The 57,671-nt window shown below is 58.2% G+C and carries 51 protein-coding genes (2 of these 51 running past the window's edge); 29 read left to right on the top strand and 22 right to left on the bottom strand.

The window, feature by feature from the left end:
- The 3 genes from acnB to yacL all read left to right on the top strand — a co-directional run.
- Nucleotides 1-833, top strand: the end of a protein-coding gene (acnB, locus tag GKQ23_RS19740; protein WP_072166361.1) for a bifunctional aconitate hydratase 2/2-methylisocitrate dehydratase. It extends 1,765 nt beyond the left edge of the window; 833 of the gene's 2,598 nt are visible here — the last part of the coding sequence; the start codon falls outside the window, past its left edge; its stop codon occupies nt 831-833.
- 612 nt (nt 834-1,445) lie between these two features.
- On the top strand, nt 1,446-3,389 hold the full coding sequence (locus GKQ23_RS19735) for a serine protease (protein WP_212409220.1): 1,944 nt from the start codon (nt 1,446-1,448) through the stop codon (nt 3,387-3,389).
- 181 nt (nt 3,390-3,570) lie between these two features.
- Complete coding sequence (yacL, locus tag GKQ23_RS19730) at nt 3,571-3,933, top strand: protein YacL (protein WP_212409219.1); 363 nt, start codon at nt 3,571-3,573, stop codon at nt 3,931-3,933.
- A 279-nt stretch (nt 3,934-4,212) separates the two neighbouring features.
- Here yacL and GKQ23_RS19725 read toward each other — a convergent pair whose 3' ends face one another.
- The 4 genes from GKQ23_RS19725 to GKQ23_RS19710 all read right to left on the bottom strand — a co-directional run bounded on the left by GKQ23_RS19725 (nt 4,213) and on the right by GKQ23_RS19710 (nt 6,963).
- Nucleotides 4,213-4,659, bottom strand: coding sequence for a hypothetical protein (locus tag GKQ23_RS19725; RefSeq protein ID WP_212409218.1), 447 nt, complete (start codon nt 4,657-4,659; stop codon nt 4,213-4,215).
- 175 nt (nt 4,660-4,834) lie between these two features.
- Nucleotides 4,835-5,644, bottom strand: a complete 810-nt coding sequence (speD, locus tag GKQ23_RS19720) for an adenosylmethionine decarboxylase (protein WP_212409217.1) — start codon at nt 5,642-5,644, stop codon at nt 4,835-4,837.
- On the bottom strand, nt 5,645-6,514 hold the full coding sequence (gene speE, locus GKQ23_RS19715) for a polyamine aminopropyltransferase (protein ID WP_056236193.1): 870 nt from the start codon (nt 6,512-6,514) through the stop codon (nt 5,645-5,647).
- Between the two features lie 101 nt (nt 6,515-6,615).
- Nucleotides 6,616-6,963, bottom strand: a complete 348-nt coding sequence (locus GKQ23_RS19710; RefSeq protein ID WP_056236195.1) for a YacC family pilotin-like protein — start codon at nt 6,961-6,963, stop codon at nt 6,616-6,618.
- A 180-nt stretch (nt 6,964-7,143) separates the two neighbouring features.
- Between GKQ23_RS19710 and cueO the strand changes: the two genes are divergently transcribed.
- On the top strand, nt 7,144-8,754 hold the full coding sequence (gene cueO, locus GKQ23_RS19705) for a multicopper oxidase CueO (RefSeq protein WP_212411900.1): 1,611 nt from the start codon (nt 7,144-7,146) through the stop codon (nt 8,752-8,754).
- A 147-nt stretch (nt 8,755-8,901) separates the two neighbouring features.
- Here the strand turns inward: cueO and GKQ23_RS19700 are convergent, their stop codons facing one another.
- Nucleotides 8,902-10,185 (bottom strand): cystathionine gamma-synthase family protein, encoded by a 1,284-nt coding sequence (locus tag GKQ23_RS19700; protein ID WP_212409216.1) that lies wholly within the window; start codon nt 10,183-10,185, stop codon nt 8,902-8,904.
- 249 nt (nt 10,186-10,434) lie between these two features.
- Between GKQ23_RS19700 and hpt the strand changes: the two genes are divergently transcribed.
- Nucleotides 10,435-10,971, top strand: a complete 537-nt coding sequence (gene hpt, locus GKQ23_RS19695; protein ID WP_056236204.1) for a hypoxanthine phosphoribosyltransferase — start codon at nt 10,435-10,437, stop codon at nt 10,969-10,971.
- A 95-nt stretch (nt 10,972-11,066) separates the two neighbouring features.
- Here hpt and can read toward each other — a convergent pair whose 3' ends face one another.
- On the bottom strand, nt 11,067-11,729 hold the full coding sequence (can, locus tag GKQ23_RS19690; RefSeq protein WP_056236206.1) for a carbonate dehydratase: 663 nt from the start codon (nt 11,727-11,729) through the stop codon (nt 11,067-11,069).
- Between the two features lie 107 nt (nt 11,730-11,836).
- Here can and GKQ23_RS19685 point away from each other — a divergent pair, with 107 nt between their 5' ends.
- Complete coding sequence (locus GKQ23_RS19685) at nt 11,837-12,763, top strand: ABC transporter ATP-binding protein (protein WP_056236208.1); 927 nt, start codon at nt 11,837-11,839, stop codon at nt 12,761-12,763.
- Complete coding sequence (locus GKQ23_RS19680) at nt 12,760-13,530, top strand: ABC transporter permease (RefSeq protein WP_056236212.1); 771 nt, start codon at nt 12,760-12,762, stop codon at nt 13,528-13,530. The genes GKQ23_RS19685 and GKQ23_RS19680 overlap by 4 nt, the downstream gene beginning before the upstream one ends.
- 454 nt (nt 13,531-13,984) lie before the next feature.
- Here GKQ23_RS19680 and panD read toward each other — a convergent pair whose 3' ends face one another.
- From panD to thpR, 9 genes are all read right to left on the bottom strand, one after another.
- Complete coding sequence (gene panD / locus GKQ23_RS19675) at nt 13,985-14,365, bottom strand: aspartate 1-decarboxylase (protein WP_056236215.1); 381 nt, start codon at nt 14,363-14,365, stop codon at nt 13,985-13,987.
- Nucleotides 14,366-14,471: 106 nt separating this feature from the next.
- On the bottom strand, nt 14,472-15,326 hold the full coding sequence (panC, locus tag GKQ23_RS19670) for a pantoate--beta-alanine ligase (RefSeq protein WP_056236219.1): 855 nt from the start codon (nt 15,324-15,326) through the stop codon (nt 14,472-14,474).
- Nucleotides 15,327-15,340: 14 nt separating this feature from the next.
- On the bottom strand, nt 15,341-16,135 hold the full coding sequence (panB, locus tag GKQ23_RS19665; RefSeq protein WP_056236226.1) for a 3-methyl-2-oxobutanoate hydroxymethyltransferase: 795 nt from the start codon (nt 16,133-16,135) through the stop codon (nt 15,341-15,343).
- A gap of 120 nt (nt 16,136-16,255) precedes the next feature.
- Nucleotides 16,256-16,735: a 2-amino-4-hydroxy-6-hydroxymethyldihydropteridine diphosphokinase gene (gene folK, locus GKQ23_RS19660; protein ID WP_212409215.1), complete on the bottom strand. Its 480-nt coding sequence runs from the start codon at nt 16,733-16,735 to the stop codon at nt 16,256-16,258.
- Nucleotides 16,732-18,147 (bottom strand): polynucleotide adenylyltransferase PcnB, encoded by a 1,416-nt coding sequence (pcnB, locus tag GKQ23_RS19655; RefSeq protein WP_212411898.1) that lies wholly within the window; start codon nt 18,145-18,147, stop codon nt 16,732-16,734. The genes folK and pcnB overlap by 4 nt, the downstream gene beginning before the upstream one ends.
- 58 nt (nt 18,148-18,205) lie before the next feature.
- Nucleotides 18,206-19,114, bottom strand: coding sequence for a tRNA glutamyl-Q(34) synthetase GluQRS (gene gluQRS / locus GKQ23_RS19650; RefSeq protein WP_212409214.1), 909 nt, complete (start codon nt 19,112-19,114; stop codon nt 18,206-18,208).
- A 68-nt stretch (nt 19,115-19,182) separates the two neighbouring features.
- Nucleotides 19,183-19,638 (bottom strand): RNA polymerase-binding protein DksA, encoded by a 456-nt coding sequence (gene dksA, locus GKQ23_RS19645; protein ID WP_056236238.1) that lies wholly within the window; start codon nt 19,636-19,638, stop codon nt 19,183-19,185.
- A gap of 217 nt (nt 19,639-19,855) precedes the next feature.
- Entirely contained in the window at nt 19,856-20,560 is a 705-nt protein-coding gene (gene sfsA, locus GKQ23_RS19640; RefSeq protein ID WP_056236240.1) for a DNA/RNA nuclease SfsA, read from the bottom strand.
- A 9-nt stretch (nt 20,561-20,569) separates the two neighbouring features.
- Nucleotides 20,570-21,097 (bottom strand): RNA 2',3'-cyclic phosphodiesterase, encoded by a 528-nt coding sequence (thpR, locus tag GKQ23_RS19635; RefSeq protein ID WP_212409213.1) that lies wholly within the window; start codon nt 21,095-21,097, stop codon nt 20,570-20,572.
- Nucleotides 21,098-21,173: 76 nt separating this feature from the next.
- On the opposite strand from thpR, the gene hrpB reads away from it, so the two are divergent.
- The 8 genes from hrpB (at nt 21,174) to fhuB (ending at nt 35,767) form a co-directional block, all read left to right on the top strand.
- The gene (gene hrpB / locus GKQ23_RS19630; protein WP_212409212.1) at nt 21,174-23,615 is read left to right on the top strand and encodes an ATP-dependent helicase HrpB; all 2,442 of its coding nucleotides are present in this window, start codon (nt 21,174-21,176) and stop codon (nt 23,613-23,615) included.
- A gap of 94 nt (nt 23,616-23,709) precedes the next feature.
- Nucleotides 23,710-26,253 carry a bifunctional glycosyl transferase/transpeptidase gene (mrcB, locus tag GKQ23_RS19625; RefSeq protein ID WP_212409211.1) on the top strand — a complete coding sequence of 848 codons (2,544 nt, stop codon included), beginning with the start codon at nt 23,710-23,712 and terminating at the stop codon, nt 26,251-26,253.
- A 271-nt stretch (nt 26,254-26,524) separates the two neighbouring features.
- Complete coding sequence (locus GKQ23_RS19620; RefSeq protein ID WP_305827331.1) at nt 26,525-27,256, top strand: phosphatase PAP2 family protein; 732 nt, start codon at nt 26,525-26,527, stop codon at nt 27,254-27,256.
- Nucleotides 27,257-27,408: 152 nt separating this feature from the next.
- Nucleotides 27,409-29,640, top strand: a complete 2,232-nt coding sequence (gene fhuA, locus GKQ23_RS19615; protein ID WP_212409210.1) for a ferrichrome porin FhuA — start codon at nt 27,409-27,411, stop codon at nt 29,638-29,640.
- Between the two features lie 186 nt (nt 29,641-29,826).
- Complete coding sequence (fhuA, locus tag GKQ23_RS19610; protein WP_212409209.1) at nt 29,827-32,049, top strand: ferrichrome porin FhuA; 2,223 nt, start codon at nt 29,827-29,829, stop codon at nt 32,047-32,049.
- 51 nt (nt 32,050-32,100) lie between these two features.
- Nucleotides 32,101-32,895: a Fe3+-hydroxamate ABC transporter ATP-binding protein FhuC gene (fhuC, locus tag GKQ23_RS19605; RefSeq protein ID WP_212409208.1), complete on the top strand. Its 795-nt coding sequence runs from the start codon at nt 32,101-32,103 to the stop codon at nt 32,893-32,895.
- A 71-nt stretch (nt 32,896-32,966) separates the two neighbouring features.
- Complete coding sequence (gene fhuD / locus GKQ23_RS19600) at nt 32,967-33,791, top strand: Fe(3+)-hydroxamate ABC transporter substrate-binding protein FhuD (RefSeq protein WP_235514990.1); 825 nt, start codon at nt 32,967-32,969, stop codon at nt 33,789-33,791.
- On the top strand, nt 33,791-35,767 hold the full coding sequence (gene fhuB, locus GKQ23_RS19595) for a Fe(3+)-hydroxamate ABC transporter permease FhuB (protein WP_212411894.1): 1,977 nt from the start codon (nt 33,791-33,793) through the stop codon (nt 35,765-35,767). The genes fhuD and fhuB overlap by 1 nt, the downstream gene beginning before the upstream one ends.
- 777 nt (nt 35,768-36,544) lie before the next feature.
- Here the strand turns inward: fhuB and hemL are convergent.
- Nucleotides 36,545-37,825, bottom strand: a complete 1,281-nt coding sequence (gene hemL / locus GKQ23_RS19590) for a glutamate-1-semialdehyde 2,1-aminomutase (RefSeq protein WP_212409207.1) — start codon at nt 37,823-37,825, stop codon at nt 36,545-36,547.
- 277 nt (nt 37,826-38,102) lie between these two features.
- Between hemL and erpA the strand changes: the two genes are divergently transcribed.
- Nucleotides 38,103-38,447, top strand: coding sequence for an iron-sulfur cluster insertion protein ErpA (gene erpA, locus GKQ23_RS19585; protein ID WP_056236265.1), 345 nt, complete (start codon nt 38,103-38,105; stop codon nt 38,445-38,447).
- A gap of 39 nt (nt 38,448-38,486) precedes the next feature.
- Here the strand turns inward: erpA and GKQ23_RS19580 are convergent, their stop codons facing one another.
- From GKQ23_RS19580 to mtnN, 3 genes are all read right to left on the bottom strand, one after another.
- Entirely contained in the window at nt 38,487-38,741 is a 255-nt protein-coding gene (locus GKQ23_RS19580; protein ID WP_212409206.1) for a hypothetical protein, read from the bottom strand.
- A 119-nt stretch (nt 38,742-38,860) separates the two neighbouring features.
- On the bottom strand, nt 38,861-39,673 hold the full coding sequence (gene btuF / locus GKQ23_RS19575; RefSeq protein WP_212409205.1) for a vitamin B12 ABC transporter substrate-binding protein BtuF: 813 nt from the start codon (nt 39,671-39,673) through the stop codon (nt 38,861-38,863).
- On the bottom strand, nt 39,666-40,361 hold the full coding sequence (mtnN, locus tag GKQ23_RS19570; RefSeq protein WP_056236274.1) for a 5'-methylthioadenosine/S-adenosylhomocysteine nucleosidase: 696 nt from the start codon (nt 40,359-40,361) through the stop codon (nt 39,666-39,668). Before mtnN ends, btuF begins: the two co-directional genes overlap by 8 nt.
- Before the next feature lie 566 nt (nt 40,362-40,927).
- On the opposite strand from mtnN, the gene GKQ23_RS19565 reads away from it, so the two are divergent.
- The 13 genes from GKQ23_RS19565 to degP all read left to right on the top strand — a co-directional run bounded on the left by GKQ23_RS19565 (nt 40,928) and on the right by degP (nt 54,450).
- Nucleotides 40,928-41,527, top strand: coding sequence for a fimbrial protein (locus tag GKQ23_RS19565; protein WP_212409204.1), 600 nt, complete (start codon nt 40,928-40,930; stop codon nt 41,525-41,527).
- A gap of 82 nt (nt 41,528-41,609) precedes the next feature.
- Complete coding sequence (locus tag GKQ23_RS19560) at nt 41,610-42,305, top strand: fimbria/pilus periplasmic chaperone (protein ID WP_212409203.1); 696 nt, start codon at nt 41,610-41,612, stop codon at nt 42,303-42,305.
- 43 nt (nt 42,306-42,348) lie between these two features.
- Nucleotides 42,349-44,982, top strand: a complete 2,634-nt coding sequence (locus GKQ23_RS19555; protein WP_212409202.1) for a fimbrial biogenesis usher protein — start codon at nt 42,349-42,351, stop codon at nt 44,980-44,982.
- 60 nt (nt 44,983-45,042) lie between these two features.
- Nucleotides 45,043-45,579, top strand: a complete 537-nt coding sequence (locus GKQ23_RS19550) for a fimbrial protein (RefSeq protein WP_212409201.1) — start codon at nt 45,043-45,045, stop codon at nt 45,577-45,579.
- Nucleotides 45,580-45,589: 10 nt separating this feature from the next.
- A complete protein-coding gene (locus GKQ23_RS19545; protein ID WP_212409200.1) occupies nt 45,590-46,480 on the top strand; it encodes a hypothetical protein in 891 nt (296 codons plus the stop codon).
- A 30-nt stretch (nt 46,481-46,510) separates the two neighbouring features.
- Nucleotides 46,511-47,026 carry a fimbrial protein gene (locus GKQ23_RS19540; RefSeq protein ID WP_212409199.1) on the top strand — a complete coding sequence of 172 codons (516 nt, stop codon included), beginning with the start codon at nt 46,511-46,513 and terminating at the stop codon, nt 47,024-47,026.
- 21 nt (nt 47,027-47,047) lie between these two features.
- The gene (locus GKQ23_RS19535; RefSeq protein ID WP_212409198.1) at nt 47,048-47,911 is read left to right on the top strand and encodes a hypothetical protein; all 864 of its coding nucleotides are present in this window, start codon (nt 47,048-47,050) and stop codon (nt 47,909-47,911) included.
- A 30-nt stretch (nt 47,912-47,941) separates the two neighbouring features.
- Nucleotides 47,942-48,460, top strand: a complete 519-nt coding sequence (locus GKQ23_RS19530) for a fimbrial protein (RefSeq protein ID WP_212409197.1) — start codon at nt 47,942-47,944, stop codon at nt 48,458-48,460.
- A 181-nt stretch (nt 48,461-48,641) separates the two neighbouring features.
- Complete coding sequence (locus GKQ23_RS19525) at nt 48,642-49,490, top strand: hypothetical protein (protein WP_212409196.1); 849 nt, start codon at nt 48,642-48,644, stop codon at nt 49,488-49,490.
- Between the two features lie 30 nt (nt 49,491-49,520).
- Nucleotides 49,521-50,039: a fimbrial protein gene (locus GKQ23_RS19520; RefSeq protein ID WP_212409195.1), complete on the top strand. Its 519-nt coding sequence runs from the start codon at nt 49,521-49,523 to the stop codon at nt 50,037-50,039.
- A 158-nt stretch (nt 50,040-50,197) separates the two neighbouring features.
- Nucleotides 50,198-51,100 carry a hypothetical protein gene (locus tag GKQ23_RS19515; protein WP_212409194.1) on the top strand — a complete coding sequence of 301 codons (903 nt, stop codon included), beginning with the start codon at nt 50,198-50,200 and terminating at the stop codon, nt 51,098-51,100.
- 261 nt (nt 51,101-51,361) lie between these two features.
- Complete coding sequence (gene dgt / locus GKQ23_RS19510) at nt 51,362-52,867, top strand: dGTPase (RefSeq protein ID WP_056236278.1); 1,506 nt, start codon at nt 51,362-51,364, stop codon at nt 52,865-52,867.
- 149 nt (nt 52,868-53,016) lie between these two features.
- Nucleotides 53,017-54,450 carry a serine endoprotease DegP gene (degP, locus tag GKQ23_RS19505; protein ID WP_212409193.1) on the top strand — a complete coding sequence of 478 codons (1,434 nt, stop codon included), beginning with the start codon at nt 53,017-53,019 and terminating at the stop codon, nt 54,448-54,450.
- A 380-nt stretch (nt 54,451-54,830) separates the two neighbouring features.
- Here the strand turns inward: degP and GKQ23_RS19500 are convergent, their stop codons facing one another.
- The 3 genes from GKQ23_RS19500 to glnD all read right to left on the bottom strand — a co-directional run.
- The gene (locus tag GKQ23_RS19500; RefSeq protein WP_056236283.1) at nt 54,831-55,223 is read right to left on the bottom strand and encodes a DUF3461 family protein; all 393 of its coding nucleotides are present in this window, start codon (nt 55,221-55,223) and stop codon (nt 54,831-54,833) included.
- 324 nt (nt 55,224-55,547) lie between these two features.
- Complete coding sequence (gene dapD, locus GKQ23_RS19495; RefSeq protein ID WP_056236285.1) at nt 55,548-56,372, bottom strand: 2,3,4,5-tetrahydropyridine-2,6-dicarboxylate N-succinyltransferase; 825 nt, start codon at nt 56,370-56,372, stop codon at nt 55,548-55,550.
- Between the two features lie 87 nt (nt 56,373-56,459).
- Nucleotides 56,460-57,671, bottom strand: partial view of a bifunctional uridylyltransferase/uridylyl-removing protein GlnD gene (glnD, locus tag GKQ23_RS19490; RefSeq protein WP_056236288.1) — the final stretch only. The gene runs 1,446 nt beyond the window's last position; only the last 1,212 of its 2,658 coding nucleotides appear in the window; the start codon falls outside the window, past its right edge; it ends in the stop codon at nt 56,460-56,462.

The raw sequence follows: 57,671 nt of genomic DNA, 5'->3' as shown, positions 1-57,671 counted from the left end.
TGGAGCAGGCGTTTGAACTGACCGACGCCTCCGCCGAACGTTCTGCCGCCGGTTGTACCATCAAGCTGGATAAAGAGCCGATTATCGAGTATCTCAGCTCCAATATCGTGCTGCTGAAGTGGATGATCTCCGAAGGCTACGGCGATCGCCGTACGCTGGAGCGCCGTATTCAGGGTATGGAGAAGTGGCTGGCCAATCCTGAACTGCTGGAAGGCGACGCCGATGCCGAGTACGCCGCGGTGATCGAAATCGACCTGGCAGAGATCAAAGAGCCGATCCTCTGCGCACCAAACGACCCGGACGACGCCCGTCTGCTGTCTGACGTGCAGGGTGAGAAGATCGACGAAGTGTTTATTGGTTCGTGCATGACCAACATCGGCCACTTCCGTGCCGCCGGTAAACTGCTGGATGCGCACAAAGGCCAGCTGCCAACCCGCCTGTGGGTGGCTCCGCCAACCAAGATGGATGCGGCGCAGCTGACCGAAGAGGGCTACTACAGCGTGTTCGGTAAGAGCGGCGCGCGCATTGAGATCCCGGGCTGTTCACTGTGTATGGGTAACCAGGCACGTGTTAAGGATGGCGCGACGGTGGTCTCCACCTCCACGCGTAACTTCCCGAACCGTCTGGGTACCGGCGCGAACGTGTTCCTCGCCTCGGCAGAGCTGGCGGCGGTGGCGTCCCTGCTGGGCAAACTGCCAACGCCGGATGAGTATCAGCAGTTTATGGTTCAGGTGGATAAAACCGCGGCGGATACCTACCGTTATCTGAACTTTGATCGGCTGAGCCAGTACACCGACAAAGCTGACGGCGTGATTTTCCAGACCGCGGTCTGATTAATCAGCGTAATAAAAAAGAGCCGACTATCGGCTCTTTTTTTTTGGTGCAAGTTAATGTCTTATTTTTAATTAAACTCGCATCTTGTTTAATTTCCGTCTTGTTTTTTCTCATTTCCTGTCATTTATCTCCTTAATTATTCATTAATACTGCCTGTTAAGCCGTTATTGAATTGCCTGGCTGAGGCCACCGTTGCAGAATTCCGGGCTGAAAAGGTCGCTGTTAATGCCACAGGAAATGATGTCATGTTTACGCCTCAACAAAATGGAAAAAGAACATTCCGCCGCCAGATATTGTCAGTACTGATACCCTGTCTGATGGGCTCAGTGCCCCTGTCTACGCTGGCCGGTGCGCCGACTGCGCCACAGTTGCAGTATGACACCCGCAGTGAAGTGCCCCTGACGCCGCTGCCGGCACCGATCAGTCTGCTTGAACGCATGGCGGAAAATCATTCTGCACTGGCAGATATTACGGCAGAAAAAAATACCCGGTCGCTGACGGTAGTATTTGGGAAAATTAAATTATCACCCGGATCCTGGCTTCAGGTCTTTTCAGAAGATAATCGCCAGAGTTATATTTATAACGATGCGGATTTTTATTCTGAGCAGGGCGTGACGGGTTTCGAAAGCGACACGCTTCTCGGCGGTAAGGTCACTGTGCGGGTGGTTTACCCCGACGGTAAACCGGCAGCAGAGGATGGTGTGCAGATCCTTGGCTACCGCGCTCAGGGTATGGCAAAAGCGCGCGTCATCATTGGCAGCAGCCAGATAAAGCAGGCGGCCTGTTATAAACTGAATGAGGAGATCTATGGTCACAGCCGGGCGGTGGTTAAGGCCAATGGTGCCTCCGGCTGGAACATTGCGGGCGGGCCCTGGGTAATGACCAACCATCACGTAGCCGGCGATATTGGCGAAAAGAAACACTCGCTGATTTATCACTATCGTTCGTCCGACTGTGACAGTGAGAATGCCGACGTGGACAATTTCCTGACCATTAAAAGCCAGCGTGTGGTGGCATCAGGCCAGGGCCCCGGCGCACCGGCACCGGGTAATCATGACTGGTCGCTGTACCAGGCGGATGAACTGGCCTGGCAGGAAGCCGGCATCGTACCGTTCTTTGGTGCGCTGTGGCTGGATACGGAAAGCGAGCCAGGACAGCTGAGCGGGCATCCGCTCTACGTTCCGCAGCATCCTGGCGGCAGGCCACGCCAGATCAGCTCATTAGCAGATAATGGTCAGGCGTGTGGCGTCATTAGCGCCAGCGCTGACAAAGTGAAGTACAACTGCGATACCTACGGTGGTTCATCCGGTTCCCCGGTTCTCTCACAGCGCAGCAACGGTGTGCTGGCCCTGCATTATGGTGGCAGCAGCAATCACAATACCGGGGTTAACAGCCGCGTCGTGTATAACGGTATTAAGCATCTTCTGCCCGCCGCTAATCTCCCGGTTTCGGCCAGCCAGGGTAAAGGTAAGGTTAAGGTGGTCCCGGTCAGCTTTGCTCCCGGCCTGCCGGCGACGGTGGACAGCGGCGTTACTGATGCGGTTGATATTGCGGCGCTGGATGCCAGCCGGATGAAGCGCGACGGTAACGACTATCTGTTTACTGCCAAAGGGCGATCGGCTGCAGGTAAGGTGAGCGATATCACGGTGCGTCTGCATCCACTGGCGGGACCTGACGGCACGCTGTCCGGAAAGCTGAACCTGTCGGCCAGCTCACGGGACAATCCGGGAATGGATGACGGACTCCTGACCGGCTGGATGGCCTTTTCACTGAATCGCCAGGCTGACGGCAGGAACGTTAAAAACCTGATCCTGCCGTTCAGCTCGGAGTATTACGACCCGTTCAGCTCACCGTTCTCGCCGGATGCGCAGGTGATGAAAATGCGTCTGACCGAAAGCCAGCCTGCGCTGAGTGAACCGGTGAAGCACACCACCAACATTGGATTCCTGGCGGTCAGGTCCGGACAGGGACCGATGACCCTGCTGAGTGGTGGCACCGGCTATTCACCGCTGACTGTGCAGGTAAAAAATGAAGCAGGCCAGTTGCAGGTGGTGAAGCTGCGCGGTCAGCGCAAAACCCGCTGCAGCCCGGCCCTGCGCCCGATGAACAGCATGACCGGCTGCGGTGTGGGCGCTCCGCCTGCCAGCCTGCAGCTTTCCTATGTCGCGGAGGATAATGCAGATTTACCAGGGGGCCACTACCAGGGGATGGTTCCGGTCATCGCCAGCCGTGATGCGTTTACCCAGCCGCTGCTGGTTGAGGTTGATCTCACTGTGCCGCCAAAAGAGTGGGAAAAACCAGAGCCGGAACCAGAGCCGGAGCCAGAACCGGAGCCAGAACCAGAACCTCAGCCGGAGGATTACGATCACATCTTCCCTGCCGGATTAAAGGGGTATCAGGCCGGCACCACGGTGTTGCAGCCTGCCACGGGCAAAGTCTATCAGTGCAAGCCCTGGCCTTACAGCGGCTACTGCTCGCAGTGGACCTCCGCCAGCAATCATTTTGAGCCGGGTATCGGTAGCGCCTGGCAGCAGGCCTGGACTCTGATCCACTAACCTCTGCATGACCACGCCGCCCGTCGGGCGGCGTGGTCATCTCCCCCGTATTTTCTGCAATCCGCTCCCCTCGCGTGGTTTTAAGCTGTTTTTCCTGTCCATTACGGTAATATTGCGCGCCATAGCGCATTAATCTTTTGCTGAAGTGCCAGAATGCAGCAACAATCCCGAGGAACATACGATGGAATATGAATTTTTACGCGATATCACCGGGGGGGTGAAGGTGCGCATGTCGATGGGCCATGAAGCCATCGGCCACTGGTTCAACGATGAGGCGAATGAAAACCTGACGCTGCTTGACGAGGTGGAAGCCGCCGTGGCGGAGGTGAAAGGCAGCATTCGCCAGTGGCAGAACGTCGGCCGCGAATATACGCTGCTGCTCGATGAAGAAGAGGTGATGATCCGCGCCAATCAGCTGAGCATTGAAGGCGATGAGATGGAAGAGGGCATGAGCTACTATGATGAAGAGAGCCTGTCGTTCTGCGGCGTGGAGGATTTTCTCGCTGTGATCGCGGCTTACCGCCGGTTTTTGCAGGGGCGCTGAGGCTGGTCGCCAGCAGGACCCAGGCAGCAGCGGAGTCGCGGGCGGCAAGTGAGCCGCATAAGACCTGTCAGGCTGCACCACTCTGCTCAGCCTGCTTGCTGCGGTTAGCGCCGCTCAGACGGCATCGTTAGCGACAGGAAACGCGTGCCGTCCGCCGTCACGGTCTCTTTCAGCGTGCCGTCTTTTCTCGCCTGTTCCACGGCTTCCCTGGCACGCGTGACCCATTCTGTCTTGTGGGCACGGACGCGGGCATAGTGCTCCTCTGAGGCTAACAGGGGTTCAGAGGCTGAACGGTGTTCTGATAACATAGTCTTTATCTCCTGCTGCACGTTGTACGATAAATCCGGGATGTTTCCTTATCAGTATACTTAAAATAGACTGATAAAAAACCTCCAGTTTTTCATCTTCAGCACGGAAGCAATAAAATCCAGGTTGATGCTCTTCGTAATGCTCAAAAATTAAATCGATAACCCGGCGGAAAACTTTTATTGCAGAATAACCGATATTTTCTCTCGCATAGTGAGTATGGTTGCGTTGATTTTCATAGCTGTCAAAGGCCACTTCATAGATGCTGCTGTTCATTGGTGTAACGTCTTCAGGTAATAAAATGTTAGTTGTACGGATGTCATTAATCTGCAAAAAATAGATTTCATACTTCTTTCCCTCCACGATAAACTCACCTATATGTAACGCACTCTCGTAATTCAGTGTTTTAAACGTATTCATTGCACGCATCCTTATGCTGGTCCGATAAGCATGCGCCGGGGCTGACGGCTAGGCAATCTCTGCGCGAACGATTAATTGCGTAACGCTACGCAAAACTGAAAAGAGAGTGGCTTTTTATCTGAGGGGAATAATAAGGCGACCCGAAGATCGCCTGAAGGTAAATAAACTGTTGCCGTTACGTTATTTTTAATCCCACCGCCGGGATATTGCGGCCGTAATGGATTTCACGCATCTCTTTCCACAGCAGATCGGTAATGCGTTTATGTTCCTGCGGGCTGAGATCTTCCGGCCGGGTGTTAAACAGATAGTGCTTCAGGTCAAACTCCTTCAGCAGCATCTTGGTGTGGAAAATATTTTCCTGATAAACATTAACATCCACCATGTCATACATCGACAGCATATCGTCTGACATAAAATTCTGAATCGAATTAATTTCGTGATCGATAAAGTGCTTCAGGCCGTTCACATCGCGGGTGAAGCCGCGCACGCGATAGTCGATGGTGACGATATCTGACTCCAGCTGGTGGATCAGGTAGTTCAGCGCCTTGAGCGGCGAGATCACTCCGCAGGTGGACACTTCAATATCGGCGCGGAAGGTACAAAGCCCGCCCTCCGGGTGGCTCTCCGGGTAGGTGTGCACGCAGATATGGCTCTTATCCAGGTGCGCCACCACCGAACCGGGCAGCGGGCCGGGGTGTTCAGAGTTATCGATGCTCTTAGGATCGACAGGCTCTTCGCTGACCAGAATGGTGACGCTGGCCCCCTGTGGTTCATAGTCCTGGCGGGCGATATTCAGCACGTTAGCACCGATAATTGAGCAGGTCTCGGTGAGGATCTCCGTCAGGCGGTTGGCGTTGTACTGTTCGTCGATATAGGCGATATAGCCATCGCGCTCTGCGTCGCTGCTGGCGTAGCAAATGTCGTAGATACAAAAGCTCAGGCTCTTGGTCAGGTTATTAAAGCCGTGCAGTTTCAGCTTTTGCAATTATTCCCCCTCCCGGTCGGTGAGTGCGTCCAGCAGATACTGGGGCAGGGCAAAGCTGCCACTGTGGATCGCCGGGTTGTAGTAGCGGCAGCCCAGCCCTGAGGCTGCATAGCGGGCGGCCAGGGTGGCGGGATCCAACTGGCGTAGCGCCGGATTGTCGCTGGCCCAGGCAAAGGTCATGATGCCGCCGTAGTAGGTTGGCACCGCGGCCTGATAGAAGCTGACGTCTTTGAAATAGTGGCTCAGCTTGCGGTGGCTGCCGACCGCTTCATCCTGCTGCAGGAAGCAGACGCCGTTCTGTGCCACGAAGATGCCGTTTTCATTGAGACAGCGGTGGCAGCCGGCGTAAAAGTCGGAGGTAAACAGGCTCTCGCCGGGCCCGATCGGATCGGTGCAGTCGGAGATGATCACGTCGAATTTTTCCGCGCTCTGGCGGACAAAATTCACGCCATCGTCAATCACCAGCGTAAAGCGCGGATCGTCATAGGCACCGGCGCTGTGGTTGGGCAGATACTGGCGGCAGAAACTGACCACGCCGGCGTCGATCTCGACCATGGTTATCTGCTCAACGTTGCGGTGGCGGCTGACTTCGCGCAGCATCGCGCCGTCGCCGCCACCGATAATCAGCACGCGCTTCGCCGCGCCGTGCGCCAGCAGCGGCACGTGGGTCATCATTTCGTGGTAAATAAATTCGTCGCGCTCGGTGGTTTGCACCACGCCGTCCAGCGCCATCACGCGGCCCAGTTCGGCGTTCTCGAAGATCACCAGATCCTGATGTTCGGTTTTTTCGCGGTACAACACCTGATCAACGGTGAAATACTGCCCAAAACCGGCGTGCAGAGTTTCATGCCATCTCTCTTGATCGGCCATGGTGGGGGTTGCTCCTCATCGCAGCGTGGAAATCAGGCGAAACAGCATAGCGATTTATGACCGTGGTTGCACGGTCAGGATTCGGCAGGCAGGAGAGGGAGTTACTTGACGTAGGCCAGCAGGCTCAGGGAGTCGCGCGCCAGCGATTTGCATTTTTTGTCGTTGGCGACCGCAATGCCGCTGAGGTCGCGGTAGCTCTCTTCACCCAGTGCTTTCATATTGAAGCTGTCGTAATTGGTTAAATCCCAACGATTTTGCTGTGCAAAGAACACCAGCGCACGGCGGATCTGCCCGTCGGGTAAATCCTGGTAGCCACAGTCATTTTTCAGGTAAACAAACACGGCGGTTAAATCGGCCAAATCTTCTGCTTCCGATTCGCTCAGGGCGAAGCTGGTAGAGGAGAAGCCAAACAGCCCCAGCAACAACAGAGCCTTGATGCTTTTCTTCATGGTTAGTCTCTAACGTGTGCAATAACCAGACGTTAGCACAGTTCTGGCCGGGTGCCAGCCCCTTTTGCGGTAGAAATATCCTGGAGACGCGCTGCCATCCCGGCTTTCTGCGCTTGACCTTACCGCTGGGGCAGGGTTTATGCTGATTTCAGCTATGAACATCCGGTACAGGAATGAATGATGCAACGTCGAGAGTTTATCAAGTTAAGTGCCGCGCTGGGTGCGGCCAGCGCGCTGCCGCTGTGGAGCCGTTCGCTGCTGGCGGCTGAGTCCCGCCCGCTGTTGCCGATCCCGGCGCTGCTCGGCGCCGATGCCCGCGGCGACATCAGCCTGGTTGCGCAGGCCGGCAGCACGCAGTGGCGCGGTCAATCGGTGCCGACCTGGGGTTACAACGGTGACCTGCTCGGCCCGGCGCTGCGGCTGGATCGCGGTAAAACGGTCAACATTACCCTGCATAACCGGCTGCCGGAGGCGACCACCGTCCACTGGCACGGGCTGGAACTGCCGGGTGAGGTGGACGGCGGGCCGCAGGCGCGGATTGAACCCGGCCAGAGCCGGCAAGTCAGTTTTACCCCCGATCAGCCCGCGGCCACCTGCTGGTTTCACCCGCACCAGCATGGCCGTACCGGGTATCAGGTGGCGCAGGGGCTGGCCGGCCTGGTGCTGCTTAACGATGCGGAAAGTGACGCGCTGCTGTTGCCAAAGCAGTGGGGCGTCGACGACATTCCGCTGGTGCTGCAGGATAAGCGCCTGAGCGCGGACGGCCGCATTGACTATCAGCTGGACGTGATGAGCGCGGCGGTCGGCTGGTTTGGTGACACCATGCTGACCAATGGTGCGATCTACCCGCAGCACGGCGTGCCGCGCGGCTGGCTGCGCCTGAGGCTGCTGAACGGCTGCAACGCCCGCTCGCTGAACCTGAGCATCGATGACCAGCGGCCAATGTACGTTATCGCCAGCGACGGTGGCCTGCTGGCGGAGCCGGTGAAAGTCAGCGAGCTGCCGATGCTGCCGGGTGAACGTTATGAGGTGCTGGTGGATACCGCTGACGGTAAACCCTTTAATCTGCAGACCCTGCCGGTACGTCAGATGGGCATGACGCTGCAGCCGTTTGACCAGCCGCTGCCGCTGCTGGCCATTACCCCGCTGCGCATTATCGCCAGCGGCACGCTGCCGGATAAGCTGGCGAACCTGCCCGTCGTGCCGTCAGCGCAGGGGCTGACCAGCCGCTGGCTGCAGCTGATGATGGACCCGGAACTGGACCGGCTGGGGATGACCGCGCTGATGCAGAAGTATGGTCATGCGGCGATGGCCGGCATGGCGATGGACGGCCACGGCGGCCATGCCCCGGCGGCAGCGCCAGTTGCCCAGGCTGCGACGACATCCGGCGGGATGAGCGGCATGGACCACGGCGGGATGACAACCGGGCAGCCGGGTGTCTACGATTTCCATCAGGGTAATCAGATCAACGGCGTGGCCTTTGATATGGCGAAACCGGCGTTTGCGGTGAAGCGCGGCGAGCTGGAGAAGTGGACGATTTCGGGTGAGGGCGACATGATGCTGCATCCGTTCCATATCCACGGCGCCCAGTTCCGTATTCTGAGCGAAAACGGCAAGCCGGTGGCCGCCCACCGCAGCGGCTGGAAGGACACGGTGCGGGTGGAGGGCGCACGCAGCGAGGTGCTGGTGCGCTTTAATCACCTGGCCGACGCACAGCATGCATACATGGCGCACTGCCATCTGCTGGAGCATGAAGATACCGGCATGATGCTTGGTTTTACCGTGGCGTAGTACGCAGCGTGGATGCCTCCGCCTTCACAGGCAACGCTGCTGGCCCGGATGATGACGGGGCAGCACGCCTGACCTGTGACCGCTGCCTCACCGGTCTGTGGCCGCAGGCGGATGCACGCCCATTTGCAGGCCGCAGGCCCGCGACAGTTATGACGCGTCCAGCGCCAGCCGCAGATCCTCGATCAGATCGTCTTTATTCTCAATGCCAATCGACAGCCGGACCGTGGCGGCCTGAATGCCGATACGTTCGCGCACGGCCAGCGGCACGCCGGAGTGGGTGGTGCTGGCCGGGTGGCTGGCCAGCGATTCGGTGCCACCGAGGCTGACCGCCAGCTTAAACAGCTGCAGCTGATTGAGGAAACGGAAGGCGGCATCCTCGCCGCCGACAATATCAAAGGAGAAGGTGGAACCGGCGCCGCTGCACTGAGCGCGGTACACTTTTCCGGCCGCCGACCCGGCATCAAGGAACGGCAGATAGTGCAGATGCTCTACCTTCGGGTGGCTCTGCAGGAAGGCGGCTACCGCGGCCGCATTGTCGTTGGCCCGCTCCATGCGCAGCGCCAGCGTCTCCAGCGAGCGGCCAATCATCCAGCTGGAGTGCGGATCGAGCTGGGTGCCGATCGCGCTACGCAGCGCCTTCACCTGACGGATCAGCGCTTTGCTGCCGATCGCCGCGCCGGCGATCAGATCCGAGTGGCCGCCGACGTATTTGGTCAGCGAGTAGAGCGACAGGTCGGCACCGTGCTCAATCGGCCGCGAGAATACCGGGCCGAGCAGGGTGTTATCGCAGGCGATCACCGGGCGGTGCTGCTGCTGCTGTTCAATGCGATCCGCCACCCGGCGGATCAGCGCAATATCCACCAGGCTGTTGGTCGGGTTGGCCGGGGATTCAATCAGGATCACCGAGACGCGCCCCTGCAGCAGCGCCGCGTCCGCTGCCGCCTGCACCACCGCTTCATCGACGCCGTCGCTGAAGCCCACGCTGGTCACGCCCAGGTTATGGAAGGTTTTGCTCAGCAGCGTCTCAGTGCCGCCGTACAGCGGCTGCGAGTGCAGTACCACGTCACCCGGGCGGACAAACGCCAGCAGCGTGGTAGAGATCGCCGACATGCCGGAGGAGAACAGCGCCGCGCTCTCGCTGCGCTCATACACCGCCAGCCGGTCTTCAACGATTTCACTGTTGGGGTGATTAAAGCGTGAGTAGACCAGCCCGTTGCCGCCGCCCGGCGGTGGTTCGCGGCGGCCGGAAACGTAGTCAAAGAAGTCGCGACCCTCTTCCGCGCTGTTGAACACGAAAGTGGAGGTCAGAAACACCGGGGGTTTTACCGCCCCTTCAGACAGCGACGGGTCGTAGCCGTAGTTCAGCATCTGGGTTTCAGGCTGCAGCTCACGGCTGCCGATATGGGTTTTTTTGGAATGTGAGGACGTCATGGGTTCTCCAGCCTGCGGCAGGGGGCGTTATTAACATTGCGCATAAGCATACCTGCGTGGGAAGGAGAGGATAAATACATAAAGGTTCTATGCTTAATCTTTTATGCGATATTATATATGGCTATCTTTACGTATAGCAGTCTGAATGTCTGTTGCGCGGTCGCGGAAACGGCGGTTGCGCAACGGCAGGTAAGGGGCGGGGAAGTGTGATAAACTGCGCTGCTTTCCTGAAACCACCGTTGAAGAGCTATGAAACATACCGTTGAAGTGATGATCTCCGAAGCCGAGATCAAATCCCGCATTGCCGAACTGGGTAAACAGATCAGCGACCACTACCGCGACAGCGGCAGCGAAATGGTGCTGGTGGGGCTGCTGCGCGGCTCCTTTATGTTTATGGCCGACCTGTGCCGCGCCATTGACGTGCCGCACGAGGTCGATTTTATGACCGCCTCCAGCTACGGTAATGGCACCACCAGCACCCGCGACGTGAAGATCCTGAAAGATCTCGACGAAGATATTCGCGGCAAAGACGTGCTGATCGTGGAAGACATCATTGATTCAGGCAATACCCTGAGCAAGGTGCGTGAGATCTTCAGCCTGCGCGGGCCGAAGTCGCTGGCGATCTGTACCCTGCTGGATAAGCCGGAACGCCGCGAGGTTGAGGTGCCGGTGGAGTACGTTGGTTTCAGCATCGCCGACAAGTTTGTGGTCGGTTACGGTATTGACTACGCCCAGCGCTACCGCCACCTGCCGTACGTCGGCCATGTGGTGATGCTGGACGAGTAACCCCGCCTGCGGCCTGCCACCGCACAATCTGCAGGCCACCGCACAATCGACCAAGGCCGGATTTTCCGGCCTGTTATAAAATGCGCCCCCTGAACTTACGGGTTCAGGTCGGGGCCGTTCAGCAGGTTAGCGATGCAGTGGCGGTAGCGCTGCTCCAGAATGGCGCGGCTGGTGGCGGTGACTTCCAGATCGCGCAGATAGCCATCCTGAATCCCGTAGACCCAGCCGTGCAGCGAGACTTTTTGTCCGCGCTTCCACGCTGACTGCATGATGGTGGAGTGGCCGAGGTTATAAACCTGTTCAACAACGTTGATTTCGCAAAGTTTATCAAAGCGTTTTTCCGGTGCCAGGTGGCCGAGAAACGAACTATGCTTGTACCACAGATCGCGGATGTGCAGCAGCCAGTTGTTGATTAAGCCCAGCTCCGGGTTCTCTACCGCCGCCTGTACGCCGCCGCATCCGTAGTGACCGCAGATAATCACGTGCTCCACTTCCAGCACATCCACCGCGTACTGTACCACCGACAGGCAGTTTAAATCGGTGTGGATCACCTGGTTGGCGACGTTACGGTGCACAAACAGTTCGCCCGGCTCCAGCCCGGTCAGCCGTTCGGCCGGTACCCGGCTGTCAGAGCAGCCGATCCACAGAAAACGGGGCTTTTGTGACTGAGCAAGGTGTTCAAAAAAACCGGGATCTTCCTCTTTCATCAGCTTTGACCATTCACGGTTATTGCTGATAAGGGTTTCAATATCTTTCATAATGGGCTCGGCCAGTGGCGTAATTGCGTGGCGGTAATATAGGGCAAGGCTACCGGCTTGAACATCACAAACGAGATACCTCAACAAAACAGGGTGCTTTTTTACCTATGACTTATGCACTGGAACTTGAAAAGCTGACCAAAACCTATGCGGGCGGCGTTCAGGCACTAAAGGGCATCGACCTGGCGGTTGAAGCCGGCGACTTCTATGCGCTGCTCGGGCCCAACGGGGCCGGCAAATCCACCACCATCGGCATTATCAGCTCGCTGGTCAACAAAACCAGCGGTAAGGTGCGGGTATTTGGCTACGACCTGCAGCAGGACGTGGTCAACGCCAAGCGCCAGCTCGGGCTGGTGCCGCAGGAGTTTAACTTCAACCAGTTTGAAACCGTGCTGCAGATCGTGGTCAGCCAGGCCGGCCTGTACGGCGTGGTGAAGGCCGAGGCGCTGCAGCGCGCGGAAAAATACTTAAAACAGCTCGACCTGTGGGAGAAGCGCAACGATCGGGCGCGGATGCTCTCCGGCGGTATGAAGCGTCGTCTGATGATCGCCCGCGCGCTGATGCACGAGCCGAAGCTGCTGATCCTCGACGAGCCTACCGCCGGGGTGGATATCGAGCTGCGCCGCTCGATGTGGACCTTCCTGCAGGATCTCAACGCCCGTGGTACCACCATTATCCTCACCACCCACTATCTGGAAGAGGCGGAGATGCTGTGCCGCAATATCGGCATTATCCAGCGCGGTGAGCTGGTGGAAAACACCTCGATGAAGGGGCTGCTGTCCAAGCTGAAGTCGGAAACCTTTATCCTCGATCTCGCGCCGAAAAGCCCGCTGCCGCAGCTGCAGGGGTTCCAGTACCGACTGGTGGATACCTCGACGCTGGAAGTTGAGGTGCTGCGTGAGCAGGGGCTGAACAGCGTGTTCAGCCAGCTCTCCAGCCAGGGCGTGCAGGTACTGAGTATGCGTAATAAGGCCAACCGTCTGGAGGAGCTGTTTGTCGACCTGGTGAACGGGCGCAGAGGAGAAAAAGCATGACACATCTTTACTGGGTGGCCCTGAAGAGTATCTGGGCGAAAGAGGTTAACCGTTTTGCGCGCATCTGGATCCAGACCCTGGTGCCGCCGGTGATCACCATGACGCTCTATTTCATCATCTTCGGCAACCTGATCGGTTCGCGCATCGGTGAGATGCACGGCTTCAGCTATATGCAGTTTATCGTGCCGGGGCTGATTATGATGGCGGTGATCACCAACGCCTATGCCAACGTGGCGTCATCATTTTTCAGCGCCAAGTTCCAGCGCAATATTGAAGAGCTGCTGGTGGCACCGGTGCCGACGCACGTGATTATTGCCGGATACGTCGGCGGTGGCGTGGCGCGTGGCATCTGCGTGGGCGTGCTGGTGACCGCGATTTCACTGTTCTTCGTGCCGTTCCACGTGCATTCCTGGCTGATGGTGGCGGTGACGCTGGTGCTGACGGCGGTGCTGTTCTCGCTGGCCGGGCTGCTGAATGCGGTGTTTGCCCGTACCTTTGACGATATCAGCCTGATCCCGACCTTTGTGCTGACGCCGCTGACCTACCTCGGCGGGGTATTCTACTCGCTGACCCTGTTGCCACCGTTCTGGCAGATGGTGTCGAAGCTGAACCCGATCGTCTATATGATCAGCGGCTTCCGCTACGGCTTCCTCGGCATCAACGACGTGCCGCTGGTGTTCACCTTAGGCGTGCTGGTGGCGTTTATCCTGGTGTTTTACGCGCTGGTGTGGACGCTGATTCAGCGCGGGCGCGGACTGCGCACCTGACAAGGACTCTCGCCAGACGGCTCCGCCATTACAGCGATGGCAGCCTGTACACGGAGCAAAGCATCGCGGGCCAGGGATGGCCCGCACAAAGCAGAAGTCGCTGCGGGTTCCGGTGCCCGGCGTATCGGGTATATCCGGAACGCGGACACGCCACGAGTCCGTCCATGGAGGCTCGGCGCCGGCCATCCCTGGCCGTCGACGGTCCGCTAACCCGGATATACCCGATTGCCCGAACGTTCTGATATTGCTGCCACAGTCCATCGATCGCCGAACCCGCAGATGATGTCACCTGCAAACAATGCAAACGCAGGGATGGAAGTCGGGCACGGAGTTAACGGTTTTCTCCCACAGGCTCCCTGAGCAAGACACCGTGCTAGCAGGCGACCTGAACCAGGCTCCGTCTAACCACAAAAAAGCCTTTGCGTAGGGGCAGCAATGCTCATCCTTTTACCAGTCAGGCAACCTGAACCGGCACGGCTTTCGCCAGCCGTTTCATCTGGTTGTCGCCCTCAAAGTAGGCCACTTTCGGCTGCCACTCGCGCGCCTCGGCGTCGCTCATCTGCACGTATGAACAGATAATCAGCAGGTCGCCGGCGCAGGCACAGCGTGCCGCCGCGCCGTTGACCGAGATAATCTTCGATCCGCGTTCCGCCGCGATTGCGTAGGTGGAAAAACGCTGGCCGTTGTTAACGTTATAAATGTCGATGGCTTCGTATTGCAGAATGCCGGAAGCGTCGAGAAAATCCTGATCGATGGCGCAGGAACCTTCGTAATTCAGATCTGCCTGGGTCACCTTCACCCGGTGCAGCTTGCCCTGCAGCATAGTGCGTACCATAAACTCACCCTGGTTATTCCTCCGGTCAGCAGGCAGACCTGCGGTCTGGCCTGGCGCGGAGCGTGCTAAAAAACGGCTCACGGTGTGCCGGAGCCGCGCAAATGATTTACTGCGTCAGATCAACCTGCTGGTTGTCGATCAGCCGCGCCTTGCCGAGCCAGGCGGCCATCAGGATCACCCCCCGGCGGCTGTCGACGGTCAGCGGCAGCAGCGTGTCGGCATCGACAATCGCCAGGCCGTCGGCCTGCAGGCCCTGCTCAGCAAGGCGGGTTTCTGCCCCGGAAATCAGCTCGTCCACGTGGCGCTCGCCGCTGGCCAGCTGTTCTGCCACCTGATTCATCACCTGGCTCAGCAGGGGAGCGATCTTGCGCTCCTCTGCGGTCAGGTAGCCGTTGCGCGAGCTGAGCGCCAGGCCATCTTTCGCGCGCACGGTCGGCACGCCGACAATCTCAATGTCAAAGCCCATATCCGCTACCATTTTGCGGATCAGCGCCAGCTGCTGGTAATCCTTCTCGCCGAAGCAGGCCACGTCCGGCTGCACCAGATTAAACAGCTTGCTGACGATGGTGGAGACGCCGCGGAAGTGCCCCGGACGGCTGGCACCCTCCAGCAGCGTGGAAAGTCCGGGCACCTCGACAAAGGTCTGCTCGCCCAGCCCCTGCGGGTAGATATCGGCGGGGGCCGGGGCAAACACCAGGTCTGCGCCGCGCTGGTTGAGCTTTTCGCAGTCCTGCTGCAGCGTGCGCGGGTAGCGGGCCAGGTCGTCGGCACGTTCGAACTGCATCGGATTGACGAAAATCGAGGCCACGACGATATCCGCGCGGGCGCGGGCTTCATCGACCAGCGTCATATGGCCGTCGTGCAGGTTGCCCATGGTCGGCACCAGCGCAATGCGCTGCCCGTCCTGCCGCCAGCGACGGATTTCGCGACGCAGCAGCGGCAGAGTTTCAATAATCAGCACGGTATTCTCCCTTGTTACTGGAAACTGTGTTGGGCCGCCGGGTAGGTCCCGGCCTCCACTTCTGCCGCATACTGACGAACGGCGGCACGGATCTCCCCGGCTTCGGCGAGGAAGTTTTTCGAAAATTTCGGAATATGGCCGCCGGTGACGCCGAAGGCGTCATGCATCACCAGGATCTGGCCGTCGGTGGTGTTACCGGCACCGATGCCGATCACCGGGATTGCCAGCGCCTCGGTCACGCGCTGCGCCAGCGCCACCGGCACGCACTCCAGCACCAGCAGCTGCATGCCGGCCGCTTCCAGCGCCAGCGCGTCTTCCAGCAGGCGGTCGGCGTCGGCCTGCTCGCGCCCCTGCACCTTATAGCCGCCGAATACGTTTACCGACTGCGGCGTCAGGCCAAGGTGACCACAGACCGGGACCGCGCGCTCGGTCAGCTGTTGCACCGTTTCCGCCAGCCATTTACCGCCCTCCAGCTTGACCATATTAGCCCCGGCGCGCATCAGTACGGCGGCGCTGTCAAAAGTCTGCTGAGGAGTGGCATAGCTCATAAACGGCAGGTCGGCGAGCAGCAACGCGGCCGGTGCGCCACGGCGCACCGCGGCGGTGTGGTAGGCGATGTCGCTGACGGAGACCGGCAGCGTGGAGTCGTGCCCCTGCACCACCATGCCCAGCGAGTCTCCCACCAGCAGTACCGGAATGCCTTCGTCGGCAAACAGGCGGGCGAAACTGAAGTCATAGGCGGTGAGTGAGGCAAATTTGCGCCCCTGCTGCTTCCACTGGCGAAGCGTGGCGACGGTTGTTGGTTTCATGGTGTCCTCAAAATACCGGGGTTGTGCTGCATCCGGTCACTGGAAAACGATGGGCGTATCTTAATGGAAGGGGCAGGGCGTGCAAAGCGGCATCCATCGCGGAGGCAGCCGTCTTGCCAATTACCAGCGGCGGATGCTGCTGCTGTCGAGTGTTGCCAGTAAAGCGGCCAGCACGGTGCCATCGGGCAGGCGCAGGTCCGGTGCAATCTCCAGCAACGGCAGCAGCATAAAGGCGCGGTTGTGCATGTCGTAATGCGGCACGGTCAGCCGCTCGCTGGCCAGGGTCAGCGAGCCGAACAGCATAATATCGAGATCCAGCGTGCGCGGGCCCCAGCGGTGATCCTTACGCACCCGCCCCTGCTCCAGCTCAATACGCTGGGTATGATCGAGCAGCGCTTCCGGGCTTAACGTCGTCTCCAGCGCCACGGCGGCGTTGAGATAGTCAGGCTGGTCCGGCGGGCCGTAAGGCGGGGTGCGGTACAGCGACGAGGTGGCAACCCGCGTGGTAGCGGGAATGGCCGCCAGCGCGTCCAGCGCGGACTGCACCTGATGCAGCGGGTCGGCCAGGTTGCTGCCCAGCGCCAGATAAACGCGGGTCATTCGTTGCTGCTGTAGTCACGGCGCGGCGCGCGCTTGCGCGGGCGGCGGGTACGGCGGCGCGGATCCGGATCGTCACCAAGGGTGTTGAGCATGGTTTTCTGCTGCGGCGGCGCGGAGACCTGGAACTCGCCCCACCAGGTGGTCAGGCGGTGCAGCTCTGAATTGTTCTCCACTTCGGCGCGCAGCGCCAGCAGGTCATAGGCGGCGCGGAACTTAGGATGCTCCATCAGCTTCCACGCGCGCTTGCCGTGGCGGCGCGACAGGCGCAGCTGTAGCTGCCAGATATCGCGCACCAGGGTGGTAATGCGTTTCGGGATCGCCAGAGAACGGCAGGCTTCATCCAGCACGTCGTTCATCGCCAGCGCAAAGGCGTCGTAATAAGCCAGCCCGCTCTCCTGGGCAATTTTCTGCGCCGCTTCCAGCTGCGGATACCAGAACATGGCGGCAAACAGGAACGCCGGATTGACACGCATCTGGTTACTGATGCGGGTATCGGTATTTTTCAGCACCTGCAGGATCATCCGCTCCATATTACTGTCACCCTGTTCGGTGAAGTTACGTGTGATCATCGGGAACAGCGGCTGGAACAGCTGATACTCGCGCAGGCGCAGATAGGTCTGGTAGCCGTGGCCGGCCTGCAGCAGCTTCAGCGCTTCTTCAAACAGACGTGCCGCAGGGATATCACGCAGCAGCGTCGCCAGGCGCGGAATCGGCTCGGCGGTTTCCGCCGCCACGCGCATATCCAGTTTGGCGGCAAAGCGCACCACGCGCAGCATGCGTACCGGATCTTCGCGGTAGCGCGTCTCCGGATCGCCGATCATGCGGATAATGCCCTGCTGCAGGTCGTTCAGCCCGCCAACGTAGTCGCGCACGCTAAAGTCGGCGACGCTGTAGTACAGGCTGTTGATGGTCAGATCGCGGCGCTGGGCGTCATCTTCGATCGAACCGAAAATATTGTCGCGCAGCAGCATGCCGTTCTGGCCGCGCTGCGAGCTGTTGCGGTCATCTTCTGGCTGTGCTTCGGCTTCGTGATGGCCACGGAAGGTCGCGACCTCAATGATTTCCGGGCCGAACATGACGTGGGCCAGGCGGAAACGGCGGCCGACCAGCCGGCAGTTGCGGAACAGCTTACGCATCTGCTCCGGGGTGGCGTTGGTGGTCACATCGAAATCTTTCGGCTTCTTACCCAGCAGCAGATCGCGCACGCCGCCGCCGACCAGATAGGCCTCAAAACCGGCTTTGTTCAGGCGGTACAGCACCTTGAGGGCGTTTTCGCTGATGTCCTTGCGCGAGATAGTATGGCGATCGCGAGGGATAACGGTCATCTGACGCACTTCCTCTACCTCGGCTACCGGCAACACGCTATCGCGACTGAGAACCTTTCGGCAAAAATTAGCAACTCGGGTAAAAATGGGACACCTCGATAGTGACAAATAAATCTGGTCGGTAAAAACAGCGGCTAATCATAGCTCAGAGTAATCCATTTGAGAATGATGAAGTCGCCTTATCCTGTAGTGGCGCATCCTTTACGGGAATCTGTAAGGGATTCCAGTCAGCGATCGCCTGCTGTAACAGCCCCTGTAGCGTCAAATCCTGCCAGCCGGCAGCCAGCGGCTGGCCGAGAAACGCCAGCGCCTGTACCAGCGCCGGGCGCGGGTCACCGGGCGGCAGCGGCGGGGCGTGGTTCTGCTTCGACAGCTTGTTACCGTCGTGATTGAGCACCAGCGGCAGGTGCAGATGTGCAGGCACGGGCCAGCCCAGCTGCTGATAAAGCGTTATCTGGCGCACCGTCGGCTCAATCAGATCCGCGCCGCGTACCACTTCGGTAATGCCCTGGAAGTGGTCATCAACCACCACCGCCAGATTATAGGCAAACAGGCCATCGCGACGGTGGATGATAAAGTCCTCAGCCGCCAGCCGCGCATCGGCCTGCACCGTGCCGCGCAGACGGTCGCTGAACTGGCCCACCGGCTGGCTGACGTGCAGACGCACGGCGGCGTTTTGCGGGCCGTGCTGACGCGTGCGGCAGTGGCCGTCGTACAGCCCACCGGCCTGCTGAATACGGCTGCGGGTGCAGGTGCAGAAATAGCTCTGCCCCTGCTGGTGCAGCTGCGCCAGCACCGCGCGGTAAGCCTCATGGCGCTGCGACTGCCACAGCACCTCTCCGTCCCAGTGCAGGCCGTAATGCTCAAGCTGCTGAAGAATGCGGCTGGCGGCACCCGGCACCTCACGCGGCGGATCGATATCTTCAATTCGCACCCGCCAGGTTCCCTGTTGCGCACGCGCCTGCAGATAACTGCCAAGGGCGGCTATCAGAGAGCCAAAATGCAGATCGCCGGAGGGTGAGGGGGCAAAACGCCCGATATAGCGTGATGACATAATACGGGGGGAGCAGGGCAATGAAGCGGGAGACAGCATTCCCGGCTTCATTGCGCCTTCCATCTACCTTAGCCGGCCATCTGCTTTTCGCGGATTTCTGCCAGCGTTTTGCAGTCGATGCACAGATCGGCGGTCGGACGTGCTTCAAGGCGACGGATACCGATTTCAACGCCACAGGACTCGCAGTAGCCAAAATCGTCATCCAGCACTTTCTTCAGCGTCTTCTCGATCTTTTTGATCAGCTTACGCTCACGGTCGCGGTTACGCAGTTCAAGGCTGAACTCCTCTTCCTGCGTGGCGCGGTCAGCCGGATCGGGGAAGTTGGCCGCTTCGTCCTGCATATGCGAAACAGTGCGGTCCACTTCATCCCGAAGCTGGTTACGCCAGGCTTCAAGGATCTTCCTGAAGTGCTCCAGCTGGGCTTCGTTCATATACTCTTCGCCCGCTTTCACCTGGTAAGGCTCTACTCCAGCGATGGCGAGAATACTCAGAGACGAGGTTTTACGGTTTTGCCCTTCTTGCATGTTGTTTCTCCTGGATAACACGCACATACCCGTCACTTTTCTGCCGGCCTGAACGGCCCGGGCGAGAAACTTCGGGGATATCGCTCCCCTTGCGGGGAAAAAACAGGCCGCTATAAATAACAGAAGCGATTCGGGTTGGCAATTATTCCTGATCGCATCTTGACAAGCCTGTGAGGAAAAGCGTAATCGGGCGTATCACAGCAAACTGTGAGCGCTTTTACAACTCTGCCTTAATCGCATTATCAAGGGCGATCCCCTCGGGTGATAACCGCGCCTTATAGCACAGTACTTCCACCCCGCTCTGCCGTGCCTGAGCCAGTAGTTCTGCGTAACGCGCGTCAATATGCCGTGCGGGGGCTACGTCCTCAATCCCCGAGTGCAGAACCGCAAAAAACAGAACCGCCCGCTGGCCGGATTGCGCAATCTGAGTCAGCTCGCGCAGATGCTTCTGGCCCCTGGTGGTCACCGCGTCCGGAAAATACCCTTTACCCTGCTGTAACAGCGTCACGGATTTCACTTCAATATAGCAGTCCCGGCGACCCTCTGCCTGTAACCTGAAGTCAATACGGCTGTTTTCGCTGCCATATTTTACTTCCGGCTGCCGGAGCGGGTAACCGGCCAGCTCGGGGATGCGTTCCGCTTCCAGCGCTTCACGCACCAGGGTATTGGCGCGCAGGGTGTTGACGCAGATCCAGTGTCCCTGAGCGGTTTCGGTCAGCTCCCAGCTGTGCGGGTATTTGCGCGTCAGGCTGTCTGACGTCGAATACCACACCGTATCCCCCGGGGTGGCGCAGCCGGTCATCGCGCCGGTATTGGCGCAGTGAATCGTTAACGCCTCGCCCTGTGGGGTTACCACATCGGCCAGGAAGCGTTTATAGCGCTGGACCAGCCGCGCGGGCCGCAGTGCCGGGTAAAATTCCATAGGAAATCCTTATCGTAGTGCCCACTCTGCCAGCGCCTGATAGCGGGTTCGGCCGCGGGAAAATTGCGACTGAAACAGCACGAAGCGCTCAACCGGAAATGACCAGCAAAAATTCCGCGGCGGCAGTGACACCGGCTGCAGAGCCTGCCTGAGTAATGTGACATGCGGATGAAAGGGCAGCGGCGTTTGATAACAGCCGCTGCGCGCCGCCTGGGAACGCAGCAGCGCTGCCAGCTGCAGCAGTCCACGCGGTGCCTGGCGCGGCCCCAGCCAGATCACGCCGGAGCGCGGCCAGTGGCCGGCATCATCCAGCGTCAGAGTAAAACCCGGCTGCGCGATACGCCCGGCCTGCTGCATCAGCGCGCGGGTTTTCTCCTCGCTCACCTCGCCTAAAAAAGCCAGCGTCAGGTGCAGGCTGTCGGCGGCCATCGGCTGGCCGGCTTCCGCCGGGAAGGTGGCGGCCCGCCAGGCAATCAGCTCCTGCCGGCACTGCTGCGGCAGTTCAAGGCCGAAAAACAGCCGTTTTTGTTCACGCATCGCGCCCTCCGGTAAATCTGTGCCGGGAATGCTACAATGGCGGGCAGATTAAGACCATGACGTTCTGGAGCAGATCGTGAGTTTATTACCCGTCAGTGCCGTGTTGCCTGAATTGTTAACGGCGCTGCAGACCTCCCCGCAGGTGCTGCTGGCCGCCCCGACCGGCGCGGGTAAATCCACCTGGCTGCCGCTGCAGATCCTTAAGCAGGCCGATTTTGAAGGCAAAGTTTTGCTGCTGGAGCCGCGGCGGCTGGCGGCGCGTAACGTGGCGCAGCGTCTGGCCGAACAGCTGGGTGAGCAGCCGGGCGGCACCGTGGGCTACCGCATGCGCGGTGAAAGCTGCAGCGGCCAGCAGACCCGCCTGGAGGTGGTGACCGAAGGGATCCTCACCCGCATGCTGCAGCAGGATCCGATGCTGGAAGGCGTGTCGCTGGTGATCCTCGATGAGTTTCACGAGCGCAGCCTGCAGGCGGATCTGGCGCTGGCGCTGCTGCTGGACGTGCAGCAGGGGCTGCGTGACGATCTGAGCGTGCTGATTATGTCGGCCACGCTGGATAACAGCCGCCTGCGCGAGTATTTACCGCAGGCACCGCTGATTGTCTCCGAAGGGCGCTCGTTTCCGGTCGAACGTCGCTATCAGCCGCTGGCGGCAAACCTGCGCTTTGAACAGGCGGTGGCCCGCCAGGTCAGCCAGTTGCTGCGCGAGGAGCACGGCTCGCTGCTGCTGTTCCTGCCCGGCGTAGCGGAGATCCAGCGGGTGCAGCGCGAGCTGGCGGAGACGGTGGCCGCAGACGTCGACCTCTGCCCGCTGTACGGCGCGCTGTCGCTGGCCGAACAGCGTCGGGCGATCCTGCCCGCCGCCGCCGGTCGGCGCAAGGTGGTGCTGGCGACCAATATTGCCGAGACCAGCCTGACCATCGAAGGGATCCGCCTGGTGGTGGACAGCGCGCTGGAGCGCAGCGCGCAGTTCGATCCGCGCAGCGGCATCAGCCGGTTGCTGACCCAGCGCGTCAGCCAGGCCTCAATGACCCAGCGCGCCGGCCGTGCCGGGCGTCTGGAGCCGGGGATCTGCCTGCACCTGCTGCCCGCCGAACAGGCGGAGCGCGCGGCGGCGTATTCTGAACCGGAGATCCTCAACAGCGATCTGGCGCCGCTGTGGCTCGACGTGCTGCAGTGGGGGTGCCACGACGTGGGGCAGCTGCGCTGGCTGGATACGCCACCGCAGGCCGGCATTCACGCGGCGCGTCAGCTGTTACTGCAGCTCGGTGCCTGTGAGGCCGCGGGCCCGTTGACGGCGAAAGGCCGCCGCATGGCGGTGCTGGGCAGCGAACCCCGGCTGGCGGCGCTGCTGCTGGCCGCGGACGGCGAGCCGGATGCGGTGGCCAGCGCCTGTCAGCTGGTGGCAATCCTTGAGGAGCCACAGCGCGGCAGCAGCGATCTGCGTGACAGCTTCTCTCGCCGCCTGCCGCAGTGGCAGCGCCGCGCGCGCCAGCTGCAGCAGCGGCTGGGTGTCAGCGGGGGGCAGGCCGACCCGGCGCGGCTGCCGCGGCTGCTGGCGGCCGCCTTCCCGGACCGCATTGCCCGACGGCGCGGCGACGATGGTCGCTATCAGCTGGCTAACGGCAGCGGGGCGTCGCTGGACCATGATGACGCGCTGACCCATTATGAATGGCTGATCGCGCCACAGCTTCTTCAGAGCGGCAGCCAGAGCGAAGCGCGCATCCTGCAGGCGCTGCCGATTTCGCTGGAGCCGCTGCTGCGCGAGCTGCCCGCGCTGGTGCAAAAGCAGACGGAAGTGGAGTGGGACGACGAGAAGGCGACGCTGCGCGCCTGGCGCCGCGAGCAAATTGGCCAGCTGGTGCTAAAATCACAGCCGCTGGCCAAACCGGACGCGCCCGATCTGCACGCCGCCATGCTGCGCTGGGTGCGGCAGAAGGGGCTGGCGGTGCTGAACTGGAGCGTACAGGCGCAGCAGCTGCGCCTGCGGCTGATCTGCGCCGCACGCTGGCTGCCGGAGCACGACTGGCCGGCGGTGGATGACGCGGCGCTGCTGGCGACGCTGGAACAGTGGCTGCTGCCGGCCATGAGTGGGGTCGGCGATGGCAGGGCGCTGAAGCAGGTGGATATTTACGCCGCGCTCTTACAATTGCTCACATGGTCACAACGTCAGCAGCTGGATAGTGCTCTGCCAACTCATTACACTGTGCCCACCGGAAGCCGCCTGCCCATCGGCTATCATGAAGATAAGCCGCCGGTGCTGGCGGTGCGCCTGCAGGAGATGTACGGCGAGGCGCAAAACCCCACCGTTGCCGCAGGCCGCGTGCCGCTGGTGCTGGAACTGCTCTCCCCCGCGCAACGCCCGCTGCAGATCACCCGCGATCTGGCGGCGTTCTGGGCCGGTGCCTGGCGTGAGGTGCAGAAAGAGATGAAAGGTCGCTACCCGAAACATCTCTGGCCTGACGACCCGGCAAACGCGCAGCCGACCCGGCGGGTCAAAAAATTTAGTACACCGAATTAATCCCTCCATTTCAGAAGGTTCCCCTTCCGCAATGGTCTGAGTAAGAACAGAGTAGTCGGCCTGGCCGACGCCCGTTTCCGGAGAAAGAAAACGCATGTCTGACGATCGCGAACCTATCGGACGTAAAGGAAAGCAGCCAAAACCCCCGCGAAGTACGGCGGGACGGGGCCGCCGCAGGGAGGATGAGGATGACTACGATCGGGATGATGAACAGGAAGAGGAGGTAACACCGGTGCCACGCAAAGGAAAAGGCAAGGGATCGACGCCGCGCAAACGGCGCGGCTGGTTCTGGCTGTTAGTCAAGCTGCTGGTGATTTTTGCGGTGCTGATGGCGATCTACGGCGTTTACCTGGATTCGCAGATCCGCAGCCGTATTGACGGCAAAGTCTGGCAGCTGCCGGCGACGGTGTATGGCCGCATGGTCAGCCTTGAGCCGGGCATGTCGTACAACAAGAAAGAGATGATTGCGCTGCTGGAAGGCACGCAGTATCGCGAAGTGACGCGCATGACCCGGCCCGGGGAGTTCACCGTGCAGGGCAACAGCATTGAGATGATCCGCCGCCCGTTTGATTTCCCCGACAGCAAAGAGGGGCAGATCCGCGCGCGGCTGACCTTCAGCGGTGACCAGCTCAGCGATATCAAGAACCTCGACAGCGGCCGCAGCTTCGGCTTCTTCCGCCTTGACCCGCGGCTGATCACCATGCTGCAGTCGCCGAACGGCGAGCAGCGCCTGTTTGTGCCGCGTGCCGGTTTCCCGGACCTGCTGGTCGATACCCTGGTGGCCACCGAAGATCGCCACTTCTACCAGCATGACGGTATCAGCTTCTACTCGATTGGCCGTGCGTTCCTTGCCAATATCACCGCCGGTCGTGCGGTGCAGGGCGGCAGTACGCTGACTCAGCAGCTGGTGAAGAACCTGTTCCTGACCAACGAGCGTTCGCTGTGGCGTAAGGCCAATGAAGCCTATATGGCGCTGATTATGGACGCGCGCTACAGCAAAGACCGTATTCTGGAGCTCTACCTGAACGAGGTGTATCTCGGCCAGGCCGGTAACGATCAGATCCGCGGCTTCCCGCTGGCCAGCCTCTACTACTTTGGCCGCCCGGTGGATGAGCTGAGCCTCGATCAGCAGGCGCTGCTGGTCGGCATGGTGAAAGGCGCGTCGCTGTATAACCCGTGGCGTAACCCGAAACTGGCGCTGGAACGCCGTAATCTGGTGCTGCGCCTGCTGCAGCAGCAGAAGGTGATTGACCAGGAGCTGTACGATATGCTGAGCGCGCGTCCGCTGGGCGTGCAGCCGAAAGGCGGCGTGATCACGCCACAGCCGGCCTTTATGCAGATGGTGCGTAACGAACTGCAGGCGAAGCTGGGCGATAAGGTGAAAGATCTCTCCGGGGTGAAAATCTTCACCACGCTGGATTCCGTGTCGCAGGATGCGGCGGAAAAAGCGGTGGAAGAGGGGATCCCGGCCCTGCGTAAGCAGCGCGGCCTGAACGATCTGGAAACCGCGATGGTGGTGGTCGATCGCTTTAGCGGCGAAGTACGGGCGATGGTCGGCGGTGCCGATCCGCAGTTTGCCGGCTACAACCGTGCGCTGCAGGCGCGCCGTTCCATCGGATCGCTGGCGAAACCGGCCACCTATCTGACCGCGCTGAGCCAGCCTGATGCCTATCGTCTGAACAGCTGGATTGCCGATAACCCGATCGCCCTGAAGCAGCCGAATGGCCAGGTGTGGAAACCGCAGAACGATGACCGCCGCTTTAGCGGCCAGGTGATGCTGGTGGATGCGCTGACCAACTCAATGAACGTGCCGACCGTTAACCTCGGTATGACGCTGGGGCTGCCGCAGGTGGTGGACACCTGGACCCGGCTCGGCGTGCCTGCCGATCAGCTGAAGCCAGTACCGGCGATGCTGCTCGGTGCGCTGAACCTGACGCCGATTGAAGTGGCGCAGGCGTTCCAGACCATCGCCAGCGGCGGCAGCCGTGCGCCGCTGTCGGCGGTGCGTTCGGTGATTGCCGAAGATGGTAGCGTGCTGTTCCAGAGCTTCCCGCAGGCGGAACGTGCGGTGCCGGCGCAGGCCGCCTACCTGACGCTGTACACGCTGCAGCAGGTGGCCGATCACGGTACCGCGCGGGCGCTGGGGGCGAAATTCCCGAAAGCCACGCTGGCCGGTAAGACCGGTACCACCAATGACCTGATTGACAGCTGGTTCGCCGGTATTGACGGTAAAGAGGTGGCGATCACCTGGATCGGCCGTGATAACAACCAGCCGACCAAGCTGTACGGGGCCAGCGGTGCGATGCAGCTCTACCGCCGCTATCTGGAGAACCAGGCGCCGCTGCCGCTGCAGCTGACGCCGCCGGAGGATATCGCGCCGATGAGCGTCGATTCGGCCGGCAGCTTCGTCTGCGACAGCGCCAGCAGCAGCTGGCGCAGGCTGCCGGTGTGGACCACGGATGCCCAGGCGCTGTGCCAGCAGCAGCAGCAGGTTCAGCAGCAGCAGATGCTGCAGCAGCAAACCCCGCCGCAGACGCAGCAGGGCCAGCAGGGGCAGCCGCAGCAGAACCAGCAACAGAACGAGCAGAAAGACAGTGACGGTGTGGCGGGCTGGATTAAGGATATGTTCGGCCAGTAATCCAGCGTTAACGCGCGTTATCTGCATGAAAAAAAAGCCTGCCACGTGCAGGCTTTTTTTTATGTCACTGAGAAGTATTTATTAGCGCTTCATGTTACTTGAAGCCTTAAAGCTCTTTGATTTCAAATGCTTTTTTATGGGATTTGGTTCCAGAAGGATCCGGTAAATTGATCTGGCTCGCATTTTATCCATGCCTTATGGGTAAGTATGGACGCGCAATCAATCATACAGGGATCTTATTATGAAACATCAGTACAGGATGAGTGTGCTATTGCTGAGCAGTGTTCTGCTGTCCCCACTGGCTGCGCAGGCCGACCAGATGACCGAGCTGTTAGGGCAGCCGCCTGGCGTGCCGTTGCATGCCCCGGACGGATCGGTAAACAGCCAGTACTATCTGCCCTCACCGCCGGATAAAGGAAGCGCGGACTACAAAGAGGATGAGGCTGCCTACCTGAAGGGCTATGCCATGAAAGGTTCGCCGCGCTGGCAGCAGGCCACCACCGATGCCGATCTGCACATTGCTAACGTCGCGCAGATTTTCTCGCAGGTGCTGGGCACGCCGATTGACCAGAAACAGACCCCGGCGACCTGGACGCTGCTCGGCAATCTGCTGGTCGCGGGCGCGGTGGATGCCCCGGCCGCGGCCAAGGAGCACTATATGCGCGTTCGGCCCTTTGTGGTGTTTGGTCATCACACCTGTCAGTCGGTGAGCGATGAAGAAGAGCTGCGTAAAAACGGCTCCTATCCCTCCGGGCACACCACCTTTGGTACGCTGACCGCGCTGGTGCTGGCACAGATTCGCCCCGATCGTGCCCAGGAGCTGGCAAAGCGCGCCTGGGATTATGGCCAGAGCCGGGTGATCTGCGGTGCGCACTGGCAGAGTGACGTTAACGCCGGCCGTTACGTGGGCGCGGTGGAATTTGCCCGTCTGCAAACCCTACCGGCCTTTCAGCAGGCGCTGAAGCAGGCGAGTGCTGAACTGAAACCGACGGCCACACAGTAACAAATCCTTAACAGGGGAGCGCCTGCTCCCCTGTACCCGCTGTGCTGAATTCCGCGCCAGCGCTCTTTTGATCCCCTTCCCGCTGTAATCACATTGCTACTTTGCTAACCCGAAACCGAAGGGCATTTATTAAGGGACAAACTGCTATGTCGATGACCAGAGAAACACCCGTAGATTACCGAACAGCCTCCCCTCATCGCGCCGCCGTATCATGCTGTACGCCGCGGACGCGATCGCTGCCGCGTTGTCTGCAGGCTCTGCTGCAGGGGCTGATCCCGCTGTCACTGCTGCTGGCGGGCGGTGCTGTACGGGCAGACGAGGCCACGATGACCGTTACCGCACCTGAGCCGGTAAAAGAGGATGCCTGGGGTTCAGCGGCCACCATCGCCGCGAAGCGCAGCGTGTCCGGCAGTAAAACCGCAACTGAGATCAAAAAAATCCCCCAGTCGCTGTCGGTAGTGACCCGGCAGGAGCTGGATACCCGCCAGCCGCAGTCGGTGAAGGAGGCGCTGGGCTATACGGCGGGGGTGATGGTGGATTCCACCGGGCCTTCCGCCTTTTACGACAATCTTAAAGTGCGCGGATTCGGCGAGTGGAACCTTGACGAGTATATGGATGGCCTGCGGCTGCAGGGCAACAACTATGCGCAGCCCTCCGTTGACCCTTATCTGCTGGAGCGCATTGAAGTGCTGCGCGGCCCCTCATCGGTGCTGTACGGCAGAAGCAACCCGGGCGGGGTGGTGTCACTGTTCAGCAAGCAGCCGACGGGGAAGCGCCTGCGTGAAATCCAGTTTAAGGCGGGAACCCGCAACCTGTGGCAGACCGGCTTTGATTTCGGCGATGTGCTGAATGACGATGCCCGCTACAGCTGGCGGCTGACCGGCGTGGCGCGAAGCGGCGACACCCAGGCGCAGGGGCCGAAAGAGAAGCGCTATAGCATCGCGCCATCGTTCCGCTGGCAGCCGGATGAACATACCTCGCTGACGCTGCTGACCAGCTTCCAGCACGATCCCGACGTCGGTTTCTGGGGCTGGCTGCCGCGTCAGGGTACGGTGGTGCCCTTTACCGGCAGGGACGGCAAACAGCACAAGCTGCCGACCAACTTTATGGACGGGGAAAAGAGTACCCGCCTGAAACGCAGCCAGAATCTGGTCGGCTACCGCTTCAGCCACGATCTGAACGATAACTGGCAGGTGCGGCAGAACCTGCGCTATATGCACCTGGACTCCCATTACTTTGGCATTAACGGCAACGGGTACAAGTCTCCGCAGACGCTGATGCGTGCTTCGGCGAAGGATGACGAACGGCTGTCGAATATGGATGTGGACACGCAGCTGGAAGGCAGCCTGTCATCCGGCCCGGTGGATCACCGCCTGCTGTTTGGCGTTGACTATGTGCATATGCGCGATGATATGAGCGGGTGGTACGGTGGGGCAGAGTCGATTGATATGCTGGCTCCCCATTACGGTAATGACAAGGTCACAGCCGCACTTTACGGCTGGCAGAATCAGTTGATCAAGCAGCAGCAGACCGGCCTTTATACTCAGGATCAGGCGCAGTGGAAACGGTGGCTGTTAACGCTGGGCGGGCGTTACGACTGGGCGATGACCTCTTCGTATGACAAGGATGCCAGGAAAACCACCCGCAAAAACGATGCGCAGTTTACCTGGCGCGGTGGGTTGAACTATCTGTTTAACAACGGGGTGACGCCCTATTTCGGTTACAGTGAATCCTTTGAGCCGACCAGCGGTACCGATTTCGACAAGCGTGCCTTTGTGCCCTCCAGGGGGAAGCAGTATGAGGTCGGGGTGAAATACCTGCCTTCCGATCGGCCGGTGTCGGTGACCGCTGCGCTTTTTCAACTGACGCGCAGCCACAATCTGATGTCAGATCCGAACCATTTCAGATACCAAATCCAGACCGGCAAACTGCGCTCACGCGGCGTTGAGCTGGAAGCGAAGGGCGCGCTCAATGCCAATATCAATGCCACAGCCGCCTATACCTATACGGATATGCGCTATTCCCGTGACCTCGGCAAGAATGCCGATAAGCGGCCGGCGCAGGTGCCCAAAAATATGGCATCAGCGTGGCTGGATTACACGTTCCATGAAACGGCACTGAGCGGCCTGAAGCTGGGCAGCGGGGTGCGCTACGTCGGCAGCGCCTGGGGCAACAGCCGCAACGATTTTAAAACCACCGGCTTCACGGTGGTGGATGCTCTGATGAGCTACGATCTTGCGCGGTTTAACCTGCCCGGTTCATCGCTGGCGCTGAACGTGCAGAACCTGTTTGACCGCCACTATGTTGCCAGCTGCGGCTCAGACAACATGTGCTTCTGGGGTAACGATCGCCGTATTATTGCCACCGCTACCTTCCAGTTCTAATCGAATCATTTAGTTAGCGCCAGACCCCAGGGAATCCCTTATCTGACAAGGCTTAGCGCCGTGTTGGTAAGGGGTTTTTTCTTGCAGAAATGAACCCCTTTCGCATATTATCCAATCGTTATAATAATTATTATCGTTTCGTTTTACATTCACCCGGTTGACTTTATCCTTGTCAGAGAACATCAGATGGCGACTATGCGCAGCAAACTTTCCAGTACCCGAACCGTTAACACCCGCAAGCGTCAGCTGGCGGTCTTTGTTGCCCTTTCCCTGAGCGGAATCGGCAGCAGCGTGGCGGCAGAAGAACAGACTCTGACCGTTAGCGCACAGGCGAACGGCGAAGCGCAGGAAAGCGCATGGGGCCCGGCCGCGACCATCGCTGCCAGACAGAGCGCCACCGGCAGCAAAACCGATACCGCCATTGAGAAGACCCCGCAGTCGGTGTCGATCGTTACCCGCCAGGAGATTGAACTGCGCCAGCCGCAGTCGGTGAAAGAGGCGCTGGGCTATACGCCAGGCGTGATGGTCGGCAACCGTGGTTCATCCAACGTGATTGATGCGCTGGCGATCCGTGGGTTTAGTGAGACGAATACGAATCAGTATCTTGACGGCTTACGTTTGTCATCCGACTACTATTCAGAATTCGCCATAGATCCTTACTTCCTCGAGCGTGTGGAGCTTCTGCGTGGCCCGGCCTCTGTGCTGTACGGCAAAAGCAGCCCGGGCGGCGTGGTGGCGATGGTCAGCAAGCGTCCGACCACCGAAACGCTGCGTGAAGTGCAGTTCCAGATGGGCACGCACAATCTCTACTCCACCGGATTTGACTTTGGCGGTGCGCTGGATGACAGCAACGAATTTTCTTATCGCCTGACCGGGCTGGCGCGCAGTGCCGATACGCAGCAGGTCAAAAGTAAAGAGAAGCGCTACACCATCGCACCATCGTTCAGCTGGCAGCCCAATGCCGATACTCACTTCACCTTCCTGAGCTACTTCCAGAACGAACCGGAAACCGGCTATTACGGCTGGCTGCCGCGTGAAGGAACGGTCGTTCCGCTGACAGACGCAGCAGGCAGTCAGCATAAGTTGCCAACTAACTTTGATGATGGTGAAGCCAACTATAACGGTATCGCCCGCAAGCAGCAGATGGTCGGCTACAGCCTCGATCATAAGTTTGATGAGACCTGGTCGTTCCATCAGAACCTGCGCCTGGCGAAGGTCAACACTGATTACCGTAGTATCTATGGTGTAGGGCTGATAGCGGGCACCACAACACTTAACCGCTCGATTGCGCTGTCTCAGGAAGAGATGACCAATTTTGCAGTGGATACGCAGGCACAGGCAAAATTCGCCACTGGCGATGTTGACCATACGTTGCTGCTCGGTGTGGATTTCCAGCGTAACCGCAATGATGTAAACGCTAAATTCGGTTACGGCCTGGCCGCGCCGCTGGATCTGCTGAACCCGCAGTATGGCAATGAAAGCTACACCACCAACTACCCCAATAATGCGGTGAATAAACAGCAGCAGACCGGTTTGTACGCGCAGGATCAGCTGGAGTGGAACCGCTGGGTGCTGACGCTGGGCGGCCGTTACGACTACGCGATGACCTCAGTCTATAATCGCATCGCCGCCAGCGGGGTTGATCCGCTGGATAAACGTAACGATCAGGCATTCACCTGGCGCGGTGGTATTAACTACGTCTTTGATAACGGTATTGCACCTTACTTCAGCTACAGCGAATCCTTTATCCCGACGGCGGGTAAATCCGGTGACGGCAAGGCGTTTGCACCTTCACGCGCAAAACAGTATGAGGGTGGGATTAAGTTTGTGCCTAAAGACCGCCCGGTTGTGCTGACGGCGGCGCTGTATGAACTGACCAAAAGTAAGAACCTGACTACCGATCCGAACAATATTTTCGCCAGTATTCAGACCGGTGAGATTCGCTCGCGCGGCGTGGAGCTGGAAGCCAAAGCAGCGGTTAATCTGAACATCAATCTGATGGCGTCTTACACCTATACCGATGCGAAATATACCGATGATACCAACCTGCAGGGGCAACATCCGGTGCAGGTACCGCGTCAGATGGCTTCGTTGTGGGCTGACTATACCTTCACTGAAACGGCACTCAGTGGCCTCACCGTGGGTGCAGGTGCCCGGTATGTTGGGGAAAGTGTTGGTCGTTACACCACGGGTAGCCAGTACAACCGTGAGTTCACCGTTGCACCGTACACCACGGTAGATGCAACGGTGAAATACGATCTGGCTCGCTTTGGCCTGCCAGGCTCGTCTGTCGGTGTTAACGTCAGCAATCTGCTTGACCGCGAATACGTTGCCAGCTGCTACCAGGACTATGCCTGCTACTGGGGCGCGGAGCGCAGCATCACCGGTACCGCCACCTTCCGTTTTTAATCGTTAACCGGGCGCGGCATCAGGCCGCGCCCGCCAAATCAGAAGAACGCTATGTCATCTCAGCCTGCTACAGACAGTACCTTCACGCTTGATAACGTCTCTTTTACCGTCCCTGGCAGAACGCTGCTGCATCCGCTGTCGCTGACCTTTCCGGCGGGAAAGGTGTGTGGACTGATCGGTCATAACGGCTCCGGCAAATCCACCCTGCTGAAAATGCTCGGCCGCCACCATGCGGCCAGCGACGGGCGGGTGCTGCTCAATGACCAGCCGGTTGACGGCTGGCAGAGCAAGGCGTTTGCCCGCCAGGTGGCCTATCTGCCGCAGCAGCTGCCGGCCGCCGAGGGGATGACGGTACGCGAGCTGGTGGCGATCGGCCGCTACCCGTGGCACGGTGCGCTGGGGCGTTACGGCGTGGAAGACCGCGAGCGGGTGGACGAGGCGATTGCGCTGGTGGGCCTGAAACCCTTTGCCCAGCGGCTGGTGGACAGCCTCTCCGGCGGCGAGCGGCAGCGCGCCTGGATCGCGATGCTGGTGGCGCAGAACAGCCGCTGCCTGCTGCTGGATGAGCCGACCTCGGCGCTGGATATCGCCCACCAGGTGGACGTGCTGGCGCTGATCCAGCGGCTCAGCCACCAGCGCGGCCTGACGGTAATTGCGGTGCTGCACGATATCAATATGGCGGCACGCTACTGCGATCATCTGGTGGCGCTGCGCGGCGGTGAGATGATTGCCCAGGGCGCGCCGGAAGCCATTATGCGCGGCGACGTGCTGGAGAAAATTTACGGCATTCCGATGGGGATTTTACCGCACCCGCAGGGCGGTGCCCCGGTGAGTTTTGTCTACTGAGGATGAGTGCTGTGAACCCGCAATTAACCCGACGCCGCCTGCTGGCGGCACTGGCCTGTTCGCCGCTGCTGATGAAATTTGCACTTGCGGCGGAACCTCAGGTGGATGCTCACCGCGTGATTGCCATTGAGTGGCTGCCGCTGGAGCTGTTGCTTGCGCTGGGCGTGATGCCGATCGGTGCCGCCGAGCTGCACGGTTACCGGGACTGGGTCGGTGAACCCAAACTGCCGCCGGACGTGGTGGACGTGGGCCTGCGTACCGAACCCAACCTTGAACTGATCACCCAGATGAAACCTTCGCTGATTATCTATTCGGAAGGCTACGGCCCGGCACCGACCGGTTTCCAGCGCATCGCGCCGTGGATGGGCTTCAGCTTTAACGACGGAAAGGGCAAACCGCTCAGCAACGCCCGCCGCTCGCTGGTGACGCTGGCGCAACGCATCGGCCGCGAGGCGCAGGCGCAGGCTCATCTCAGCGAGCTGGCGGCGCTGCTGGCGGCCGCGAAGGTGCGGCTGCACGCGCGCGCGCGTCGTCCGCTGCTGCTGATGTCGATCCTCGATACCCGTCACGCTATCGTGTTTACCGCCAACGGCCTGTTCCAGGAGGTGCTGGACGAGCTGGGGCTGCAGAACGCCTGGCAGGGCGAGAGCTCCTTCTGGGGCAGCGCGGTGATCGGCATTGAACGGCTGGCGGCGTTCCGCGACGTTGACGTGATCTGCTACGGCCACGGCAATACCACCATCGAGCAGCAGGTGTTTGCCACGCCGCTGTGGCAGTCGTTCGCGTTTGTCCGCGAAGGGCGGTTCAAAACGATGCCGCGCGTCTGGTTCTACGGCGCGACGCTGTCGGCCATGCAGCTGGTGTACAGCCTTGAACACGCGCTGGAGGCAGCATGATCGAACGGAGTCGTTTAGCGGTGCTGCTACCGGTGGCGCTGTTGCTGATGGCGCTGACGCTGACGTGGGTCAACCTCGGTCATCAGCTGCCCGCCGCGCAGTGGCTGACCGCGCTGGCCGCGCCGGACAGCGGCAGCATTGCGCAGATGGTGTTTCACTACAGCCTGCTGCCGCGGCTGTCGCTGTCGCTGCTGGTCGGGGCCGGGCTGGGCCTGGTCGGCCTGCTGTTCCAGCAGGTGCTGCGTAACCCGCTGGCCGAACCGGCCACGCTGGGGGTGGCCAGCGGCGCACAGCTGGGCATCACCATCGTCACGCTGTGGAGCCTGCCGGGCGGTCTGCTGACCCAGCAGCTGGCGGCGCTGATCGGCGCGGTGGTGGTGGGGATGGTGGTGTTTGGCGTGGCGTGGGGTAAACGCATGTCGCCGGTGACGCTGATCCTTGCCGGGCTGGTGGTGTCGCTGTACTGCGGTGCCGCCAACCAGATCTTCGCCATCTTCAACCATGACCAGCTGCAGAATATGTTCCTGTGGAGCACCGGTTCGCTGAACCAGATGGACTGGAGCAACGTTGAGTTTATCTGGCCGCGCCTGCTGGCGGGCGCGCTGCTGGTGCTGCTGTTGCTGCGGCCGATGACGCTGATGGGGCTGGATGACGGCGTGGCGAAAAACCTCGGGCTGGCGATCTCGTTTGCCAGGATCGGCGTGCTGACGCTGGCGATCCTGCTCAGCGCCTCGCTGGTTAACGCCGCCGGGATTATCGGCTTTATCGGCCTGTTTGCACCGCTGCTGGCGAAGATGATCGGCGTGCGCCGCCTCGGCAGCCGTCTGCTGGTGGCACCGCTGCTCGGCGCGCTGCTGCTGTGGCTGGCCGATCAGGGCGTGCTGTGGCTGGCCAGCCTGCTCGGTGAGATCTCCACCGGCACGGTGACGGCGGTGATTGGCGCGCCGCTGCTGCTGTGGCTGCTGCCGCGCCTGCGCACCGGCCCGGTGCCGCCGGCCCTGAACGCCGGTGACGTGGTGCCGGTGGAACGCCAGCGCATCTGGCTGTGGGCGCTGCTGGGCGGCGGCGTGCTGCTGCTGATGATTGCGGTGGCGCTGAGCTTTGGGCGCAACGCCGGGGGCTGGGTGTGGGCCAGCGGCGAGCTGTGGCAGCAGCTGCAGCCGTGGCGTATGCCGCGCACCGTTGCCGCGCTGGCTACCGGGATGATGCTCGGGGTGGCGGGCTGCGTGATGCAGCGGCTGACCGGCAACCCGATGGCCAGCCCGGAAGTGCTGGGCATCAGCTCCGGTGCGGCGTTTGGCGTGGTGATTATGCTGTTTATCGTGCCCGGTGACGCTTACGGCTGGCTGCTGCCGGCGGCCAGCCTCGGTGCGCTGCTGACGCTGCTGATTATTCTCTTTGCGGCCGGGCGGGGCGGGTTTTCGCCGGAACGGATGCTGCTGGCCGGGGTGGGGCTGAGTACCGCCTTCGCCACGGTGACCATGCTGCTGCTGGCCAGCGGCGATCCGCGTATGGGCAGCCTGCTGAGCTGGATGTCCGGTTCGACCTACAACGTGGATGCCCTGCAGGCCAGACGTACGCTGGTTATTGCGCTGGTACTTCTGGCGCTGGTGCCGCTGTGCCGCCGCTGGCTGACCATTCTGCCGCTGGGCGGGGCCACCTCGCGGGCGGTGGGCATGGCGCTGACGCCCACGCGGCTGGCGCTGCTGCTGCTGGCGGCGACGCTGACCGCCGCCGCGACGCTGACCATCGGCCCGCTGAGCTTTGTCGGCCTGATGGCACCGCATATTGCGCGCATGCTTGGCTTCCGCAGGACGCTGCCGCAGCAGGTGATGGCGGGGCTGTTGGGCGGCGGGTTGATGCTGGCGGCGGACTGGTGCGGACGGATGCTGGCCTTCCCGGATCAGATCCCGGCCGGTCTGCTGGCGACCTTTATCGGTGCGCCGTACTTTGTTTATCTGCTGCGAAGAAGCTGAGGTGTCATCTGCAGGTCGCCTGTTGGCTTGGGGGGCTGGCTCAGGGAGCCTGTACACTGCGCAAAGACGCAAAAAACGTCATCCATGACAGCTCAGCGCGGGCCCTCCCTGGCCCGCGATGCTTTGCTCCGTGTACAGGCTCCCATCGCTTCACGTTCAGAGTTGCCTGCTGGTCGCCTGTTAACTGGGGGGCCAGCTCAGGGAGCCTGTACACTGCGCAAAGACGCAAAAAACGTCATCCATGACAGCTCAGCGCGGGCCCTCCCTGGCCCGCGATGCTTTGCTCCGTGTACAGGCTCCCATCGCTTCACGTTCAGAGTTGCCTGCTGGTCGCCTGTTAACTGGGGGGCCAGCTCAGGGAGCCTGTACACTGCGCAAAGACGCAAAAAACGTCATCCCTGACAGCTCAGCACGGGCCATCCCTGGCCCGCGATGCTTTGCTCCGTGTACAGGCTCCCATCGCTTGACTTTCTGAGTCGCCTGCAGGAAGAACGCTGCGCACGGCTCCCGTCGCTTTTCGTTATCTGCAGGTGTCATCATCTGTGTTTCGGTGATCGACGGGCTCAGGCAGCGACGCCAGAAAGTTCGGGCAATCGGGTCTGTCCGGATAAGCGGACCGTCAGCGCCCAGGGATGGGCGCTGCCGAGCGCACACGGACGTGTTCATAGCGTGTCCGCGTTCCGGACAGACCCGATACGCCGGGCATCGGAGTCCACAGCGACTTCAGCAGGCGACACAGACCCGATACCTCGGGCACCCGGGCCTTCTGCGATTTTATTACAGCTGCGCGAAGCTGCGGCGGGCGGCGTCTACCGTGCGCTGGATGTCGTCGTGGCTGTGCGCCAGCGACATAAAGCCGGCCTCATAGGCGGACGGTGCAAGGTAGATACCTTCTTCCAGCATCAGGTGGAAGAAACGCTTAAAGCGTTCCACGTCGCACTTTGTCACGTCGGCGTAGCTGGTGACCGTCTCCGCGTCGGTGAAGAACAGGCCAAACATGCCGCCGACGTGGTTAACCACCAGCGGGATGTTTTCTTCCTGTGCCGCCGCCAGCAGGCCTTCTGCCAGCAGGGTGGTTAGTTCGGTCAGGGTCTGGTGGCTGCCGGGTTTGGCGATTTCGCTCAGGCAGGCGAAGCCGGCCGCCATGGCGATCGGGTTACCGGACAGCGTACCGGCCTGGTAGACCGGTCCGGTCGGTGCCAGCGCGTTCATCACCTCGCGGCGGCCGCCGAAGGCTCCCACCGGCATGCCGCCGCCGATGATTTTACCCAGGCAGGTCAGGTCCGGTTTCACGCCGTAGTGTGCCTGAGCACCGGCCAGCGCCACGCGGAAGCCGGTCATCACTTCGTCGATGATCAGCAGCGCGCCAAACTCGTCGCACAGCGCGCGCAGGCCCGGCAGGAAGTCCGGCAGCGGCGGGATGCAGTTCATATTACCGGCCACCGGCTCAACGATGATGCAGGCGATCTCCTGCGGGTACTGTTCAAAGGCCGCACGGACGCTGGTCAGATCGTTATAGGTGCAGGTCAGAGTGTGCTTAGCGAAATCCGCCGGTACGCCCGGAGAGTTGGGCTGGCCGAGGGTCAGCGCGCCGGAGCCGGCTTTCACCAGCAGACAGTCGGCGTGGCCGTGGTAGCAGCCTTCGAATTTGATAATTTTGTCGCGACCGGTAAAGCCGCGCGCCAGGCGAATGGCGCTCATGGTGGCTTCGGTGCCGGAGTTGACCATCCGCACCATGTCCATTGTCGGCACCAGTTCGGTGACCAGCGCGGCCATTTTTACTTCCATCTCGGTCGGCGCGCCGAAGCTCAGGCCGCGTTCGGCCGCTTCAATCACCGCGTTGCGGATCGCCGGGTGGTTGTGGCCCAGCACCATCGGCCCCCAGGAACCGACGTAGTCAACGTAGGCTTTGCCGTCCGCATCATACAGGTAAGCGCCGTTGGCACGCTCGATAAACAGCGGCACGCCGCCAACGCCGGTAAAGGCTCGCACCGGCGAATTTACGCCACCGGGAATTAACTGCTGCGCCTGAGCGTACAGGTTTTCAGACTTACTCATGTGACGGCTCCTGATCATTCATAAAAAAACCCGGCTATTCTAAGGGAACATGGCAGCGATTCCAAAGGCCGTGGCTTACGCATCGCCTTAACTGCCCGGGATTGCGTGCGTTTACAGCGCCAAAGCGCCTGGTCGTGGTGGCATTGATCGCTACCACCGCACAGGCGGGTACAGCCTGCGCTTGCTTGCGATACCTGGGTATAAGATAATAGCGCAAACAATGGTCGAATAATGACCTGGCAGGCATCTGGCCTGCATGCACAGTGGAGTATTTCTGATGAGCGATGAAGTAGCACTGCCTCTGCAATTTACCGAAGCAGCGGCCAGCAAGGTCAAAAACCTGATTTCGGATGAAGACAATCCGGATCTGAAACTGCGCGTTTATATCACCGGTGGCGGTTGCAGCGGTTTCCAGTACGGGTTTACCTTTGACGACAAAATTAACGATGGCGACATGACCATTGAGAAAGCGGGCGTGGCGCTGGTGGTGGATCCGATGAGCCTGCAGTATCTGGTGGGCGGTTCGGTGGACTACACCGAGGGGCTGGAAGGGTCACGCTTTGTGGTCACTAACCCGAATGCTAAAACCACCTGCGGCTGTGGTTCTTCCTTCAGTATCTGATGTGACATAACCCGGCAGCTCCGCTGCCGGGTCTGTTCACTACCATTCGACGGTCACTAATCTCTGTTCATCCTGCGACGCCGTAGCCGGCTCCGTCACCGTCTGGGTGACTTTCGGCTGCGCGTCACTCTGCTGACCACAGGCGATATCCGGGTTTACGGCGCTGTTGAGCCTCTTCCCGTCCACGCTGCAACGCGTGGTAATCGTTAGCGTTACGCTGACGCTGCCTTCCGTGGTGGCGGCACCGGCATATCCCGTCATTATCAGCCCGAGGGCCAGATAAGCGGCTTTCATGGTGTTTTCCTGGTGGAACAAAAACGGGCAATTGCCCGGAATGGCCTGGCGATAAACCGCGGCCTGATTTCTTATTAACGGCTTTTTTTGCGGGAGCTTTAATCGCAAAAGTGGCGATTTCAGTGTGCCTGCGTTGTGCCAGCCTGCTGCAGCTGACTGCACAACTGTTGTGCGGCCAGAATAATACGCGGCCCGGCGCGGCTGATCCAGTCATCATTAAGGACAATTACCTTAACGGGCAGCTGCGGTTGCCAGAAGGCGGCCAGCTGTCGTGCGCGGTCTGCATCGCCTGGGGCCACGATAGCCTGTGGCTGACGCGATAAGACCTGCTCGCGGCTGACCTGCGGCCAGGGTACCCGGCTGTCAGCAAAGATATTCTGCCCGCCGCACAGCTGCAGCACTTCATTCTGCAGGGTGTTGCCCGCCGCGGTGAACAGCGGTTTGCTGCCAAACTGCAGAAACACCCGCTGTGGCACGTTCGCCCCATAGCGCTGTTTCAGCGCGCTGAACTGCTGCTGTAACCGCTGTGCCGCCTGCTCAGCCTGCTCAGGGTGCGGGCTGTACGGGGCCAGCTGGCGCAGGCTGGCGGTCAGCTGGCTTACCGAATCCGGGGCCAGCCACAGCACCTGAATGCCCAGCGCCTGCAGCTGGTCCATCTGGCGCTGCGGGGTGCCGCCGCGCCAGGCCACCACCACGTCCGGCTTCAGCCGCAGCAGGCGTTCACTGTTAATCCCCTGCCAGTTCGCCACCCGGACTACCTGCATGGCGGCAGGTGGGAAGTCGGAGTGGTCGCTGACGCCGACCGGCGTGATGCCGGCAGCAAAGGCCAGCTCGGTCAGGTTGGGTGCCAGCGTCACCACCCGTGGCGCGGCGGCCGTGCTGAGGCTGAAAAGGGTCAGCCACAGCAGCAGCGCGGTGCGGTAGTTACGCACGCAGCCGGTTCAGCAGGGCTTCCACCATCAGCGACGACTGCCCGGCGGCCACGCTGAGGAACTCGTCAAAGCTGAGGTGAGATTCCTGGTCGGCAACGTCGGAGATCGCCCGCACCACCACAAAAGGCGTGCCAAACTGATGGCAAACGTGGCCGATCGCGGTGGCTTCCATCTCCACCGCCACCGCCTGTGGGAAGGTATTGCGGATGCGTGCCAGCGGTTCAGCGCCGTTGATAAAGGCGTCACCGCTGACCACCAGGCCACGCACGGCGTTGAGGTTAAGCTCGCTGATGCAGGCTTCAGCGGCGGCGATCAGCGCGTCGTCGGCGATAAAGGCCGGCGGGCAGGCGGCCATCTGGCCCGGCTCATAGCCAAACGCGGTGACGTCGGCATCGTGATAGCGGACCTCGGTCGATACCACGATATCGCCCACCTTCAGCGTCGGCGCCAGGCCACCGGCGGAACCGGTGTTGATCACCACGTCCGGCTTGCACAGCTGCAGCAGCAGGGTGGTGCCCAGCGCGGCCGAGACTTTACCAATGCCGGATTTCAGCAGTGCCACTTCCACGCCATTCAGCGTGCCGGTATAGATTTCACACCCGGCCAGGCTCAGCGTCTGACGGTTTTCGATCCTGTCACGCAGCAGTGTGACTTCCTGTTCCATTGCACCAATAATGCCTGCTTTCATAGGGATACTCGCTATATCTGTGGAATTTGCCGTTGATTTCGGCGCACAGTCTACCACGCTGCCACCGTGGAGATAATCCGTTTGGTAACCCTCCTTGTTACACGCGTGTGGTTACAGGGCTTGTACACCAGGAAAAAGTCAAAGCCGTTTTGGCAATAAGCCGGGTGATGATATTCGGGGGTAGGGCATTTTTTAAGGTGATATTTTATTTCTTTTTAATTATTTTTAAATTTTTTGATTTTTTGATTTTTTTTATTTATCGCATTTTAAGGTGATAATTCTTGTTGGGAAGGCGGTGTAAAGATATTCTCATCCACCATAAATATCGCAACTCAACCCAGGGTTAACTGATTGGCTATTTCACATAAAGATATAAATCATTATTTAATTAGATTTTAAAGTGATTATTTTTATGTATTTCCGAGGGTTGTGCCTGGTATCTGAATTTCACTAATTAACCAGAGTTGTTAGTTGATCTCTATCCAGTGTTGATTGTTTGCGATGTTTTTTCCATCATTTCAAATGATGAATTTATTGTCTACCACCAGAAATAAGGATCTGTTTTTATGAAAAAAATCGCTATTGCAGCATTAATGCCTGCCCTGGTTATGGCCTCTTTTTCCGGCCATGCTGCAGAGAAAAAAGTTACCGTTGATGGCGGGAAAATTAAATTTGAAGGTTCAGTCGTCGCCGCTCCCTGTGCGGTAGATAATACCACCGACGGGCAAACGGTTCGCCTGGGTCAGGTTCCGGCAAACCGCCTTGTTGCTAAGGGTGATGCCAGCGGCTCTGTACCCTTCACCATTAAACTGAGCGGATGTAATTTATCTTCAGCAGAGGAGCCGGAGGAGCCGGTGGATCCGGGCAAAGCAGCCAGCTATACCAGTGCCTCCATCACCTTTAGCGGGGCAACTGCTGGTGACGATACCACCCTCGCTGTTCAGTCCGGTGAGGGAGCTGCAGGTGAAAGCGCCACCAACGTTGGCATTCAGATTTATCAGAACAACAAGGCGGTGAAAGTTGATGGCAGCACCGCGACTGAAGCTCAGAAAATTGTGTCCGGCAGCAATGAGATTCCATTCAGTGCAGCCTATGTAGCTACCGATAAAGATGTTGTTGCCGGTTCAGCTAATGCCATTGTCGATTTTAAGGTGAACTACGAGTAATCGTATTTACCCCTGTCTGTACGGCGCTTAATGCCGTACAGACAGAATATCAGGCTTTATTTAAATTTTTAAGGGAACGATTATGTTTTTACCAAAAAAAATGTTATGTGCAGCGCTGCTGTCCGCCGTCACGCTTATTCCGTTAACGGCCAGCGCCGGAGGAATTACCATCGGTGGTACCCGCGTGGTGTATCCGGCGGGACAAAAGCAGGCCAGCATGTCAGTGCGTAATACCGACGGAAAGGCAAGCTTTATGGTGCAGTCGTGGGTTGAACAGGCGGACGGAAAAAAGAGCCAGGATTTTGTCGTTACCCCGCCAGTTTATGTTAGTGGGCCGGGTAATGAGAACACCCTCCGTATTATGTATGTTGGCCAGCCTGCCAAAACGGATCGGGAAACGCTTTATTACTTTAATACCAAAGCGATTCCTGCAATGGACAAAAAAGAGACCGAAGGTAAAAACATCCTGCTGCTGGCGGCAACCACCCGCATCAAACTTTTTGTGCGTCCGGACGGGCTTCATCCTGCGGTAGATAAGGCTCCCGGCCTGCTGACGTTCCACCGCGCAGGCGCGCAGCTGCGTATTGATAATCCTACTCCCTACCATGTCACGCTGGCCGGCCTGAAGGCGGGCAGCCAGTCATTCGCTGATGCCATGGTAAGCCCACGCGGCACGCTTTCTCTGCCGCTGAATGCTGGAGCAGGTAATGCCGTGACTTACCGCACCATCAATGATTTCGGGGCGGCCACGCCGGAAATTCGCGCAGAGATTAAATAATTCATATCCGGAAGATAATTGACGGCAGTGTCAGGGCTAAGTAATGCAACAACTATTTCAGAAGAATAACCGCCGGGCCGCAGGCAGGGAAGTTACAGCATATCGTTCCCTGTCCGTTGTGGCACTGTTAGTCGGGCTGGCATTGCTGCCGGCGGACGCAGGTGCCGAACTCTATTTTGCTCCACAGCTGATTTCATCCGATCCGGCGATGGTGGCAGATATCACGCGGCTGCAGCAATCCGGCGCACAGCTTGCCGGTCCTTACCAGGTCGATCTGTTTATCAACGGCCGCCAGGCCGGTAACCGCACTGTACTGTTTAACGAGGCGGCAGCCGGTACTGCACAGCAGGAGGTGCACGACAGCACGGGGCTGATGGCCTGCCTGACGCGCAGCGACCTTGAGGAACTGGGAGTGGACGTCCGTCAGATCCCCGCTTCTCCTGACGAAACCCCGCATGCCTGCCTTTCTCCGGGTAAGTTCATTGCCGGGGCGTTTACGGCGTTTGATTTTGAGCATCAGCGGCTTGATGTCAGCGTGCCGCAGGCGGCGATGCGTAACAGCGCCAGGGGATATATCTCACCTGAGCGCTGGGACGAGGGGATCAACGCCGCACTGCTCAACTACAGCTACAGCGGCAGCAACAGTCGCGGACGTTATGGCGACAGCAGAAGCAGCTACCTCAACCTGAACGGCGGGGTCAATATCGGGCCGTGGCGCATACGCGATTACCGTACGTGGAACGAATACCGCAGCGATCGTTACAGCTGGCGTCGCTGGCAGCATCTGAACACCTATGCCCAGCGGGCCATTATCCCCCTGCGCAGCAACTTCACGGCGGGCGACGGCAGTTCAGACGGGGATGTTTTTGACTCGCTGAACTTCAGAGGCGTGCAGCTGGCAACTGATGACAGTATGTACCCTGACAGCCAGCGTGGTTTTGCTCCGGTTATCCGGGGCGTGGCCAGTACCAATGCGAAAGTCAGCATTCGCCAGAATGGTTATACGGTTTACCAGACCTTTGTTTCGCCGGGCGCTTTTGCTATTGACGACCTGTTCCCGGTTTATTCCAGCGGCGACCTGGAGGTCACTGTCACCGAAGCGGACGGTAGCGTCAGAAGTTTAACGGTGCCGTATTCGTCGGTTCCGGTGCTGCAGCGAGAAGGGCGGACAAAGTACAGCCTGACCACCGGGCGTTATCGCGCCTCCGGGGACAACTACCGCCAGCCGGGCTTTATTCAGGGCACGCTGATCCACGGGTTCCCACATAACATCACCGGTTACGGCGGCATACAGTATGCCGGTAACTATCTGGCCGGGCTGCTGGGGATGGGGCTGAACCTTGGAACGCTGGGTGCCGTTTCTGTCGATATTACCCAGGCCAGTAGCACCCTGGCCGACGGCAGTCATCACCGGGGGCAGTCACTGCGTTTCCTGTACGCGCGATCGCTTAACACACTGGGCACTACCTTTCAGCTGACGGGATATCGCTACTCTACCGAGGGCTTCCACACGCTGGATGAAACGGCGCTGAAAGGAATGGAAGGCTGGCGTTATGACACCGATACGGTGGATGCCGACGGCAGGCCGACCAAACGGCCGTATACCGACTACTACAACCTCTACAACACTAAGCGCGCCAAAGTACAGGCCAGCGTCTCCCAGCGGGTGGCCAACCTCGGCTCGCTTTACCTGTCCGGGGTGCGGCAGAGCTACTGGAATACCCGCGGCTACAGCGACTCGTTGCAGGCCGGCTTTAACGGCATGGCTGGCCGGATTAACTACGGGCTGACCTGGAGCTACAGCAGGCAGAGCGGCCAGCCCGCTGCCGATAAATCCGTGTTCCTCTCACTGTCAATGCCGCTGGACACGCTGTTCGGTGGCGGAAGTGAGAACGCACGCTCAATGTATGCCACCTACAGTGCCAGCCGCAACCAGGAGGGTGAGATCTCGCACCAGGCGGGTATCAGCGGTACGGCGCTTGAAGGTGGAAACCTTAGCTGGAGTGCATCACAGGGGCTGACGCGCCGCGAGGGTGACAGCGGCAGCCTGAATGCCAGTTATCGCGGCGGCTATGGCAGCAGCAATCTGGGCTACAGCTACAGCAGTTCTTATCGCCAGACCAGCTATGGTTTCAGCGGCGGCGCGCTGCTGCATGCTGATGGCCTGACGCTGGGTCAGCAGCTGGGGGAAACCAGCGTGCTGATCGCCGCACCGGGCGCAGCCGGTGCCCGAATAGAAAATGAAACCGGCGTGCGCACCGACTGGCGTGGCTACACCCTTAAGCCCTACGCGTCCGTTTACCGTGAAAACCGTGTCGCGCTGGACATCGCCACGCTGGGTGATAACACCGATGTCGATTCGGCCGTTACCCAGGTCGTACCAACGCGGGGCGCGGTGGTCAGGGCCGGGTTTAAGGGATACACCGGCAGCAGGGTGTTGATGACCCTGACGCGGGCGGGCAGGCCGCTGCCGTTTGGCACCATGGTCACCGCCGGCGAGCGCGCCGGCATCGTCGGGGATGACGGGCAGGTTTACCTCTCCGGCATGCCTGAAAAGGGCAGCGTACGTGCCGTATGGGGAGCCGCAGCGGATCAGCAGTGTAGCTTCAGCTACCGGCTGCCGGCAGAGAAAACCACCGCACCGGTCATCAGAATCAGCGCGGCGTGCCGCCCGTAACCGCGGGCTGGCTTGAAAATTAACAGAGACAACACCTTTATTTCAACGGAGACAATTATTATGAAAACCACCACTACTGCACTGACTCTGCTGCTGCTTGGCACTACCGCTGCTGCCCATGCGGCCAGTGATTCAGCCGTTATCACCATTACCGGCCGTGTGCTGGCGAATACCTGCACCATTGCTTCCGGCTCAAAGACGCAGACCATTACGTTGGATGGTGTTGCCGACCGGGATATCAAAGGTAAGGGCACCACCGCGGGTGAGAAGACGATTGAGATTGTGCTGGAAGACTGCGGTTCGACGGCATCCAAAGTGAAAGTCAGCGCTTCGGGCAGCGCTGATGCCGATGATAAAACCTCCTTTGCCAACGCGATAGAGGCAAAGAGTAACGGTGCCATCGGGGTGGGCCTGTACTTTTACCAGGCTAAGGGTGCGAAAAAATTTAATCCTGACGGTTCAGAAACAGAGATAAGTACACTGAAACCCTCCGAGAATAATACACTTGCTTATAAAGCAGAATATGTTGCCACCAAAGACAGTGTTACGGCGGGGGAGTTCAGTACGGTGGTGAATATGAAGTTTGAGTATCAGTAATGGGGTTTATGTGAAGAGATTAATTAACGTTTTGTTATCGGGTCTGTGCCTACTATTTTTGGTGCCCGAAAGTTGCCTGGCGGCGATTGGGGCAGATATTGTTGAAAATGGAAAGCATGCAACAGTATATGCAAGTGGTACTTCCTCATTCGGCAAGCCTGAAGATGAATTTGAGACAGTATGGCTTGTTCATGGGGGGAGAGCACCTTCAATCCCTCTGTCGCGCATTAGAGTTTCAACTAATTGTCAAGTTAAATTTAGAGAGGCTGATAGGTCGGGAACGCATGAAGTCAGCATATCGGCGTTTGATGAAGAAGTGCCGAGAAAAATTTTCATTCCTAAACATGGTTTTATTGACATGATTACCTATGACTGTACGTCTTATCTGTTTAATAAGACTGATGAGGACGTGAATCTTGGTCATTTAAATTTCCTTGTTATTAAGTCGGGTAGGGTTGATTCTTCTGGTAGAGAATTGATGAGTTTTGATATAAAAAAACGTGCAAAGCTATATTCAACATCCTCATGTACATTATCAATCCCTGAACCCGTAGTGAATATTACAGGTAGCGCGCAAAATTTCCAGACGGGACTGAGCAGAAAGATTAAAATTGAATCTTCCTGCAAAGGGCCTTCATCAGCTACTGTATTTCTGAATGGTGAGGGAGTAATCGATTCTGAAGGGTGTATCGCGGTCAACAATACAGCAGATGATACTGATTCACTGAGGATGTGTGCTACCGGTTTTAGTTTCGATGCGACAAAAGGCAAATCGATACAAATGGATAATGACGGGAAAAGCAGCGATGAAATAGAGTTCACCTTATCCTCGCATGACCATCAGCTGCCTGCGCCCGGGGAGTATAAAAGCGTGGTGTATGCGGTGATTTCGCCGAGTTAACCTTCAGCCTGCATTCAGGTGCATGGGCTGATGCGGGCACTGCTGCCTGGAACTGGTGCGGTTACCCATGCGGCCAGTGATTCTGCCGTTATCACCCTTACCGGTCGTGTACTGGCCAGGACCTGCACCATTGCTTCCGGCTCAAAGACGCAGACCATTCCTTTGGATAATGTTGCCGATCGGGATCTCAAAGGTAAGGGCACCACCGCCGGTGAGAAGACCATTGAGATTGTGCTGGAAGAGTGCGGTACGGCGGCGTCCGCAGTGAAGGTCAGCGCTTCGGGCAGCGCGGATGCCGATGATAAAACCGCCTTTGCCAACGGGATTACGGCAAAGAGTGACGGCGCCACCGGGGTGGGCCTGTACTTTTACCAGACTGACCGTACGAAAAAATTTAGTCCTGACGGTTCGGTAACCGAGAAAAGCAAACTGACCCCTTCAGTGAAAAACACTCTCACCTATAAAGCGGCATATGTTGCTACTAAAGACAGCATTACAGCGGGAGAATTCAAGATGGTGGTGAATATGAAATTTTATTTTGAGTGACGGAGTAATATGAAGGTACTAATGAAAGCCACCTTACCATGTCTGATTTTATTTTTTTCGATACCGAAAGCTTGCGCTTTTGCTGATCTCGTCGAGCATGAAAGGCATGCTACTGCATATTCTTATGTTTCTTCATATCATACTGATCCAGTAAGTTATAATGCAGTGTGGATATCTCCTCCGGGGAAAACGCCCTCAATTCCTCTGTCGTCTGTGGGAATTATTAATAATTGCCAGGTTTCTTTTAAAAAAAATGGCGAAGATGATTCTTATACTGTAAATTTATCATCTCGGGATGATGAAGTTTCGGAAAAGGTTTTGATTCCAGAGGGTAGACAATTTAATAACATTGAACTTCTCTGTGTGTCTTATCTATCTAATAAGTCTGATGAGGATGTGGGTTTGACAGGTTCATATATATTTGATGTTAATGTGGCTGTTGACAAAAATTCTGATTCTAGAATATTCAGCCCATACATTATAGAAGGGAAACTATATGCAAAATCCGCATGCACATTATCAATTCCTGAACCCGTGGTGAATATTACTGGCAGCGCGCAGGATTTTCAGTCGGGAGTGAGCAGAAAGGTAAAAATTGACGCTGCATGCAAAGGGCCTTCATCAGCTACGGTATTTCTGAATGGTAATGGAGTAAGCGATTCTGAAGGGTGTATCGCGGTCAAAAATACAGCAGATGATGCTGATTCACTGAGGATGTGCGCAGCCGGTTTCAGTTTTGATGGGGCAAAAGGTAAATCGCTTACGCTGGATAAGGACGGGAAAAGCAGCGACGAGATAGAGTTTAAATTATCCTCCTATAATCATCAGCAGCCCGCGCCCGGAGAGTATAAAAGCGTGGTGTATGCGGTGATTTCGCCGAGTTAAGCTTCAGCCCGCATTCAGGAGCATGGACTGATGAGAGCACTGCTGCTGTCCGGAACTGGTGCGGTTACCCATGCGGCCAGTGATTCTGCCATTATCACCCTTACCGGCCGCGTGCTGGCGAATACCTGCACCATCGCTTCCGGCTCAGAGACGCAGACCATTCAGCTGGCTAATGTTGCCGACCGGGATATCAAAGGTAAGGGCACCACCGCCGGTGAGAAGACCATTGAGATGGTGCCGGAAGAGTGCGGTACGGCGGCGTCCGCAGTGAAGGTCAGCGCCTCGGGCAGCGCGGATGCCGATGATAAAACCGCCTTTGCCAACGGGATTACGGCAAAGAGTGACGGCGCCACCGGGGTGGGCCTGTACTTTTACCAGACTGACGGTACGAAAAAATTCAATCCTGACGGTTCGGTAACCGAGAAAAGCAAACTGACCCCTTCAGAGAATAACACTCTCACCTGTAAAGCGGCATACGTTGCTACTAAAGACAGCATTACGGCGGGAGAATTCAGGACGGTGGTGAATATGAATTTTGAGTATGAGTGAGGGGGTGATAAATCTGATTATTCCTGAGCTGCTATTTAAAAATTGCAAATGGTAATACATGTGTATGAAGTTAAATTTTTTTTCCACAAAATGCGATTTCACAGTAAAGAATTGAGCGTGCTTTTAATTTGGGGCGTAGAAAACAAGTGTTAAAAAAATTAAGTATTTGTGTTTATTTTTTTTGATTTTATCACCGCTTTCATATGCGGCTGATGAACTCCTTGTCAAACTGGTTGTAAATGGGAAGTATGCGAGTGGATCCTGGCAATCGCCAGTATATACATTTCCAGAAAAAGGCACGAAGGTAAAAGGGTTGTACTTTGCGAATTTACCACTTAGAAACTCGTGGGAAAATATCATAGATGTCGGTATTGTGAATAATTGCGAGGTGGCTTATTATGCTGATGGAGATAAATCAGCAAGGAAACTTAATGTATCACTGAATGGGGCTACGGATAGTAAAGAGTACATTTTTTCTGAGCCAGTTTTCATTACACATTACTCTATTTCTTGTAGGATCTTTATAGAGAATAGAGAGAATGAAGATGTTGACTTTAAAGATCTTCTTATTGGGATGGCGGCGATTTTCGACGATGGTATGGAAGATGCTTTTTATGCGGCAGATGTTGACCTTAGGCTTGGTACAACCTACTCATGCACTTTATCTATCCCTGATCCCATTGTTAATTTCAGCGGCAGCGCCCAGAGTTTCCAGGCGGGGCTGAAAAAAAAGGTTAAAATTGACTCTGACTGTGCAGGTGTACCGAAAGTTGCTGTATTTCTGAATGGAACGGGAGTTCCTGATTCAGAGGGATGTTTGTCGGTAGAGAATACAACAGATCGTGATCAGTCACTGAGGATGTGTGCTGCCGGTTTCAGTTTTGATGGGTCAAAAGGCAAACAGTTTACGCTGGATAATGAAGGCAAAAGCAGCGATGAGATAGAGTTCACCTTATCCTCGCATGACCATCAGTTACCTGCGCTCGGGGAGTATAAAGGTGTAGTGCATGCGGTGATTTCGCCGAGTTAGCATTCAGTCTGCAATAAGGCGTATGGACTGATGAGGGCACTGCTGCTGCCTGGAACTGTCGCGGTTATCCATGCGGCCAGTGATTCTGCCGTTATCACCCTTACCGGCCGCGTGGTGGCGAATACCTGCACCATTGCTTCCGGCTCAAAGACGCAGACCATTCCTTTGGATAATGTTGCCGATCGGGATCTCAAAGGTAAGGGCACCACCGCCGGTGAGAAGACCATTGAGATTGTGCTGGAAGAGTGCGGTACGGCGGCGTCCGCAGTGAAGGTCAGCGCCTCGGGCAGCGCGGATGCCGATGATAAAACCGCCTTTGCCAACGCGATTACGGCAAAGAGTGACGGCGCCACCGGGGTGGGCCTGTACTTTTACCAGACTGACCGTACGAAAAAATTTAGTCCTGACGGTTCGGTAACCGAGAAAAGCAAACTGACCCCTTCAGAGAATAACACTCTTACCTATAAAGCGGCATACGTTGCTACTAAAGACAGCATTACGGCGGGAGAATTCAAGACGGTGGTGAATATGAATTTTGAGTATGAGTGAGGGTTAAAATGAAAGTATGGGCATCTTTTTTTCTACACCCTTCAGTGGATAACACACTCACCTGTAAAGCGGCATACGTTGCTACTAAAGACAGCATTACGGCGGGAGAATTCAGGACGGTGGTGAATATGAAGTTTGATTTTGAGTGAGGGTTATAAATGAAAATATGGATGCGACTGTTTTTTTTATGGTTGATTTGTGTATTATTGCTGCCAGCATCTTATGCTACTGCTGATCAGAGAGATGTTGAGAGCGATATGCTTGTGAGTGGAAGACATGGTACTGTTTTTTGGCAGGGTCCGTTATTATCAGATCAAGGGCTGGAGGATGTCCCATTAAATGACATCTATTTTTTAAATTTGTCACATCCAACGAACGGCATGCCTTCGTCAGGTTTAGGGATGGTGTCTAATTGCGAGATGACTTATCATACCGATGAAGATAAAAGTGAAAAAAAAATCTATGCATTGGTGACAGATGTTGCAGGAGTAACCAAATACACCTTTCCTAAGCCGGTAAAAATAACATCTTATTCTGTTTCATGCAGATCTTTTTTTGTAAATGAAGGACATGAAGATCTGGTTTTGGATGGCCGCTTCGCCACTATGGTATCTATTACTCCTGATCCAATTGGAGAGATTTTTAATGGGTATATAGCATCCGGTACCTTAGGCACCACCCCCTCATGCACATTATCAATCCCTGACCCCGTGGTGAATATGATGGGCAGCGAGCAGGGTTTCCGGGCGGGAATTGGCCGAAAGGTTAAAATCGATGCCGCCTGCAAAGGCGCATCAACCGCTTCGGTATTTCTGAATGCTGCGGGAGCTCGTGATGCGGAGGGATGTGTGGCGGTCAGTAATTCAGCAGATGATACTCAGTTACTGAGGATGTGTGCTGCCGGTTATAGTTTTGATGGCGCAAAAGGTAAACCGCTTACGCTGGATAAGGACGGGAAAAGCAGCGATGAGATAGAGTTTAAATTATCCTCCTATAATCATCAGCAGCCCGCGCCCGGGGAGTATAAAAGCGTGGTGTATGCGGTGATTTCGCCGAGTTAGCATTCAGTCTGCAATAAGGCGTATGGACTGATGCGGGCGCTGCTGCTGCCCGTAACTGGCGCCGTTACCCATGCTAACGTCAGGGATCTCAGCGATAAGGGCACCACCAGCATGTGCCTTGACTGCTGAAAATATCAGAGCATTGAGACATCTAATGCGAATGCTGGCGCTGCAATCCATCCACCGCCCGCGTTGCTCTGCGGTGACAGGGTGATAGACTGTCATTGGTCACACCCCGCCGTTTATCTGAGGGAGCAAGGCATGCACGGGATCGACTTTCGCAAAAAAATCAACTGGCAGCGCTGCTATCGCCCGCTGACGGGCACGCCTGACCGGCATACCATTCTGAGCATCTTTGAAAGCGATCGCGGGCGTATCGTTAACTCTGCCGCCATTCGCCGCCTGCAGCAGAAAACCCAGGTGTTTCCGCTGGAGCGTAATGCGGCGGTGCGTACCCGGCTGACCCACTCGCTGGAGGTGCAACAGGTGGGGCGCTATATTGCCCGTGAGGTGTTGTCGCGGCTGGAGCAGCAGGGCCAGCTGGAAGCGCTGGGGCTGGCAGAACTGACCGGGCCGTTTGAGAGCATTGTCGAAATGGCCTGCCTGATGCATGACATCGGCAACCCGCCGTTCGGTCACTTTGGTGAGTCGGCGATTAACGACTGGTTCCGCCAGACGCTGGATGCCAGCTGGCAGCCCGAGTCGGGGCGTGAGGACCGCTGTGAACCTGCGGTGCTGCGCTACCGTGAGGACGGTCTGAACGCGCTGCGTGGCCGCGTGCGGCAGGACCTGTGCCATTTTGAAGGTAATGCGCAGGCGATCCGCATGGTGCACACGCTGATGAAAATGAATCTTACCTGGGCACAGGTCGGCTGTATTCTGAAATATACCCGGCCGGCGTGGCAGACCAGCGATATTCCGGCCAGCCACGCCTACCTGATGAAAAAGCCGGGTTACTATTTATCTGAACAGCACTACGTTGAATCTCTGCGCCAGCAGCTGGATTTGCAGCCGTACTGCCGTTTCCCGCTGACCTATATCATGGAAGCCGCGGATGATATCTCCTACTGCGTGGCGGATTTAGAAGATGCGGTAGAGAAAAATATCTTCAGCGTTGAGCAACTGTACGACTATTTATATCGGCTGTGGCCCGACCACCAGCCGGACGATCTGTTTGCCAGCGTGGTGACCAGCGCCCGGGAAAAGTCGCGGATATCGGCCAGCGCCCCCTGTAACGACGATCAGTTCTTTATGTATTTACGCGTAAATACCGTTGCCCGACTGGTGCCACATGCGGCGGATCGCTTTATCGATCATCTGCCGGCGGTCTATCAGGGGGCATTTAATGAAGCGTTGCTGGAAGACGGCAGTCCGCACAGCCAGCTGCTGGACATTTTCAAAAAAGTGGCCTTTAGTCATGTATTTAACCACCCCGAAGTGGAACAGCTGGAGCTGCAGGGTTATCGGGTAATTGGCGGTTTGCTGACCATCTATCAGCCGCTGTTGCGCTTAAGCCGTGCTGAATTTAGCGAGTTGCTGGCGAAGGACTATTTAAAAGGTTATCCGATTGAAACACGCCTGTTTCATAAACTCTCCAGCCGTTTCAGGCAGGCGTATGGCGAAGCGGTTCTGGCGCTGGATAACGGCGACGGTGCCAGTGATATCCTCGAGTATTATTACCGTGCCCGCCTGTTGCAGGATTATATCAGCGGCATGACCGACCTCTATGCGTGGGATGAGTACCGGCGGCTGATGGCGGTAGAGTGATTCAGTATTGCGTGCAGTTTTGTAAAGGAAATCAATAAATTTTTACCTTTACCCGATACCGCGTACATGAACTTACCGCTAAAAAATTAATCTCACTTTCACAACCACAGCAATGGTTATCTTTCGCGAATTATTTGAGAGCCTGAAACATGAAAAAAACCACATTAGTTTTGAGCGCACTTGCGCTGAGCCTGGGTCTGGCGCTGAATCCGTTAGCCGCCAGCGCTGCTGAAACCGCATCTTCCTCTTCCACCCAGCAGCTGCCAAGCCTGGCTCCGATGCTGGAAAAAGTGATGCCGTCGGTGGTCAGCATCAACGTGGAGGGCAGCACCACCGTGCGCACCCCACGCCTGCCGCAGCAGTTCCAGCAGTTCTTTGGCGATAACTCGCCTTTCTGTCAGGAGGGCTCACCGTTCCAGTCCTCACCGATGTGTCAGGGCGGCAGCGGCCCGGCGGGCGATGATGCCCAGCAGCAGAAATTCCGTGCGCTGGGCTCCGGCGTGGTGATCAACGCCGATAAGGGCTACGTGGTGACCAATAATCACGTGGTGGATAACGCTACCAAAATTCAGGTGCAGTTGAGCGACGGCCGCAAATATGACGCCAAGGTGATCGGTAAAGATCCGCGTTCGGATATCGCACTGATCCAGCTGAAGGATGCCAAAAATCTGACGGCGATTAAGATTGCTGATTCCGATGCGCTGCGCGTGGGCGATTACACCGTAGCGATCGGTAACCCGTATGGCCTGGGCGAAACCGTGACCTCCGGTATCGTCTCTGCGCTGGGGCGCAGCGGGCTGAACGTGGAAAACTACGAGAACTTTATCCAGACCGATGCGGCGATTAACCGCGGTAACTCCGGCGGCGCGCTGGTGAACCTGAACGGTGAGCTGATCGGGATTAATACCGCGATTCTGGCACCGGACGGCGGCAATATCGGCATCGGTTTTGCTATCCCGAGTAATATGGTGAGAAACCTGACCGGTCAGATGGTGGAGTACGGCCAGGTCAAACGTGGCGAACTGGGTATCATGGGCACCGAGCTGAACTCAGAGCTGGCCAAGGCGATGAAGGTGGATGCCCAGCGCGGTGCTTTCGTCAGCCAGGTGGTGCCGAAGTCGTCTGCGGCGCAGGCCGGGGTGAAGGCCGGTGATGTGATCGTGTCGATTAACAATAAGCCGATCTCCAGCTTCTCCGCGCTGCGTGCTGAGGTCGGATCGCTGCCGGTGGGGACGAAGATGGAACTGGGGCTGATTCGTGACGGTAAGCCGCTGACGGTGAACGTTGAACTGCAGCAGAGCGCCGGGGCAAAGGTCGATTCCGGGACGATTTATAACGGTATTGAAGGTGCTGACCTGAGCAACGTGGACACTAAAGATGCCAAAGGCGTGAAGGTGGATAACGTGAAGGCCGGTTCAGCGGCGGCGCGTATCGGGCTGAAGAAAGGCGATGTGATCCTCGGTGTGAATCAGCAGCCGATCGCCAATCTGGGCGAGCTGCGTAAGATCCTCGATACTAAGCCATCGGTGCTGGCGCTGAATATTCAGCGTGGTGACAGCAGCATCTATCTGCTGATGCAGTAAGTTTTAACGGGTCGATAAAAAAACGGTGCTCATTATGGGCACCGTTTTTATTTGAGGGCTTGTTAAGGGCATGTCGCCTGAATGACCGAGATACCCGGGCCTGTCACCGGGCGACCCTGCGCGGGCAAGCCGCTCCGGGCTCATCCCACTTCCTTCCCTAATCACTGGCATTGTAGTTGACTAATGGTTTTAAAGCCCTGGGTCTTTCAGCTACGCGAGGTTTTGTGGGCAATCGGGGGATATCCGGGTTAGCGGACCGTCGGGCACATGGACGTGCCCGGCCGAGCGCAGGGAGGGTGTAGCGGGTCCGCGTTCCGGATATCCCCCGATAGCCAGGCTCCGGAATCTGAAGCGACTGGCTAGCCGGGTGTAAGAAGGTATTAGCGGCTGTTGCGGGTCAACTTGTCGAGATCGGATTCGATTTCGGCGATTTTGTTGGAGACTACGCTTTCCAGGTGACGCAGGTCGTCGAGGATTTTGCGTTTCAGGTCAACTTCCACCTGGTCGCGCTGGCAGATCAGGTCCAGCTCGTCGATCACGTAGCGCAGGTTAGGGCTGATTTCCTGGATCTCTTTGTAGCCGAGGCTGGCGTTGTCGGCGACCACGGTTTTACGCTGACGCGGGTATTTGAATTTGACGCTTTTAGCGAAGAATTCACCTTTGTCTTTGCGGAAGTAGATTTTCAGGATGTCATTACTGGCTTCCTGACGCAGGCTGTAGCGGTCGATGTCTTCAGGAGAAGCAATACCCAAACCTTTAAGATTGTCGTACATGGTTTTTGATCCTTATGCGGGAGTTTGTCGTTACGGCTGCGCGTCGCAATTACTGCGTTGTGCAGTGCTCGCTATCCTCATGTACTTATGTACATTCCGGTAGCTGTGCGCTGTACGCCTTGTACTTGCTTAGCTCGCTCGTCCCGTACTACCGTGATCTATGCCTGTAAAATCAGATCGGGGATCGCGAGTGCGCTGAATGGCGCGGATTATACGCCTGAATTGTGAGCAATATCACTATCTGTTGAGAAATTATGCGCAGAGTGGCAATGGGGGGAAGTGTAAAGAATAGATTACGGGCCACCGGGGTGACCCGCAGGGGAATTAGTCGATGGTGCGCAGCAGTTCGTTGATGCCCACTTTGCCGAGGGTTTTGGCGTCGACTTTCTTCACGATAACCGCACAGTACAGGCTGTAGCTGCCGTCTTTTGACGGCAGGTTGCCGGAAACGACCACCGAGCCCGCCGGCACGCGGCCGTAGGTCACTTCGCCGGTTTCGCGGTCGAAGATTTTGGTGCTCTGACCGATGTAAACGCCCATCGAGATTACCGCGCCTTCTTCCACGATGACGCCTTCCACGATCTCAGAGCGTGCGCCGATAAAGCAGTTGTCTTCGATGATGGTCGGGTTAGCCTGCAGCGGCTCCAGTACGCCGCCGATGCCAACGCCGCCTGACAGGTGGACGTTTTTACCGATCTGCGCGCAGGAACCCACGGTAGCCCAGGTATCAACCATCGAGCCTTCATCGACGTACGCACCGATGTTGACGTAAGACGGCATCAGCACGGTGTTACGGGCAATGTACGCGCCCTGGCGAACGGCGGCCGGTGGCACCACGCGGAAGCCCTCTTTTTTGAAGCGCGCGTCGTCGTAGTCGGCAAATTTCATCGGAACTTTGTCGTAGTAGCGGCTCTCTGCGCCATCAATTACCTGATTGTCATTGATGCGGAAAGAGAGCAGAACCGCTTTCTTCAGCCACTGGTGGGTGACCCACTGGCCGTCAATCTTCTCTGCCACGCGCAGGGCACCGCTGTCCAGCAGGCCGATCACCTGGTTAACGGCTTCGCGGGTAACGGTATCCGCGTTGGCCGGGGTGATCTCCGCACGGCGCTCGAAGGCCGCTTCAATAACACTCTGTAACTGTTGCATGTTGGTCTCTTCCTGGTTTTGCCATCCGCGATAAACAAGGATCCGCTGGCGGATTCGGCGGGTGGCGCTGTTAAAAGTCGTTCCGGGTCACACTTTATCGTTTGGATTAAGGGCCTCTGTCAACCGTTGTTGCAGTCGTTCGCGCAAATCAGCGTCCAGCGCCCGGCGATCGCTGTTGGCCAGAATAAACAAATCTTCGACCCGTTCACCGATGGTGCTGATGCGTGCGCCGTGCAGCGAAACGTTGAGATCGGCGAAAACTTCCCCGACCCGCGCCAGCAGGCCGGGCTGATCGAGCGCCACCAGTTCCAGATAGGTGCGGCGATCGGTGTGGGTCGGCAGGAAGTTGACCTCGGTATCGACGTTAAAATGTTTCAGCCGCGCCGACTGGCGGCGGATGCGCGGCGGCTGCCAGTGCGTCTGGCCGATGGCCTGCACCAGCGCGATACGGATAAACTCCTGGCGATCCGCCGACAGCGGGCTGCCGTCCGGCTCCAGCACGATAAAGGTGTCCATCGCCATGCCGTCGCGGCTGGTGAAAACCTGCGCGTCGTGCACGCTCAGATTACGGCGATCCAGCTCCCCGGCCACGGCGGCAAACAGGTAGGGGCGGTCCGGGCTCCAGATAAAGATTTCCGTTCCGCCGCGGGTGGCCTGCGGGCTGACCAGCACCAGCGGCTGGCTGAGGTCGTGCATCAGCAGATGGCGCGCGTGCCACGCCAGCTGGTTGGGCGTGTGGCGCAGGAAGTAGTCCGCGCGGCAGCGGTTCCAGATGTCGTGCAGCGCCCGCTCGTCGATGTTGTCCATCCGCAGCAGCGCCAGCGCCTGCAGCCGGTGGTGGCGCACCCGTTCGCGCAGGTCCGGGCTGTTTTCCATCCCCCGGCGCAGCTGTTTTTCGGTGGCAAAGAACAGCTCGCGCAGCAGGCTCTGTTTCCAGCTGTTCCACAGGGTGCCGTTGGTGGCACAGATATCGGCCACCGTCAGGCAGACCAGGTAGCGCAGGCGGTTCTCATTCTGCATCACTTCGGCAAACTGCTGGATCTCCGTCGGGTCCTGGATGTCGCGCCGCTGGGCGGTCACCGACATTAGCAGGTGGTGGCGCACCAGCCAGGCGACCAGCTGGGCTTCCCGCGAGTTAAGGCCGTGTAATTCGGCAAACTCCAGCGCGTCCTGCGCGCCGAGGATCGAGTGATCGCCGTGGCGACCTTTGGCGATATCGTGGAACAGTGCGGCCATCAGCAACAGTTCTGACTGTGGTAACCGTGGCCACAGCTCAACGCACAGCGGGTGGCGGCTGCG

The sequence above is a fragment of the Erwinia sp. E602 genome (genome assembly GCF_018141005.1).
Lineage (GTDB): Bacteria > Pseudomonadota > Gammaproteobacteria > Enterobacterales > Enterobacteriaceae > Erwinia.
Note: the sequence above shows the minus strand (reverse complement) of the source record. Positions and strands in the feature narration are given on the sequence as shown.

What these genes read in the sequence shown, in the direction of transcription:
- yacL (WP_212409219.1), top strand. Translation starts at nt 3,571, where the DNA reads ATGGAATATGAATTTTTACGCGATATCACCGGGGGGGTGAAGGTGCGC.
- GKQ23_RS19725 (WP_212409218.1), bottom strand. Translation starts at nt 4,659, where the DNA reads ATGAATACGTTTAAAACACTGAATTACGAGAGTGCGTTACATATAGGT.
- speE (WP_056236193.1), bottom strand. Translation starts at nt 6,514, where the DNA reads ATGGCCGATCAAGAGAGATGGCATGAAACTCTGCACGCCGGTTTTGGG.
- GKQ23_RS19710 (WP_056236195.1), bottom strand. Translation starts at nt 6,963, where the DNA reads ATGAAGAAAAGCATCAAGGCTCTGTTGTTGCTGGGGCTGTTTGGCTTC.
- cueO (WP_212411900.1), top strand. Translation starts at nt 7,144, where the DNA reads ATGCAACGTCGAGAGTTTATCAAGTTAAGTGCCGCGCTGGGTGCGGCC.
- GKQ23_RS19700 (WP_212409216.1), bottom strand. Translation starts at nt 10,185, where the DNA reads ATGACGTCCTCACATTCCAAAAAAACCCATATCGGCAGCCGTGAGCTG.
- hpt (WP_056236204.1), top strand. Translation starts at nt 10,435, where the DNA reads ATGAAACATACCGTTGAAGTGATGATCTCCGAAGCCGAGATCAAATCC.
- can (WP_056236206.1), bottom strand. Translation starts at nt 11,729, where the DNA reads ATGAAAGATATTGAAACCCTTATCAGCAATAACCGTGAATGGTCAAAG.
- GKQ23_RS19685 (WP_056236208.1), top strand. Translation starts at nt 11,837, where the DNA reads ATGACTTATGCACTGGAACTTGAAAAGCTGACCAAAACCTATGCGGGC.
- GKQ23_RS19680 (WP_056236212.1), top strand. Translation starts at nt 12,760, where the DNA reads ATGACACATCTTTACTGGGTGGCCCTGAAGAGTATCTGGGCGAAAGAG.
- panD (WP_056236215.1), bottom strand. Translation starts at nt 14,365, where the DNA reads ATGGTACGCACTATGCTGCAGGGCAAGCTGCACCGGGTGAAGGTGACC.
- panB (WP_056236226.1), bottom strand. Translation starts at nt 16,135, where the DNA reads ATGAAACCAACAACCGTCGCCACGCTTCGCCAGTGGAAGCAGCAGGGG.
- folK (WP_212409215.1), bottom strand. Translation starts at nt 16,735, where the DNA reads ATGACCCGCGTTTATCTGGCGCTGGGCAGCAACCTGGCCGACCCGCTG.
- gluQRS (WP_212409214.1), bottom strand. Translation starts at nt 19,114, where the DNA reads ATGTCATCACGCTATATCGGGCGTTTTGCCCCCTCACCCTCCGGCGAT.
- dksA (WP_056236238.1), bottom strand. Translation starts at nt 19,638, where the DNA reads ATGCAAGAAGGGCAAAACCGTAAAACCTCGTCTCTGAGTATTCTCGCC.
- sfsA (WP_056236240.1), bottom strand. Translation starts at nt 20,560, where the DNA reads ATGGAATTTTACCCGGCACTGCGGCCCGCGCGGCTGGTCCAGCGCTAT.
- thpR (WP_212409213.1), bottom strand. Translation starts at nt 21,097, where the DNA reads ATGCGTGAACAAAAACGGCTGTTTTTCGGCCTTGAACTGCCGCAGCAG.
- mrcB (WP_212409211.1), top strand. Translation starts at nt 23,710, where the DNA reads ATGTCTGACGATCGCGAACCTATCGGACGTAAAGGAAAGCAGCCAAAA.
- fhuA (WP_212409210.1), top strand. Translation starts at nt 27,409, where the DNA reads ATGACCAGAGAAACACCCGTAGATTACCGAACAGCCTCCCCTCATCGC.
- fhuA (WP_212409209.1), top strand. Translation starts at nt 29,827, where the DNA reads ATGGCGACTATGCGCAGCAAACTTTCCAGTACCCGAACCGTTAACACC.
- fhuC (WP_212409208.1), top strand. Translation starts at nt 32,101, where the DNA reads ATGTCATCTCAGCCTGCTACAGACAGTACCTTCACGCTTGATAACGTC.
- fhuD (WP_235514990.1), top strand. Translation starts at nt 32,967, where the DNA reads ATGAAATTTGCACTTGCGGCGGAACCTCAGGTGGATGCTCACCGCGTG.
- hemL (WP_212409207.1), bottom strand. Translation starts at nt 37,825, where the DNA reads ATGAGTAAGTCTGAAAACCTGTACGCTCAGGCGCAGCAGTTAATTCCC.
- erpA (WP_056236265.1), top strand. Translation starts at nt 38,103, where the DNA reads ATGAGCGATGAAGTAGCACTGCCTCTGCAATTTACCGAAGCAGCGGCC.
- GKQ23_RS19580 (WP_212409206.1), bottom strand. Translation starts at nt 38,741, where the DNA reads ATGAAAGCCGCTTATCTGGCCCTCGGGCTGATAATGACGGGATATGCC.
- mtnN (WP_056236274.1), bottom strand. Translation starts at nt 40,361, where the DNA reads ATGAAAGCAGGCATTATTGGTGCAATGGAACAGGAAGTCACACTGCTG.
- GKQ23_RS19565 (WP_212409204.1), top strand. Translation starts at nt 40,928, where the DNA reads ATGAAAAAAATCGCTATTGCAGCATTAATGCCTGCCCTGGTTATGGCC.
- GKQ23_RS19560 (WP_212409203.1), top strand. Translation starts at nt 41,610, where the DNA reads ATGTTTTTACCAAAAAAAATGTTATGTGCAGCGCTGCTGTCCGCCGTC.
- GKQ23_RS19555 (WP_212409202.1), top strand. Translation starts at nt 42,349, where the DNA reads ATGCAACAACTATTTCAGAAGAATAACCGCCGGGCCGCAGGCAGGGAA.
- GKQ23_RS19550 (WP_212409201.1), top strand. Translation starts at nt 45,043, where the DNA reads ATGAAAACCACCACTACTGCACTGACTCTGCTGCTGCTTGGCACTACC.
- GKQ23_RS19540 (WP_212409199.1), top strand. Translation starts at nt 46,511, where the DNA reads ATGCGGGCACTGCTGCCTGGAACTGGTGCGGTTACCCATGCGGCCAGT.
- GKQ23_RS19535 (WP_212409198.1), top strand. Translation starts at nt 47,048, where the DNA reads ATGAAAGCCACCTTACCATGTCTGATTTTATTTTTTTCGATACCGAAA.
- GKQ23_RS19530 (WP_212409197.1), top strand. Translation starts at nt 47,942, where the DNA reads ATGAGAGCACTGCTGCTGTCCGGAACTGGTGCGGTTACCCATGCGGCC.
- GKQ23_RS19520 (WP_212409195.1), top strand. Translation starts at nt 49,521, where the DNA reads ATGAGGGCACTGCTGCTGCCTGGAACTGTCGCGGTTATCCATGCGGCC.
- GKQ23_RS19515 (WP_212409194.1), top strand. Translation starts at nt 50,198, where the DNA reads ATGAAAATATGGATGCGACTGTTTTTTTTATGGTTGATTTGTGTATTA.
- dgt (WP_056236278.1), top strand. Translation starts at nt 51,362, where the DNA reads ATGCACGGGATCGACTTTCGCAAAAAAATCAACTGGCAGCGCTGCTAT.
- degP (WP_212409193.1), top strand. Translation starts at nt 53,017, where the DNA reads ATGAAAAAAACCACATTAGTTTTGAGCGCACTTGCGCTGAGCCTGGGT.
- GKQ23_RS19500 (WP_056236283.1), bottom strand. Translation starts at nt 55,223, where the DNA reads ATGTACGACAATCTTAAAGGTTTGGGTATTGCTTCTCCTGAAGACATC.
- dapD (WP_056236285.1), bottom strand. Translation starts at nt 56,372, where the DNA reads ATGCAACAGTTACAGAGTGTTATTGAAGCGGCCTTCGAGCGCCGTGCG.